At 53.8% G+C, this 57,671-nt stretch carries 50 protein-coding genes (2 of these 50 cut by a window edge); 25 read left to right on the plus strand and 25 right to left on the minus strand.

What is annotated here, in order from left to right; all coding sequences use genetic code 11:
* Positions 1 to 274, plus strand: partial view of a bifunctional phosphoserine phosphatase/homoserine phosphotransferase ThrH gene (gene thrH, locus F7R27_RS12120; RefSeq protein WP_151704535.1) — the 3' end only. 344 nt of this gene lie to the left of the window's left edge; the window shows 274 of its 618 coding nt (coding positions 345-618); the start codon falls outside the window, past its left edge; the stop codon is at positions 272 to 274.
* Positions 275 to 364: 90 nt separating this feature from the next.
* Here the strand turns inward: thrH and F7R27_RS12125 are convergent, their stop codons facing one another.
* Entirely contained in the window at positions 365 to 2,230 is a 1,866-nt protein-coding gene (locus F7R27_RS12125) for a methyl-accepting chemotaxis protein (RefSeq protein WP_168927496.1), read from the minus strand.
* Positions 2,231 to 2,451: 221 nt separating this feature from the next.
* Entirely contained in the window at positions 2,452 to 3,831 is a 1,380-nt protein-coding gene (gene pabB / locus F7R27_RS12130) for an aminodeoxychorismate synthase component I (RefSeq protein WP_151704537.1), read from the minus strand.
* Positions 3,832 to 3,959: 128 nt separating this feature from the next.
* Between pabB and F7R27_RS12135 the strand changes: the two genes are divergently transcribed.
* From F7R27_RS12135 to prpF, 9 genes are all read left to right on the plus strand, one after another.
* Positions 3,960 to 4,832 carry an alpha/beta fold hydrolase gene (locus F7R27_RS12135; RefSeq protein WP_151704538.1) on the plus strand — a complete coding sequence of 291 codons (873 nt, stop codon included), beginning with the start codon at positions 3,960 to 3,962 and terminating at the stop codon, positions 4,830 to 4,832.
* Positions 4,833 to 5,058: 226 nt separating this feature from the next.
* The gene (locus tag F7R27_RS12140) at positions 5,059 to 5,607 is read left to right on the plus strand and encodes a hypothetical protein (protein WP_151704539.1); all 549 of its coding nucleotides are present in this window, start codon (positions 5,059 to 5,061) and stop codon (positions 5,605 to 5,607) included.
* A 191-nt stretch (positions 5,608 to 5,798) separates the two neighbouring features.
* Entirely contained in the window at positions 5,799 to 5,939 is a 141-nt protein-coding gene (locus F7R27_RS18620) for a hypothetical protein (RefSeq protein ID WP_168927497.1), read from the plus strand.
* Between the two features lie 73 nt (positions 5,940 to 6,012).
* Positions 6,013 to 6,771: a DUF4336 domain-containing protein gene (locus F7R27_RS12145; RefSeq protein WP_151704540.1), complete on the plus strand. Its 759-nt coding sequence runs from the start codon at positions 6,013 to 6,015 to the stop codon at positions 6,769 to 6,771.
* Positions 6,772 to 6,958: 187 nt separating this feature from the next.
* Positions 6,959 to 7,672, plus strand: a complete 714-nt coding sequence (locus F7R27_RS12150) for a GntR family transcriptional regulator (RefSeq protein ID WP_151704541.1) — start codon at positions 6,959 to 6,961, stop codon at positions 7,670 to 7,672.
* Positions 7,665 to 8,558 carry a methylisocitrate lyase gene (prpB, locus tag F7R27_RS12155; protein ID WP_151704542.1) on the plus strand — a complete coding sequence of 298 codons (894 nt, stop codon included), beginning with the start codon at positions 7,665 to 7,667 and terminating at the stop codon, positions 8,556 to 8,558. The genes F7R27_RS12150 and prpB overlap by 8 nt, the downstream gene beginning before the upstream one ends.
* 50 nt (positions 8,559 to 8,608) lie before the next feature.
* Entirely contained in the window at positions 8,609 to 9,739 is a 1,131-nt protein-coding gene (gene prpC / locus F7R27_RS12160; protein WP_151704543.1) for a bifunctional 2-methylcitrate synthase/citrate synthase, read from the plus strand.
* Between the two features lie 86 nt (positions 9,740 to 9,825).
* Positions 9,826 to 12,426 carry a Fe/S-dependent 2-methylisocitrate dehydratase AcnD gene (gene acnD, locus F7R27_RS12165; protein ID WP_151704544.1) on the plus strand — a complete coding sequence of 867 codons (2,601 nt, stop codon included), beginning with the start codon at positions 9,826 to 9,828 and terminating at the stop codon, positions 12,424 to 12,426.
* A gap of 1 nt (position 12,427) precedes the next feature.
* Positions 12,428 to 13,606 (plus strand): 2-methylaconitate cis-trans isomerase PrpF, encoded by a 1,179-nt coding sequence (prpF, locus tag F7R27_RS12170; RefSeq protein WP_151704545.1) that lies wholly within the window; start codon positions 12,428 to 12,430, stop codon positions 13,604 to 13,606.
* 44 nt (positions 13,607 to 13,650) lie between these two features.
* Here the strand turns inward: prpF and F7R27_RS12175 are convergent, their stop codons facing one another.
* Positions 13,651 to 14,526, minus strand: a complete 876-nt coding sequence (locus tag F7R27_RS12175) for a LysR family transcriptional regulator (protein ID WP_151704546.1) — start codon at positions 14,524 to 14,526, stop codon at positions 13,651 to 13,653.
* 126 nt (positions 14,527 to 14,652) lie between these two features.
* Here F7R27_RS12175 and F7R27_RS12180 point away from each other — a divergent pair, with 126 nt between their 5' ends.
* From F7R27_RS12180 to F7R27_RS12205, 6 genes are all read left to right on the plus strand, one after another.
* Positions 14,653 to 15,423 (plus strand): ferredoxin--NADP reductase, encoded by a 771-nt coding sequence (locus F7R27_RS12180; RefSeq protein ID WP_151704547.1) that lies wholly within the window; start codon positions 14,653 to 14,655, stop codon positions 15,421 to 15,423.
* A gap of 220 nt (positions 15,424 to 15,643) precedes the next feature.
* The gene (locus tag F7R27_RS12185) at positions 15,644 to 17,482 is read left to right on the plus strand and encodes a Na/Pi cotransporter family protein (RefSeq protein WP_151704548.1); all 1,839 of its coding nucleotides are present in this window, start codon (positions 15,644 to 15,646) and stop codon (positions 17,480 to 17,482) included.
* Positions 17,479 to 17,748, plus strand: a complete 270-nt coding sequence (locus F7R27_RS12190) for a hypothetical protein (RefSeq protein WP_151704549.1) — start codon at positions 17,479 to 17,481, stop codon at positions 17,746 to 17,748. The genes F7R27_RS12185 and F7R27_RS12190 overlap by 4 nt, the downstream gene beginning before the upstream one ends.
* Positions 17,749 to 17,825: 77 nt before the next feature.
* Positions 17,826 to 18,929, plus strand: a complete 1,104-nt coding sequence (locus F7R27_RS12195) for a lipoprotein N-acyltransferase Lnb domain-containing protein (RefSeq protein ID WP_151704550.1) — start codon at positions 17,826 to 17,828, stop codon at positions 18,927 to 18,929.
* A gap of 184 nt (positions 18,930 to 19,113) precedes the next feature.
* Positions 19,114 to 21,069, plus strand: a complete 1,956-nt coding sequence (locus tag F7R27_RS12200; protein ID WP_151704551.1) for a methyl-accepting chemotaxis protein — start codon at positions 19,114 to 19,116, stop codon at positions 21,067 to 21,069.
* 42 nt (positions 21,070 to 21,111) lie between these two features.
* Complete coding sequence (locus F7R27_RS12205; protein WP_151704552.1) at positions 21,112 to 22,590, plus strand: AAA family ATPase; 1,479 nt, start codon at positions 21,112 to 21,114, stop codon at positions 22,588 to 22,590.
* Between the two features lie 14 nt (positions 22,591 to 22,604).
* On the opposite strand, the gene F7R27_RS12210 is transcribed toward F7R27_RS12205, so the two are convergent.
* Complete coding sequence (locus F7R27_RS12210) at positions 22,605 to 23,900, minus strand: NAD(P)/FAD-dependent oxidoreductase (RefSeq protein ID WP_151704553.1); 1,296 nt, start codon at positions 23,898 to 23,900, stop codon at positions 22,605 to 22,607.
* A 318-nt stretch (positions 23,901 to 24,218) separates the two neighbouring features.
* On the opposite strand from F7R27_RS12210, the gene F7R27_RS12215 reads away from it, so the two are divergent.
* Positions 24,219 to 25,721, plus strand: a complete 1,503-nt coding sequence (locus F7R27_RS12215; RefSeq protein ID WP_151704554.1) for an NCS2 family permease — start codon at positions 24,219 to 24,221, stop codon at positions 25,719 to 25,721.
* Between the two features lie 62 nt (positions 25,722 to 25,783).
* Here the strand turns inward: F7R27_RS12215 and F7R27_RS12220 are convergent, their stop codons facing one another.
* Positions 25,784 to 26,155 (minus strand): hypothetical protein, encoded by a 372-nt coding sequence (locus tag F7R27_RS12220; protein ID WP_151704555.1) that lies wholly within the window; start codon positions 26,153 to 26,155, stop codon positions 25,784 to 25,786.
* Positions 26,156 to 26,290: 135 nt separating this feature from the next.
* Here F7R27_RS12220 and F7R27_RS12225 point away from each other — a divergent pair, with 135 nt between their 5' ends.
* The 3 genes from F7R27_RS12225 (at position 26,291) to mqo (ending at position 30,545) form a co-directional block, all read left to right on the plus strand.
* Positions 26,291 to 26,887, plus strand: coding sequence for a LemA family protein (locus F7R27_RS12225; RefSeq protein WP_151704556.1), 597 nt, complete (start codon positions 26,291 to 26,293; stop codon positions 26,885 to 26,887).
* 39 nt (positions 26,888 to 26,926) lie between these two features.
* Positions 26,927 to 28,948 (plus strand): M48 family metallopeptidase, encoded by a 2,022-nt coding sequence (locus tag F7R27_RS12230; RefSeq protein WP_151704557.1) that lies wholly within the window; start codon positions 26,927 to 26,929, stop codon positions 28,946 to 28,948.
* A gap of 109 nt (positions 28,949 to 29,057) precedes the next feature.
* Entirely contained in the window at positions 29,058 to 30,545 is a 1,488-nt protein-coding gene (mqo, locus tag F7R27_RS12235) for a malate dehydrogenase (quinone) (RefSeq protein WP_240776360.1), read from the plus strand.
* A 60-nt stretch (positions 30,546 to 30,605) separates the two neighbouring features.
* Here the strand turns inward: mqo and F7R27_RS12240 are convergent, their stop codons facing one another.
* The 4 genes from F7R27_RS12240 to F7R27_RS12255 all read right to left on the minus strand — a co-directional run bounded on the left by F7R27_RS12240 (position 30,606) and on the right by F7R27_RS12255 (position 36,388).
* Positions 30,606 to 30,926 (minus strand): hypothetical protein, encoded by a 321-nt coding sequence (locus F7R27_RS12240; RefSeq protein ID WP_151704559.1) that lies wholly within the window; start codon positions 30,924 to 30,926, stop codon positions 30,606 to 30,608.
* A 216-nt stretch (positions 30,927 to 31,142) separates the two neighbouring features.
* Complete coding sequence (locus tag F7R27_RS12245; protein WP_168927498.1) at positions 31,143 to 32,432, minus strand: sensor histidine kinase; 1,290 nt, start codon at positions 32,430 to 32,432, stop codon at positions 31,143 to 31,145.
* A gap of 5 nt (positions 32,433 to 32,437) precedes the next feature.
* A complete protein-coding gene (locus tag F7R27_RS12250; RefSeq protein ID WP_151704561.1) occupies positions 32,438 to 33,589 on the minus strand; it encodes an FIST signal transduction protein in 1,152 nt (383 codons plus the stop codon).
* Between the two features lie 72 nt (positions 33,590 to 33,661).
* Positions 33,662 to 36,388, minus strand: a complete 2,727-nt coding sequence (locus tag F7R27_RS12255) for a sensor domain-containing protein (protein ID WP_151704562.1) — start codon at positions 36,386 to 36,388, stop codon at positions 33,662 to 33,664.
* 303 nt (positions 36,389 to 36,691) lie between these two features.
* Between F7R27_RS12255 and F7R27_RS12260 the strand changes: the two genes are divergently transcribed.
* Positions 36,692 to 39,958: a putative bifunctional diguanylate cyclase/phosphodiesterase gene (locus tag F7R27_RS12260; protein ID WP_151704563.1), complete on the plus strand. Its 3,267-nt coding sequence runs from the start codon at positions 36,692 to 36,694 to the stop codon at positions 39,956 to 39,958.
* Positions 39,959 to 39,981: 23 nt separating this feature from the next.
* Here the strand turns inward: F7R27_RS12260 and rluF are convergent, their stop codons facing one another.
* Together rluF and rlmE are read right to left on the minus strand one after the other, a co-directional pair.
* Positions 39,982 to 41,058, minus strand: a complete 1,077-nt coding sequence (gene rluF, locus F7R27_RS12265; RefSeq protein WP_151704564.1) for a 23S rRNA pseudouridine(2604) synthase RluF — start codon at positions 41,056 to 41,058, stop codon at positions 39,982 to 39,984.
* The gene (gene rlmE / locus F7R27_RS12270; protein WP_151704565.1) at positions 41,055 to 41,675 is read right to left on the minus strand and encodes a 23S rRNA (uridine(2552)-2'-O)-methyltransferase RlmE; all 621 of its coding nucleotides are present in this window, start codon (positions 41,673 to 41,675) and stop codon (positions 41,055 to 41,057) included. The genes rluF and rlmE overlap by 4 nt, the downstream gene beginning before the upstream one ends.
* A gap of 211 nt (positions 41,676 to 41,886) precedes the next feature.
* Between rlmE and F7R27_RS12275 the strand changes: the two genes are divergently transcribed.
* Both F7R27_RS12275 and F7R27_RS12280 read left to right on the plus strand, forming a co-directional pair.
* Complete coding sequence (locus F7R27_RS12275; RefSeq protein WP_151704566.1) at positions 41,887 to 43,515, plus strand: NAD(P)/FAD-dependent oxidoreductase; 1,629 nt, start codon at positions 41,887 to 41,889, stop codon at positions 43,513 to 43,515.
* Positions 43,512 to 44,234 carry a TrmH family RNA methyltransferase gene (locus F7R27_RS12280; RefSeq protein ID WP_151704567.1) on the plus strand — a complete coding sequence of 241 codons (723 nt, stop codon included), beginning with the start codon at positions 43,512 to 43,514 and terminating at the stop codon, positions 44,232 to 44,234. Before F7R27_RS12275 ends, F7R27_RS12280 begins: the two co-directional genes overlap by 4 nt.
* Positions 44,235 to 44,254: 20 nt before the next feature.
* Here the strand turns inward: F7R27_RS12280 and F7R27_RS12285 are convergent, their stop codons facing one another.
* From F7R27_RS12285 to F7R27_RS12295, 3 genes are all read right to left on the minus strand, one after another.
* Entirely contained in the window at positions 44,255 to 44,872 is a 618-nt protein-coding gene (locus tag F7R27_RS12285; RefSeq protein WP_151704568.1) for a DUF1294 domain-containing protein, read from the minus strand.
* Positions 44,873 to 44,981: 109 nt separating this feature from the next.
* Positions 44,982 to 45,209, minus strand: coding sequence for a VF530 family protein (locus tag F7R27_RS12290; protein ID WP_151704569.1), 228 nt, complete (start codon positions 45,207 to 45,209; stop codon positions 44,982 to 44,984).
* 41 nt (positions 45,210 to 45,250) lie between these two features.
* Positions 45,251 to 45,430: a PLDc N-terminal domain-containing protein gene (locus F7R27_RS12295; protein WP_151704570.1), complete on the minus strand. Its 180-nt coding sequence runs from the start codon at positions 45,428 to 45,430 to the stop codon at positions 45,251 to 45,253.
* 244 nt (positions 45,431 to 45,674) lie between these two features.
* Between F7R27_RS12295 and F7R27_RS12300 the strand changes: the two genes are divergently transcribed.
* Positions 45,675 to 46,148: a universal stress protein gene (locus F7R27_RS12300; protein ID WP_151704571.1), complete on the plus strand. Its 474-nt coding sequence runs from the start codon at positions 45,675 to 45,677 to the stop codon at positions 46,146 to 46,148.
* Between the two features lie 87 nt (positions 46,149 to 46,235).
* Here F7R27_RS12300 and F7R27_RS12305 read toward each other — a convergent pair whose 3' ends face one another.
* The 4 genes from F7R27_RS12305 to kynU form a co-directional block, all read right to left on the minus strand.
* Positions 46,236 to 46,823 carry a GNAT family N-acetyltransferase gene (locus F7R27_RS12305; RefSeq protein ID WP_151704572.1) on the minus strand — a complete coding sequence of 196 codons (588 nt, stop codon included), beginning with the start codon at positions 46,821 to 46,823 and terminating at the stop codon, positions 46,236 to 46,238.
* Positions 46,823 to 47,233 carry a ketosteroid isomerase-related protein gene (locus tag F7R27_RS12310; protein WP_151704573.1) on the minus strand — a complete coding sequence of 137 codons (411 nt, stop codon included), beginning with the start codon at positions 47,231 to 47,233 and terminating at the stop codon, positions 46,823 to 46,825. Before F7R27_RS12310 ends, F7R27_RS12305 begins: the two co-directional genes overlap by 1 nt.
* Before the next feature lie 163 nt (positions 47,234 to 47,396).
* Positions 47,397 to 48,740 (minus strand): sodium-dependent transporter, encoded by a 1,344-nt coding sequence (locus F7R27_RS12315; protein ID WP_151704574.1) that lies wholly within the window; start codon positions 48,738 to 48,740, stop codon positions 47,397 to 47,399.
* A 132-nt stretch (positions 48,741 to 48,872) separates the two neighbouring features.
* Entirely contained in the window at positions 48,873 to 50,117 is a 1,245-nt protein-coding gene (kynU, locus tag F7R27_RS12320) for a kynureninase (RefSeq protein ID WP_151704575.1), read from the minus strand.
* A gap of 251 nt (positions 50,118 to 50,368) precedes the next feature.
* Here kynU and F7R27_RS12325 point away from each other — a divergent pair, with 251 nt between their 5' ends.
* Positions 50,369 to 50,851 (plus strand): Lrp/AsnC family transcriptional regulator, encoded by a 483-nt coding sequence (locus F7R27_RS12325; RefSeq protein WP_168927499.1) that lies wholly within the window; start codon positions 50,369 to 50,371, stop codon positions 50,849 to 50,851.
* A 4-nt stretch (positions 50,852 to 50,855) separates the two neighbouring features.
* Here the strand turns inward: F7R27_RS12325 and F7R27_RS12330 are convergent, their stop codons facing one another.
* The 7 genes from F7R27_RS12330 to F7R27_RS12360 all read right to left on the minus strand — a co-directional run.
* Complete coding sequence (locus F7R27_RS12330; protein ID WP_151704577.1) at positions 50,856 to 51,617, minus strand: dienelactone hydrolase family protein; 762 nt, start codon at positions 51,615 to 51,617, stop codon at positions 50,856 to 50,858.
* 206 nt (positions 51,618 to 51,823) lie between these two features.
* On the minus strand, positions 51,824 to 52,483 hold the full coding sequence (locus F7R27_RS12335) for an anthranilate synthase component II (protein ID WP_151704578.1): 660 nt from the start codon (positions 52,481 to 52,483) through the stop codon (positions 51,824 to 51,826).
* Positions 52,480 to 53,907 (minus strand): anthranilate synthase component I family protein, encoded by a 1,428-nt coding sequence (locus F7R27_RS12340; protein WP_151704579.1) that lies wholly within the window; start codon positions 53,905 to 53,907, stop codon positions 52,480 to 52,482. Before F7R27_RS12340 ends, F7R27_RS12335 begins: the two co-directional genes overlap by 4 nt.
* 68 nt (positions 53,908 to 53,975) lie before the next feature.
* Complete coding sequence (locus F7R27_RS12345) at positions 53,976 to 54,251, minus strand: Trp family transcriptional regulator (RefSeq protein WP_240776361.1); 276 nt, start codon at positions 54,249 to 54,251, stop codon at positions 53,976 to 53,978.
* Between the two features lie 78 nt (positions 54,252 to 54,329).
* Positions 54,330 to 55,868 carry a GTPase family protein gene (locus F7R27_RS12350; RefSeq protein WP_168927500.1) on the minus strand — a complete coding sequence of 513 codons (1,539 nt, stop codon included), beginning with the start codon at positions 55,866 to 55,868 and terminating at the stop codon, positions 54,330 to 54,332.
* On the minus strand, positions 55,861 to 57,159 hold the full coding sequence (locus F7R27_RS12355; protein WP_151704580.1) for a YcjF family protein: 1,299 nt from the start codon (positions 57,157 to 57,159) through the stop codon (positions 55,861 to 55,863). The genes F7R27_RS12350 and F7R27_RS12355 overlap by 8 nt, the downstream gene beginning before the upstream one ends.
* Positions 57,160 to 57,230: 71 nt before the next feature.
* A protein-coding gene (locus F7R27_RS12360) for a nucleoid-associated protein (protein WP_151704581.1) crosses the window boundary here: on the minus strand, positions 57,231 to 57,671 show its 3' portion. Its footprint extends 552 nt past the window's final position; the window shows 441 of its 993 coding nt (coding positions 553-993); its start codon lies off the right edge, out of view — the gene reads right to left on this strand; the stop codon is at positions 57,231 to 57,233.

The raw sequence follows: 57,671 nt of genomic DNA on the forward strand, positions 1-57,671 counted from the left end.
AGTGGATGAGGCGGGGCGCATTGTGGGGTATACCCTCAGGCAGCGTGATCCCAAGCGCCAGTCAGTCAGGGCTTTTCAGTTGCTGAATTATCGAGTGATTGCGACTGGTGACTCCTACAACGATACCACCATGCTGACGCAGGCTGAGGCCGGTATTCTGTTTCATGCACCGGATAATGTCATCAGCGAGTTTCCACAGTTCCCTGCGGTGCAGACCTATGGTGATCTGAAGCGTGCCTTTGTCACTGCCAGTAATCGCCCGCTGACGCTTTAAAAACAACATAACTATAGCTGCAAAACTGTAGCTGCAAAGAAAAGGGCTGGCCAGATTAACTGGGCAGCCCTTTTTAATGCGAGTGTGTGATCAGACCTTGAAGTTATCGGTCAGCTTTTTCAGTGAGCCTACCACCTGATTCAGATCAGCTGTTCTTTCACGTGTGATATTGGCTTGTTCGGCCAATGTGTCAGCGACCTGCTTGATCTGCTCAGTGTTGCCGCTTATCTCGGTTGTCACTGCGTTCTGCTGTTCAACGGCGCTGGCAATCTGTACGGCCATGTCGCTGATATTGCGGCTTGCACTATCGATCATCTGTAATCTCTCAGCGGCCTGTTCGGCGTTGGAGACACTGTTGAGTGCCTGCTCCTGACTATCACTCATCATATTGACTGCCTTGGAGGTTGACCCTTGCAATTGGGTGATCATCTGCTGGATCTCTTCCGTTGCTTTGTGACTGCGTTGTGACAGAGTACGCACTTCGTCGGCCACCACGGCGAAGCCTCGACCCTGCTCACCAGCGCGTGCAGCCTCTATCGCCGCATTCAGTGCCAGCAGATTGGTCTGCTCTGCGATGCTCTGGATGGTCGCCAGAATGCCGGTGATATTCTGAACATGGGTGTTCACCTCGGAGATGGTTGTTGTGCCCTGAGCAATCTGCTCTGCCAGATTTGCAATGCGTTTGCGGTTATCGCTGACAACGCCCAGTCCCTGTTGGGTCGAGTCTGCAGCATTCTGTGCAGCCGCTGCTGTCTGTTCGGCATTGCGCGCGATCTCGCTGGTTGCTGACGACATCTCCTGTGCAGCTGCAGCCAACTGGGTCAGTTCACCCTGTTGCATGGCCAGTTGATCAAGATTCATCTTGACCTGCTCAGCACTCACCTTGGCATCTTCATGCAGGCGTCCGGTCAGTTGAATCACTTCCGTTATGGTGACCTGCAGGCGCTCTATGAATTTGTTGAACGCCTGGCTCATGCGGCCAAATTCATCCTGACTGTTCACCTCAAGGCGGTGAGTCAGGTCGCCCTCGCCCTGGGATACATCATCCAGTGCGACAGCAAGCTTCTTCAATGGGCGCAGCAGATATTTGACGAGGAGCAGCAGCAAAGCGCCGGCTACCAGCAATACCAGTACACTCAGTGTCAGCAGGCGCCAAGCCAGTGCATTCAGTGCTGCAACCGCTTCGCTGCGTTTAACCAGCAATACAAAGGTCCAGTTGGCATCGTCTACACGTGTGGGTGACATCAGCCAGCGCTCCCCGAGATAGCTGACTTCAACCATCTGGCCTGGCCTTGGCAGGGTCACACCGGGTAGCAGTTCGTTCAGTGGTTTCTGAACTTGCTGGGGATTAGGGTGGGCGATCAGCCTGGATTCACCATCCAGCATCCACAGCTCTGATGTCCAGCGGGACTCCAGCTTCAGCAGCTCGTCTATAACGGCGTTAATGCTGATATCCGTACCCAGAACTCCGCGCATGCTGTTTTTCAGCGGCGTGGCGAAGGAGATGATCAGGTCACCGCTACCGGCATCGATATAGGGCGGTGTAACGACCATGCCATTGGCTTGCAGCGCCTGCTGATACCAGGGGCGTGTGCGAGGGTCATAATCACCCGGTAGATCCGCTGCAGGGGATGACTGCCACATGCCGCCATCGGCGGTACCCGCATAAACCAGATCAAATCGTCCGGCTTCGCGGCCAAGTGTCAAGGGGGCTGTGGCATCGGCCTCATTGGTGGGTAGTTGATTAGCCAGTGCTTCTATGACATCTGATTTTGCCGTGACCCAGTCCTGAGCGAAGGTACGGGCAGTGCGCAACGTATTGTCCAGCTCACTGTGTATCGCCTGGTTGACTTCGGTGCGTAGCAGTTGTGCCGCCAGCATGCCCAGAGCGAGCAGTGCTACAGCGAGTAGTGCGAGCATGGAGCAGAGTATTTTTTGCTGAAAACTCAGTTGCATAATCAGAACCTTTTGCCGGATTTTGTTGGATTGCATGCCATGAGGCTTTTTGACTATCCGTGTTTTTTATCGTCCTGCTTATACTAAAGTATTATTCTTTGTATGTTAGAGTCTGTACAGCCCTGAATGAAAATTAATGAAAAAGAACTATTTAAGTCAATTATAGTATGCCATCTAAAAAAGCCCGATTATTTCAAAAAAATATTCCTCAGGCGTCGCTTCTATTGCGAGCCAGTCTTTAGTGTGAGCTCGAGGCTGCGCAGCAGGTTATTCACTTTGTTGAATGTTTCCTGATATTCGGAGTCGATTTCCGAATCGGCGACTATACCCCCACCGCCCCAGCAATAGATCCGGTTCTGATGATGTAACAGGGTCCTGATCGTAATATTGGTATCCATACGGCCACAGGCACTGATATAACCGATACTGCCGCAATAGATGCTGCGCCTGTGGGGTTCCAGTTCGTCAATGATCTCCATTGCTCTGATCTTGGGCGCGCCGGTGATTGAGCCACCCGGAAAACAGTCTTTGAGCAGATCGATAGCGTCCTTGTTTTCTGCCAGGCGTGCCGTCACTGAACTGACCAGATGATGAACATTCGGGTAACTCTCCAATGCAAAGAGCTCGGGTACCTTGACGCTGCCGGTAGCTGCCACTTTGCTCAGATCGTTGCGCAGGAGATCAACTATCATGACATTCTCGGCTCGATCCTTTGTTGAGTTGATCAGCTCGTCTGCCAGTTGCTGGTCTTCCTCTGGCGTCTTTCCTCGCGGGCGAGTTCCCTTGATCGGGCGCGTTTCAATATGTCCATCAGGCTCGCAGCGGAGAAAACGCTCAGGAGACAGGGACAGGACAGCCCCATCCTGGCTTTCAAGATAGGCGGCAAAGGGTGTCGTAGCGACCTTGCGCAGGTGTTGATATGCCTGCCAGCTATCGCCACTGGCCTGTGCGGTGAAGCGCTGCGCAAAGTTGATCTGATAACAGTCCCCGGCGTGGATATATTCATCAATACGGGTTAGTGCTGTGTGATAGTCAGTTTCGGTCAGATTGCTTATAAAAGGTGTATTCAGTGTGAATGTCGGCGCTTCAGTATGGACGGGCTGCAGAATACGAGCCCTGAGCGCTTCAAGCTGGTTCTCGCTGATGCTGTTATCAGCAATCAACTCCAGTGTGTTCAAGCGATTATCGCGAATCACTGCCCAGCGATAGCGCCCGACGCGCAGCTCCGGAAAATCGATATCATCCTGTGCCTGTGATGGCAAACGCTCAATATAGCGCCCCAGATCATAGCCGAAGTGTCCTATCAGACCACCACAGAAGGGAAGGTCATCAGTCTTCGATCTGTCCATCTCGGCCATCAGGCTGCGCATGACCTCGAAAGGGTCTTGATGCAGTATCATCTCCTGATTGTGCTGGGTCAGTGTCAGGTGCCCTCTGTTGAGACGCAAAATCGCGTCCGGTGCCGCACTCAGAATATCAAAGCGACCAAACCGATTTTGCAGGCCACAACTGTCCAGCAACACGGCATTGCCGAGCGCTCTGATACGGTTGAAGACCTCTGGTGTAGAGAGGGTGTCGGGTAGTTGCAGGCGGCGAATCAAACAGAAATCTCTCAGGCAAAAGCGGAATTCTAAACCTATCCTGCCAGACAGGCGAGCATCCTGTTGGTCAGCGGTTATAATTCATCGCCTTGAACCTCTTTTTTTGCTGCCATGGAGTCAATTGAGCGATGAAGCACCCCTTCCAGCGCGAGACACATCTGCTGACACTGCCCGACCAGCATCTGACCTGGTACCGCTATACCAATCCTGCTATTGAGCCAGGGCGTCGTTTACTGCTGGTGCATGGCGCGGGTGTAGCCGGGCGGGATACCTGGGAGATGTTACTGGCTTTTCTTGCACACTGGCATGAAATAGTCGTCCCGGATATGCGTGGTACCGGCGATACGCGTTACCCGGATGGGGTAGAGCATGGCTTCGTCCTCGGCCAGTTGGTCGGTGATCTGGGCGCGTTGCTGAATACGCTGCAATGGGATCACTTCGATCTGGGAGGCTATTCGCTGGGTGGACTGGTATCTCTTCGGCTCAAGCAGCAGCTTGGTGCACGCATCGAAAAACAGTTTCTTCTGGAGTCTGCACTGCTGGATCGGCCAAGTATGCATGAGACGGTACTGCTTCGAGAGCGCTATTCTGAAGCGGCTGAGCATCTGCGCTCGACGGATACGGAGCAGGGGATCCGCGCCTTTCTTGATACCATCTCCCCGCAGCGTAAAACCGCGGCCAAGGCAGAAGATCTCACCATCAGTCGTCTGGGTCAGCGTCCGATTGGCTTTGCCCATGCGCTGGATGCTGTCACCCAGGCTATTCATCATCTTGATCGTGATCAGTTGCTGGCAGCACAGGGTGATGTCACCAGCTTTATCGGAGGTAACAGCGTGCATGCCATGCATCAGTTGCACAGGGATCTGGCCGATCAGATGCCCAACTGGCACTACTTCCTGATTACCGGCACTGACCACTCACTCCCCTTCCAGAAGCCGCGCCAGATTGCACGGATCATGAATGAGGAGATGGTTCGGTTTATGACGGGTAGGGAGTCATAAACTGGCATATGTTGTTCTGTAGTTCAAGCTATGAGGAAGTGGAAAGATGTATGCTGATCGGATAGCTTTTTTTAGACCAGGGTTTGAGTGAACTTCAATTGTTATTGCGAGGTCATTAAACCTGCATCCAATGGCTGTCGGGTGCGTTCTTAAAGAAAACATAAATATCATAAGGTTGCCTGCCCTGAGTCAGACGTTTTTTTCGGGGCATGACTAGGAGAGCTCAATGAAAATAGCTAACACAATGGTATTAACACTCGCCGCTATCGCCTCCCCAGCGCTGGCAGAGGTTGTCAACCAAGGCATTAGCGAGAGTGAAGTGCTGAACGCCCAGAATGGCTGGTGTGAAGCACTGGTCAATATCAGCAGCACTTATTCTGAAAATGGTCTGGATGCAGCTAAAGCCATGGCTGAAGAGGTGATTGATGCTGCCTATGGCTATCAGATAGGTGCCGTTTTATTCAAGCCTACACTCACTGTTAACCCGCAGACTTTCCGTACCACGCGTGCCGGTGCATTGTCTTACTTTGTTGGTGGTGATCAGGACTACCCGACCGATACAGGCTTTGCGCTGAAAAACTGGACGAAGTGCGAGGTCGACAATGCTGGGATTTTCATCGGTGGCAGGAGTGCCAACACGATGGGTAAGGTTCACTTTACTGACAAGGACGGACAGGTTACAACGGTGGATAAAACCTGGACCTTTGTTAAGGATGATGCCGGCCAGATGCGTATAGTCGTGCACCATTCGTCGCTTGAATACACTGGCCAGTAGGCTTTTGAGGAGTATTCGACCCTGCCGGGAAGCCGGCAGGTTGATATTGGAAGGCAAAACATGGCTACACGACAGGTCACAGCAATTGCATTAAAGCTGCTCGCCATATGGATGCAAGCTCAACATTCTGGGTTGCCTAGCTGAAAAGCATCGAGGTCGTGCTTGATGAGGGTTAATAGCAGGATGAACCTATGCAGCAATACGATGAACAACGGCTGATGCGGCCAGCACAGTATGGTGGCCTTTGCGGTGAAGCATCCCACAGCGGTGGCGCTGTTGACCGATCGCTCTCCTCCCTGGTGGCATCACCTCATGAGCAGTCGCCAACTTGAATCAATACCTGATCAGTTACTTGAAGCTATCAATCAACTTTAACGCTTGATCAGTCTTTAATGAGGATTTTTCATGTTCAAGGACAGAGCAACCGGCTACGAACCACTTTATCAGCTAAAGCAGATTGCCCCGAATGTCTGGATTGCCGACGGTGGGTGGATCCGCTTTTATGGTCTGCCTTTTCCAACACGGATGACGGTGATCAGACTGTCTGATGGTGCTATCTGGGTGCACTCGCCGATTGCTGATCTCAATGGGCTTGCTGATGCGGTTGCTGCGCTTGGACCTGTACGTCACCTGATCGCGCCCAACTGGATACATTATGCCTGGCTGCCCGCATGGCAGACGCGCTTTCAGGAAGCGACCACATGGGTCAGTCCCGGGGTCGTCGATCGCGCTTCGAGCAGGGGGCTGCAACTGAGTTTTGATCATCTTCTGGGCAATCAACCGCCCGTACAGTGGGCTGCCGATATCGATCAGCGCCTGGCAGACTCGAGTGTGCATCGTGAGGTGGTGTTCTTTCATCATGCGAGTAAAACGCTGGTGTTGACTGACCTGATAGAAAACTTTGAACCCCACAAGGTTCCCTGGTGGGCTCGTCCCATCCTCAGGGTAGGCAGGGTTTGTGATCCTGATGGTGGGATGCCGCGCGATATGGCAGCCAGTTTTCGACGGCGTCCGGAGCATTTGCAGGAGCTGGTTGACACGATGATCGCCTGGAAACCGGAACGGATAGTCTTGGCACATGGTCGCTGGTATCAAACCGATGGTGCTGTTGAGTTGAGGCGGGCATTCCGACGTGTTCTGAGTGAGAAAAAGGCACTGACCTGAGCGCTCTGATTCCTCTATTTAGAGGTAAATAAGGCCTCTTCTCCTGTCTCGGGTTGCATACTCGGGAAATCCCCTAGACCTTCGTATGATGTAGACAACTTTTCTTAAAAAGACGGTTGACGGCCTCTTTTATGGCCGGTATCGTTGGTTTAAATAAAGATTGTCGACAATCTTAGCGAGGCAAAGCATGTCAGAGACCAGCAATGTGTTACCGCTCGAGCCGCTGACGAGAACGCTGGCAGATAGAGTCTGCCATCAGATCGTGACAGCTATCGTCAAGGGTGAATTGCCACCGGGCTACAAGATAAGCGAACCGGAACTGGCGCGTACCTACGGTATCAGCCGTGGGCCCCTGCGTGAGGCGATCCGTCGGTTGGAGGGGTTGCGACTGGTTGAACGCAAGCCTCATATCGGTGCTCGTGTCGTGCAGCTTTCTGCACGCGAACTGATTGAGATCTACCATGTGCGTGAAGCGCTGGAAGGGATGGCCTGTCGTCTGGCTGCAACTCATATGTCTGATGAAGAGGTGCAAAGCATTAAAGATCTGCTCGATCTGCATGAAAAATCGGTCGAGCAGCGCGAGTGGAGCTCCTATTTTCAGAAAGAGGGCGACCTCGATTTTCATTACCGAATTGTACAGGGCAGTAAGAATGCCAAGCTGCTGGAGTTGCTGGGCGCTGACCTGTATCACCTGGTACGCATGTACCGCTATCAGTTCAGTGTGTCGAGTTCCAGACCCAAGCGTGCACTCAAGGAGCATCGTCAGATTATCGATGCAATCGAGGCCAGGGATCCTGAGCTGGCTGAGTTGCTGATGCGTCGTCATATCAGCTCTGCACGCCGGAATATCGAAAGCAAACTGAACACTGTGAATGAAACCAAAGGGGATAAAAATGGCTGAGAAACTGACTGCGGGTGGGCGCTTTCGTAAGGCGCTGGCTGAGAACCAGCCACTGCAGATTGTTGGCACCATCAATGCTTACCACGCAATGATGGCAACCAGGACCGGGCACCAGGCGATCTATCTGTCGGGTGGCGGGGTCGCCAACGCGTCCTATGGCCTGCCTGATCTGGGCATGACAACCTTGAACGATGTACTGGAAGATGTTCGTCGCATCACCGGCGCGGTCGAAACGCCACTATTGGTGGATATTGATACCGGCTGGGGTGGCGCATTCAATATCGCCCGTACCGTTCGAGACATGATCAAGGCGGGTGCGGCGGCGGTGCATATCGAGGATCAGGTGGCGCAGAAGCGCTGTGGTCATCGCCCTAATAAGGAGATCGTTTCTCAGGCCGAGATGGTGGATCGTATCAAGGCAGCAGTGGATGCCAGAACCGATGACGACTTCTTCATCATCGCCCGTACCGATGCTTTCCAGATGGAAGGGCTGGATGCTGCAGTCGAACGCGCCCAGGCGTGCCTTGAAGCGGGTGCCGATGGCATCTTCGCCGAGGCGGTGCACACCCTCGAGGATTACAAGGCGTTTTCGACCGGTATCAATGGTCGCCATCTGCTGGCCAATATCACCGAGTTCGGTGCCACGCCACTGTTCAATAAGGCTGAGCTGGCGGAGCAGGGTGCCACCATGGTGCTGTATCCGCTGTCGGCCTTCCGTGCCGCTAACAAGGCTGCACTGAATGTGTTTGAGCATATCCTGAAGGATGGTGATCAGAAAGCAGTGATCGATACCATGCAGACCCGCATGGAACTCTATGATTTTCTTAACTATCACGATTTTGAGCAGAAGCTTGATGAGCTGTTTGCCCAGGGTAAAAATAAGTAAAGCAGGCAAAAACTGCTGCAGGGGTAACCCTTATACAAGAGGAGAGAACAATGGCTGAAGCAAAACAACTCGGTGGTGCTGGCCTGCGTGGTCAGTCCGCGGGTGCTACGGCTCTGTGTACTGTAGGCCAGACTGGTGCGGGCCTGACCTACCGTGGCTATGATATGAAAGAGCTGGCAGACAAGGCCGAGTTTGAAGAGGTCGCCTATCTGCTGGTGTATGGCAAATTACCGAATCAGGCTGAGCTGGATGCCTACAAGGCTAAGCTCAAGTCGCTGCGTGGCCTGCCAGAAGCGCTGAAAACCGTGCTGGAGCAGATTCCGGCTGATGCGCATCCGATGGATGTGATGCGTACCGGTTGCTCAATGCTGGGTAATCTGGAGCAGGAGAAGGATTTCAGCGAGCAGTATGACAAGATCGATCGCATGCTGGGTATCTTCCCATCGATCATCAACTACTGGTACAACTTCTCCCATAAGGGAGAAAGGATCAATGTTGAACCCGATGCCAACTCCATTGGTGAGCACTTCCTCTGGACTCTGCATGGCAAGAAGCCTGACCCGCTGCATGTCAAAGTGATGCATGCGTCGCTGATTCTCTATGCTGAGCATGAGTTTAACGCGTCTACCTTTGCTGCACGTGTTTGTGCATCTACCTTGTCAGACATTCACAGTTGTGTGACCGGTGCTATCGGCACGCTGCGTGGGCCGCTCCATGGCGGTGCCAATGAAGCGGCAATGGCGATGATACAAGACTGGAAATCCCCGGAAGAGGCTGAAGCCAACATCATGGGGATGCTGGAGCGTAAAGAGAAGATCATGGGCTTTGGTCATGCGATCTATCGTGACTCCGATCCACGCAACGAGATCATCAAGGGCTGGTCTAAAAAACTGTCTGAGCAGGTAGGTGATAGCGTTCTGTACCCTGTCTCTGAACGTGTTGAGGCGGTGATGTGGCGCGAGAAGAAGCTGTTCTGCAACGCGGACTTCTTCCATGCTTCTGCGTATCACTTCATGGGTATCCCGACCGAACTCTTCACACCGATCTTCGTCTGCTCGCGAGTGACTGGCTGGACGGCACATGTGATCGAACAGCGTGAAAATAACCGCATTATTCGTCCGAGTGCCGACTACACAGGGCCAGAGCAACGTCCCGTACCACCCATGTCTGAGCGTGACTGATTCGGGAACATAACAAGGAGGAGTCGGCTAACTGCTGCTCCTCCAGATCTGGCCTGTCAAAACCAATTCGAGTGAGTTCCGACGCCATGAATACTGAATACCGCAAACCTCTGCCCGGCACCTCGCTGGACTACTTTGATACTCGTGCTGCTGTCGATGCGATCCAGCCTGGCGCGTATGATCAGTTACCCTATACCTCTCGTGTACTGGCTGAGCAGCTGGTGCGCCGCTGCGAGCCACAGGATCTGACGGATTCACTCAGGCAGTTGATCGAGCGCAAGCAGGAGCTGGATTTTCCCTGGTATCCGGCGCGCGTAGTATGCCATGACATTCTGGGTCAGACCGCTCTGGTAGATCTGGCTGGCCTGCGTGACGCTATCGCCGATATGGGTGGTGATCCGTCCAAGGTGAACCCGGTGGTGCCGACTCAGTTGATCGTTGACCACTCATTGGCAGTCGAAGCCGCGGGTTTTGATCCGGATGCCTTTGAAAAAAACCGTGCCATTGAAGATCGCCGTAACGAAGATCGTTTTCACTTCATTGAGTGGACCAAAACGGCTTTTGAAAACGTCGATGTGATCCCCGCCGGAAACGGCATCATGCACCAGATCAACCTGGAGAAGATGTCTCCGGTGATTCAGGTGCGCCCGGATGCAAACGGAAAGTCTGTGGCTTTCCCGGATACCTGTGTTGGTACCGATTCCCATACTCCGCACGTGGATGCATTGGGTGTTATCGCTATTGGTGTCGGTGGCCTTGAAGCCGAAACCGTGATGTTGGGTCTGCCATCCATGATGCGTCTGCCCGATATCGTAGGTGTCGAGCTGGTTGGCAAGCGTCAGCCCGGTATCACTGCCACCGATATCGTGCTGGCGTTGACCGAGTTCCTGCGCAAAGAGCGTGTCGTGGGTGCCTATCTGGAATTCTTCGGTGAAGGGGCGTCCAGCCTGACGATTGGTGATCGTGCCACTATCTCCAACATGACGCCGGAATACGGTGCCACCGCTGGCATGTTCTACATAGATGAACAGACTATCGACTACCTGAAGCTGACCGGCCGTGAGCCTGAGCAGGTGGCGCTGGTGGAAAACTACGCCAAGACCACTGGCCTCTGGGCTGACACGCTTGCAAAAGCCGTATACCCACGAGTGCTGAAGTTTGATCTATCCAGTGTGGTGCGTACCATGGCTGGCCCCTCCAACCCGCATGCTCGTGTCTCCACCAGTGATCTGGCGGCCAAGGGCATTGCCGGTAAATGGGAAGAGAAAGCGGGCGAAATGCCCGATGGCGCGGTGATTATCGCTGCTATCACCAGCTGTACCAATACCTCCAACCCACGCAATGTAGTGGCGGCTGGCCTGTTGGCGAAAAAAGCCAATGAGCTGGGCCTGATCCGCAAGCCCTGGGTCAAATCCTCTTTTGCACCGGGCTCCAAGGTTGCCAAACTCTATCTGGAAGAGGCCGGTCTGCTGAGCGAGTTGGAAAAGCTTGGTTTTGGTATCGTGGCTTATGCCTGCACCACCTGTAACGGCATGTCCGGTGCACTGGATCCGAAAATCCAGCAGGAGATCATCGAGCGTGATCTGTACGCCACAGCGGTGCTGTCCGGTAACCGTAACTTTGATGGTCGTATCCATCCTTACGCGAAGCAAGCGTTTCTGGCTTCACCGCCGCTGGTCGTTGCCTACGCCATTGCTGGTACCATCCGTTTTGATATCGAAAAAGACGTATTGGGCACCGACAAGAGCGGCAACCCGATTACGCTGAAGGATATCTGGCCGTCAGACGAAGAGATTGATGCACTGGTCAAAACCAGTGTCAAGCCGGAGCAGTTCCAGCAGATCTACATCCCGATGTTTGACCTGGATCGTGGCGAAGCTGCCAAAAGCCCACTGTATGACTGGCGCCCGATGTCCACCTATATCCGCCGTCCGCCTTACTGGGAGGGTGCTTTGGCAGGTGAGCGTACCATGAAGGGGATGCGCCCGCTGGCAGTGTTGCCTGACAACATCACCACCGACCACCTGTCGCCATCCAATGCGATCATGATGGACAGCGCCGCAGGTGAATATCTGCACAAGATGGGTGTGCCGGAAGAGGACTTTAACTCTTATGCCACTCACCGTGGTGATCACTTGACCGCTCAGCGTGCCACCTTTGCTAACCCGAAACTGATCAATGAAATGGCCGTGGTGGATGGTCAGGTCAAGCAAGGTTCCCTGGCGCGTGTTGAGCCGGAAGGTAAAGTGATGCGCATGTGGGAAGCGATCGAGACCTATATGGAGCGCAAACAGCCGCTGATTATCGTGGCCGGTGCCGATTATGGTCAGGGTTCTTCACGTGACTGGGCGGCGAAGGGTGTGCGTCTGGCCGGTGTGGAAGTGATTGCTGCTGAAGGTTTTGAACGCATCCATCGCACCAACCTGATCGGCATGGGTGTGCTGCCGCTGCAGTTCGAAGTCGGTACCACACGTAAAACCCTGGGTCTGGACGGCACAGAGACCTACGATGTGGAAGGTGAGCTGAAGCCACGCGGCACCATGACTCTGGTGATCAATCGCAAGAGTGGTGAGCAGGTTAAAGTGCCGATGCTGTGTCGTCTGGATACGGCGGCTGAAGTGCATGTCTATAAGGCAGGCGGTGTATTGCAGCGCTTTGCCCAGGACTTCCTTGAGGGGAGTGTCTGATATGTCTACAGCACCACAGATCAAAATTCCCGCCACCTATATGCGTGGCGGCACCTCCAAGGGGGTCTTTTTCAGCCTGAGTGATCTGCCTGAAGCTGCGCAGGTGCCAGGTGCAGCGCGTGACAGAGTCCTGATGCGTGTGATCGGCAGCCCCGACCCCTATGGGCAGCAGATAGACGGTATGGGTGGTGCGACTTCCAGCACCTCCAAAACCGTGATTCTGGCGAAAAGCGAGCAGCCGGATCACGATGTGGATTATCTGTTTGGGCAGGTCGCCATCAACAAGGCATTTGTCGACTGGACCGGCAACTGCGGCAACCTGACCGCTGCCGTGGGGGCCTTTGCGATCAGCAAGGGGCTGGTGGATGCCTCGCGTATTCCGGAAAACGGCATCTGCACGGTGCGCATCTGGCAGAAAAACATCAGTAAAACCATCATTGCCCATGTACCCATCACCAACGGTGAAGTACAGGAAACCGGTGATTTTGAACTGGATGGCGTGACCTTTCCCGCGGCAGAGGTGGTGATTGAGTTCATGGATCCTGCCGATGGCGAAGGCTCCATGCTGCCAACCGGTAATGTGGTGGATGATCTGGACGTGCCTGGTATCGGCAACTTCAAGGTGACGATGATCAACGCCGGTATTCCGACCATCTTCTTCAATGCAGCTGATATCGGCTACACGGGTACTGAGCTGCAGAAGGATATCAATGGGGATGCAGAAGCGCTGGCGCGTTTTGAAACCATGCGTGCTTATGGTGCCGTGAAGATGGGGCTGATAAAGGAGATTGCCGAAGCGGCTGATCGTCAGCATATACCGAAGATCGCATTTGTTGCCCCGGCTACCGACTATACCGCATCAAGTGGCAAGGCGATTGCTGCCAACGAGATAGATCTCTGCGTGCGGGCACTGTCGATGGGCAAGCTGCACCATGCGATGATGGGTACAGCATCTGTGGCGATTGCCACGGCGGCAGCGGTACCCGGTACGCTGGTGAATCTGGCTGCTGGTGGCGCTGAGCGTGATGCCGTCACCTTCGGCCATCCATCCGGAACGCTGCGTGTCGGTGCAGCTGCCACGCAGGTGGATGGCGAATGGACTGCCACCAAGGCGGTCATGAGCCGCAGTGCACGTGTGCTGATGGAAGGGTGGGTCAGGGTGCCGGGCAATACTCTTTAGGGTGCCTTTAGGGCGCCTTTACGGCGCCTTTAAGGAGAGCAGGACTATACCTCGCAGAAGTTGATCCACTCCTGCAGTGCCTTACTGAGAAACTTGTGTTGATGCTGTACCAGATAGAACTGCCTGTCCAGCGGACGGTGGGGCAGTTCCAGCGGTACAAGTGCTCCGCGGCGGATATTGTCCTCCACAGACAGACGGGACAGGCATCCCAGCCCCAGCCCTGATTCAACGGCGCGCTTGATCGCTTCAGTATGTTGCAGCTCAAGCGGTGGCTTGAGCTCGGCGATCAGGCCATGCATGGCGCGATCAAATGTCTGGCGCGTGCCTGATCCGGGTTCGCGCAATATCCAGTCGGCCGCGAGAATCTCCTCATCTGACAGTGACTCCTTACCTGCCAGAGGGTGATCTGGTGCGCAGAATACCACCAGCTCATCCTTGGTCCAGGGGGTCAGTGTCAGATCCGGGTGATTCAGTTCACCCTCGATCATGCCCAGATCCAGCTCGAAATTAGCGACTTTTTCAATAATACTGGCAGTATTGGCAACCTGCAGGCGTACACTGGCCTGAGGGTAGGCGGCTCGGTATCGGGTCAGAATGCCGACGGCAAGATAGTTGCCTATGGTCAGGGTGGCACCGATATTGAGTGAGCCTAGAGCAGAGCGTTGTTGCAGGTGCTGCTCCAGTTCACGCGCCTGATCGAGCAGTGCTTCAGCCAGAGGGCGGATAGCGCGGCCAAGGTCATTCAGCACCAGTCGTTTGCCGACGCGATCAAAGAGCTGGATTTCGTACTGGTTCTCCAGCTCCTTGAGCGCATTACTCGCAGCCGACTGCGAGAGATTGAGCTGTTCGGCTGCTCGACTGACGTTGGCGGTGCGGGCGGTTTCGATAAAGACATCCAGTTGGCGCAGGGTAAATTTCATAGTTATAAAATCGATATGGATTATTCAAATTACTCATTTTTTAAATAATAGATAAGTGTTTAAACTATGTGCAAGTACTAATTTCGGCGCGTACAACTTTACAGCGCGAGACAAGGGGTTTGACGAATGGCTAATCTGCACAAAGAGCGAGTGCTGGATGTACAGCACTGGAATGACACACTGTTCAGCTTCAAGACAACACGTGATCCCGGTTTCCGTTTCAAAAACGGCCACTTCACGATGCTGGGGCTGGAAGTCGATGGCAAACCTCTGCTGCGTGCCTACAGTATTGCCAGCGCGAACTATGAAGAGGAACTCGAGTTCTTCAGCATCAAGGTAGCCGATGGCCCGTTGACCTCACGCCTGCAGCAGATCCAGCCCGGTGATGAGATCTTTATCAGTCGCAAACCGACCGGCACGCTGCTGACCGATTTCCTGCTACCTGGCAAAAATCTGTATCTGCTGGCCACCGGAACCGGTCTTGCACCCTTCATGAGCATCATCAAGGACCCTGAGGTTTATGAAGCTTATGAGAAGGTGATTCTGGTCCATGGCGTGCGCTTCGTCTCAGAGCTGGCATACCAGAAGGATATTACGGAAGTACTGCCAAACAATGAGTTCTTTGGTGAGTATATCCAGAACCAATTGCACTACTATCCTACGGTGACCCGTGAGCCTTATGTGAACCAGGGCCGCCTGACCGATCTGATGCGCTCCGGCAAGCTGTTTGAAGATCTGGGTATTCCTGCGCCAAACCTGCAGGATGATCGCTTCATGATCTGTGGCAGCCCAGCGATGCTGAAGGATACAACATCCGTACTCGACGATTGGGGCTTCAAGGAAACACGCCAGGGTGTTCATGGCGAGTATGTGATTGAGCGTGCATTTGTAGACTAAGCTCAGACCACGTAATCAAACCTCAGTAACACCTCAGTAACCTATCAGGGCTGCTCTTTTCAGAGAGCCCTGGTTGAATACAATCACTTTCCCCTCTTGTTACCTTCCTATAAGCTGTGCTGTTGCGTCAGCTGTGTCATAGTGTATCCAATTCTGGTTATTCGTCTGGCGCTGTTGGAGCGCAGTAAAAGTCTTGTTGGGTTCAGGGAGTTAATCCGAGATGTTGAGACGTTTTGTATTGCCACTGGTGCTGTTGGTACTGGCCTATGGCTTCTGGGCCAGTTCAGAGTTCAAGGAGGTGGCAGCTGGGGTCGCTTTATTTCTGTTTGGCATGATGTGTCTGGAGGAGGGGTTCAAGGCCTTTACCGGCGGCACACTCGAAGTGCTGTTGCGTAAATCCACCGACCGGCTCTGGAAGAGCCTTGCCTTTGGTATTGGTAGTACAGCCCTGATGCAGTCAAGTACGCTGGTATCGCTGGTGACCATCTCTTTCGTCAGTGCCGAGATGATAACGCTAGCAGGCGGCATTGGTATCATCATCGGTGCCAACCTTGGCACCACCACCGGCGCTTGGCTGATTGCGGGTCTGGGGCTGCGTATCGATATCGGTGGCTATGCCATGCCGATGCTGGTGTTTGGCGTCATCTTCATGTTGCAGAAAAGCAAAAGCCTCAAAGGGGTGGGTTATCTGCTGCTGGGAGTGGGTTTCCTGTTCCTTGGTATCCACTTCATGAAGGAGGGGTTTGAGGCGCTGCAACAGGGCTTTGATCTCTCTGCCTTTGCTGTATCCGGTTATGCCGGGGTGCTTCTTTTCACGCTGATCGGCATGCTGATCACCGTGATCATGCAGTCGAGTCATGCCACGCTGCTGGTGATTCTCACGGCCCTGGCGGCAGGGCAGGTGAGTTATGAGAATGCTTTGGCTCTGGCGATAGGCGCCAACCTTGGTAGCGCCATCACGACGGCACTGGGTGGGATGGCTGCAAACCTGGGTGGCAAGCGACTTGCGTTTGCACACCTGGGGTTCAATCTGATGACTGCGGCTGTGGGCATTCTCTTCATCAATCAGCTTGCCTGGCTGGTGGATCATGTTGCTGCGCTGATAGGTATTGCTGAACAGGATCACATGCTTAAACTGGCACTGTTCCACACCCTGTTCAATCTGGTTGGTGTGCTCCTGATTCTGCCGGTGGTGAAGCAGTTCGAGCAGTTGCTGATGCACTATGTCACCTTCACCCCATCCGGATCCGAGAAGCCGCTTTATCTCTACCCTGATGCTCTGGATACGCCGAGCACTGCTGTTGCCGCCGTGCGCAAGGAGGTCGAGCACCTGTTTGATAATGCCTGGGGATTGCTGGCACATGGCCTTAGTCTGCGGCGCAGTGTGATCGACTCGGAGGACTCGCTGTCCGAAGCGGTGAAATACACGCGCCGTATCATGTCATTGGATGTGGATGATCTCTATGAGCAGAAAATCAAAAGCCTGCACAGCGACATCGTCTCCTTCATCGGTGAGGCTCAGTCGCGTGAGACGACTCAGGTTAGTTCTGAGGAGCTGTATCGGTTGCGCCAGGCTAGCCGTGATATTGTCGAAGCGATCAAGGCGATGAAGCATCTGCATAAGAACCTGAGTCGATATGGCATGTCTCCAAACCCTGCCATTCGTGAACGCTACGACTCCATGCGCCTGGTAGTGGCGAGGTTATTGCGTGAGTTACGCCAGTTACGTAAAGCAGAACCTGAGGATGTCACAAATTTGTCATTGGACGCGCTGAGGGTTTCTCTGCAAAAATCCAGTCGCTCGCTGATGGATGAGATAGATGAGATGATCCGCCATCGGCGCTTTACAGCCAGTGTTGCGACTTCGATCATGAATGATGAGGCCTATGCGCATGATGTTTGTCAGAATTTGATTGACGCAGCGCAGGTGTTGTTCTCATCGGCCACGTCAAATGTTGACGATCTGCTATCTCTGGACGAACATGAAATTCAGAGTATGGCGTCAGCAGTGCAACCAGACAAGCAGCCTCAGGATCAATCAGGTGAATCGCGCTCATGAAAACCAAGAACCTACTGTCACGCTTGACCCGATTTCTGGATGCGGATACCAAAACGCAGCAGAAAGAGATTAAATCGATCCGTGAACTGCTGAAAAAACTGAAGCAGAAAGAGCGCGATCTGAAGGAAAAGCTCGATAAGCGTCCTGATCGTGAGGATGCGGATGATATCCGCATCAAACTGGATGTGATTTATGCCCAGCGCTTGAAGGGTCTTGATCGTGTGAAGCAGCTCAAGGAGGAGTGCAAGGGTAAAGACAAGGAGTAGATTTGCCTTTAGCATGTGGCCTTGGCGGCAACTTTGCCGTAATGACAGTTGTGTAAACAGCCAGGGAAAAAGGTCACATGCTACGCCGTATTATTCTTCTTATTTCTCCTCTCGTGTTACTGACCCTGTGGCTGCTGGTTCAGCAGCCGCAACAGGAGGGAGAATGGCACCCCTTACAGACCCGGTTGCCTGTTATAGCGCAGCAGGGCGATGATTACCTCATCCGTGATATTCGTAACTTTCGCTATCAGGCTGATGACATGCCGGCTTCTGCCGATTATTTCGATCACAGTTACAACACCGAGCAGCTGCAGCGCGTCTGGTTTGGGCTGTCTCACTTTTCTGATCATGGCTTTGCACACGCATTTCTCAGCTTTGAATTTGCCAATGAAGATCCGGAGCAGGAAGCGGATTTTCTGGTTGCTTCCGTTGAGGCGAGACTGCGTCCAGATCAGCAGTACAGCCCCTTTGCCGGCTTATTGCGCCAGTACAATCGCATGATCGTGTTGGGTACGGAGGCAGATATCATCGGTCTGCGCAGTCATGTACGGGGTGAGCGGGTTCATCTGTATGAGATGACGCTGACGCCTGAGCAGCAACAGCATCTGTTTCGCGGCATGATGAGCGATGCCGCCAGTCTCAGCCATACACCTGCTTTCTACAATACTCTCCTGCACAACTGTGTCACGAGCCTTCTGCGCCATGATCCGGATTACCGGGTCTGGCGGCACCTGTTTGATTACAGGGTATTGCTGCCTGGCTTTGGTGACGGGTTTGCGCAGGACAAGGGGTGGCTTGCGCAGGATATTGCGCTTGATCAACTGCGCTCCGAGAGCAGGATCGCACAGCAGCATGATCCAAGGGAAAACAATTTCTCAGCACTGATCCGAGCTCGTGCCTATCTGGATCTGACACTGGAAAATCTGGTTGCGCAACAAAGTGCCTGGCAGCATCGCCTTGTCAGAACACAGGGGGTGTTGCGTCATCATCCCGATCCCTTGCACTACTGGATCGAGGATGAGCGCTACAATCGTGTTGAGCTCTTTCCAAAAGAGCTGGCCGCACCCTTTCTGGGTCAGGCTGTTGAGGTGGAGGGGCGCTTCCGGTTTGATCCCGAGGTCGGGCGAGCTGTGCATCTGGACCGTATCATCCCGGCTTCTGATAGCCGGTTCCCTGATTGATTCAGTTGCCTTCAACTGACCAGCTTATCAGGCTATCGGCCGGTATGTTCAGCCCTTGATGCTATCAGGCAGCAAGAAGAGCTGTGCTGTCGTACTGAGTTAGCAGCAAGACGTATGGGATAACTGCAAATACTCCAGTAAGAGCTATAGTGATGAAATTCGATTTACTGGTGAGGCTCATACAGTGAAAATAAGAACAAAATTGATTCTGGCTTTTATCGCATTGGCGGTACTGCCTATTGTGATCATATCTGTTGTGGTGGTTACCAACCTGCGTATGCAGGCTGAGGAAGTTTTCCAAACCAGTACAACACGCGAAATCCGTCAGATAGACAATGCAATGCAGGTCTATTTTGATGCCATCGATAAAAGTGTCCATTTCCTCGCCAGTCATCCGCTGGTGGCCCAGGTCGATTCAGGTATCACCAATTATCTGACAAGCGCCGAGATGGTCATGGCGCCTGATAAGGCCGGGGGGATAGAGCAGGAGGTGTTTGAGCTTTTCAACCATTTTGCGGCCACTCATCCAGGCCTGGCGTATGTGTATATGGGTACGGTGGAGGGATCATACATCCAGTGGCCTCTCGGCAGCGTATCAGCACGTTACGATCCACGTCAGCGTCCATGGTATCAGGCCGCGATGGCACAACCCGATGTGCCCGTCAGAACCTCAGCCTATTACTGGGAGCCAGACGATGCCGTGATTGTCAGTACTGTCATGAGCACGGCCAATCAGTTGGGCAGACAGGGCGGAGCAATAGGTCTGGATGTGTCGCTGGGGCAACTGACTGCGATGGTGCGTGATATCAAGTTGGGTGAAACCGGTTACCTGATGCTGCTTGAGGCCAGTGGCAATATTCTGGTCGATGCAGCTAACCCGGAGCATAACTTCAAGAATATTCAGGAGCTTTCAGCAGATTATCGGTCATTGTTTGAAGCCGCAGAAGGGGGCGAGCGTATCCGCTTGTCGGGCAAGGATTATATGGTGGCAGTCTATGAGTCTCCGGGACTGGGTTGGCGCTATATCGGTCTGATTGAGCATGGTGAAGTGATGGCACCTGCTAATCGGATGATAGGCTTTCTGTCGCTGATAGTTCTGGCAATGGTGCTGCTCTTTTCGCTCATCGGTAAGCTGACGGCAGATGTGATTGTCCGGCCGATCCGGGCAGTTTCTGCCAGTCTCAAGGAGATCGCTCAGGGCGAGGGGGATCTGACCCGTGAGTTGTCGGTCAAGGGCAAGGATGAGCTGGCTGAGCTGGCGAACTGGTTTAACCTCTTCCTGAAGACTATCCGTAATCTGGTATCTGAGATTACGAAAAGTGCAGAAGGGTTGAAGATGTCCTCTGCAGAATCAACCAAATTGTCGCATGATATGACAGATACTGCCGGGCGGCAGGGGCACTCTGTTGATATGGTTTCAACTGCGTTTCATGAAATGGTGGCCACAGCGAATGAGGTGGCCAAGTCCTGCAGCAATGCGGCCCAGGCAGCTGATACGGGCTATCATGAAGCGCAGGATGGCCAGGCCAGCATCAATATGGCTGTGACTGAAGTGGGCCGACTCAGCACTGAGATTGAAGATTCCGTCAGTGCGATTGTGCAACTGGAGGAGGACTCCCGAAATATCAACCTGATACTGGATACCATTCGTGGTGTGGCCGAACAGACCAATCTGTTGGCGCTCAATGCGGCTATTGAGGCGGCTCGTGCTGGTGATCATGGCAGAGGGTTTGCCGTCGTGGCAGATGAGGTGCGTGGACTTGCACAAAGGACGGCTCAGTCCACCGAGGAGATCAATGCTCTGCTTAACAAGCTTAATACGCGTACTACCCACGTGAGTCAGCGCATGTCTGCCAGCCAGCAGGCAACAGAAAAAACGGTTGCCAGCATCCAGGCGGTAAGTGAAAGCTTTGATCGTGTCAGAACTTCCGTGGATATGATCCGCGATATGAATACTCAGATCGCGGCAGCGGCAGAAGAGCAGCATCAGGTGGCTGAAGAGATCAATCGCCATATTGCAGAGGTCAATGGTGATGCACAGCGAGTGAATGAAATGTCGGAGCAGGTCAGGGACACCTCGACATCACTTGCAAGATTGTCCCAACAATTGGATAGTCTCGTCAAAGCATTCAAAACCTGATGGATCGGAAACTGTCCATCAGCATGACATGAGGACAGAGTTTTGGACGATAGCAGGGATCTGGAGCTGATATTGCGTTCGCGCACACCATTGGTGGTGGTCGAAACCCATGAAGAGGCCCGCGTACTGGAACTGCTGCTGGGCCTTTCTCAGCGCATGATGGCGCAGCTCTATCGCTGGTCGGTGACCGAAGGATTGCGCCGACTGGACAAGGATATGGCAGCACAACGGCACAATATTGAACCCGCCGCCGTGCTGGGTCATATTCGCAGTGCAAAGACAGCGGGGCTTTATGTACTGCTGGACTTTCATCCCTATCTGAGTGATCCGATCAATGTACGCATGCTCAAGGATATTGCACTGGAGTGCGAGCAGTGGGGTGCAACGATCATTCTGCTCAGTCACGAGATACAGCTGCCGGGAGAGCTGACACGCTACAGTGCCCGGTTTGAGCTCTCACTTCCTGGTCCGGATGCACTGCGGCGCATCATCAATGAGGTGGCCCGAGAGTGGGGCGCACAGAACGTCGGCAAGCGTGTGCGTGCCGATGCCGCAGCGGTGGATATGCTGGTGCGCAATCTGGCAGGGCTGCCGCTGCTGGATGCTCGTCGGCTGATACGTAATGCGATCTATCTGGACGGCGCCATCACGCAGGAGGATATTCCTGCCGTGATGCAGGCCAAGTACCGCCTGCTGGAGGGTGATGGGGCACTGTCATTTGAATATGATACTGCGCGTTTTTCCGATCTGGGCGGTATGAAACACCTCAAGTCGTGGTTGCAGCGTCGCGCTGCCTCTTTCAGTGGATCTCCACCGCCGGGGCTGGAGCCACCCAAAGGCATCTTGTTGCTGGGTGTACAGGGGTGTGGCAAAAGCCTCGCGGCGAAGTCCGTTGCAGGCAGTTTTGGCGTGCCCCTGTTGAGACTTGATTTCGGCACCCTGTACAACAAATACCATGGTGAAACTGAGCGTAACCTGCGTGATGCCTTGCGCACGGCAGAGGTGATGGCGCCCTGTGTGCTCTGGATGGATGAGATAGAAAAGGGGATAGGCACTGACAGCAGCGAAGGTTCGGGACCCTCCAGACGTGTACTGGGGGCGCTGCTGACCTGGATGGCTGAGCGTACCGATCAGGTATTTATGGTCGCGACGGCCAATGATATTGCAGCCTTGCCACCGGAGCTGGTGCGTAAGGGCCGCTTTGATGAGATCTTTTTTGTTGATCTGCCCGATGCTGCAGCCAGGCTGACCATTCTCGAGGTGCATCTGAAACGCCGTAACCTTGACCCGGCCAGCTTTGATCTGACACTGCTGGTGTCGGCGTCGGAAGGATTTTCGGGTGCGGAGCTGGAGCAGGCAGTGGTATCTGCGCTCTATGAATCCTACGGAACAGGCCAGCCTGTGAATGCAAATATGCTGCTGCATGAACTGCGGCGCACGCGACCTTTGTCAGTCGTGATGGCTGAAAAAATCGAGGCGCTGCGGCGCTGGGCAGCAGAGCGAACAGTCCCGGCGGACTGACGCTCTGACGGGCATCAGTGCAGCTTCAGGCGGGGTTTTAGAATCCGGTTGACCCTTTCCACAACGGTCATCAGGATGGTTCTGATCCAGCCATGCAGCGCCAGCTGGTGCATGCGGTAGAGTGAGATGTAAACCACCCGCGCAATCCTGCCCTCGATCATCATACTGCCGCGGGTCAGGTTGCCCATAAGACTACCGACGGTGCTGTAGTGGCTCAGTGAGATCAATGAACCATGGTCTTTGTACTTGAAGGGCTTTTGTGGTTTCCCGCTCAGGCAGGCGACCAGGTTCTTGTACACCAGCGTCGCCATCTGGTGCGCTGACTGTGCCCTGGGTGGCACCCAGCCACCATCAGGTAGCGGGCAGGCAGCACAGTCACCCAATACATACAGATGAGGGTCATTGCTTACCTGGAGCGAGGGTGTCACGACTATCTGGTTGTTACGGCTCAGCTCCAGCCCCTCAATATCACGCAGAAAATCCGGAGCCTTGATACCTGCTGCCCAGACCATCAGATCAGCATGAATCTGATCACATGTCTGCGTATGCATCACCCCTTTCTCAGCCTTGACGATCTGTGCTCCCTCTCTGATATCTACGCCCAGCTTGGCCAGCTCATCACGGGCTGATGCAGCGATTCTGGGGGGCAGAGCAGGCAGAATACGCGTGCCGGCTTCCAGCAGCGTGATCTGGAGATGGTCAAGCGTCACCTTTTCCAGCCCATACACCTTGAACAGCTCCGCCGCATTGAACAGCTCGGCAGCCAGTTCTACCCCTGTAGCGCCACCGCCGACAATCGCAATGCGCAGGCGCGCTTGTGGATCGGTTTCCAGTTGCTGATTAAGGCGCAGAAAACCATTCACCAGACGTTGCCTGAACCGCTCGGCCTGTTGTGGACTGTCCAGATACATGCAGTGCTGGGCTATACCCTCAATACCGAAATCATTCGACACAGATCCGATTGCCAGCACCAGATAGTCATAGCTGAGTGTGCGCTCGGGCAGTATCTCCTGGCCTTCACTGCTGGTCAGCGCCGACAGTGTGATGGTTCTGGCTTCGCGGTCAACCTGACTCAGACTACCCAATACGAACCGGAAGTGGTGGTTGTGAGCATGGGCACGGTAACTGATCTCGTCGGTTCCTGTGTCCAGTGATCCGGTGGCTACCTCATGCAGCAAGGGTTTCCAGATATGGGTCTGGTTGCGATCAACCAGGGTTATTTCAGCTTTTTTACGCCGACCGAGCTTGCGCCCGAGTCGGGTAGCCAGCTCCAGACCGCCGGCTCCGCCTCCAACTACTATGATATGCATTGTTTTATGCTCTTGCAGATAGTGAAACCTGTGCGCTGCCTGATCGATGGCGGGGGATAAGCACCCGGATGTTGTGTCAGGTCAGCTTGCCGACTTCAGCCCTGCCTCGATGATTGGATATCAGTGCTGGACATCTGCGGTGTCGAGGCAGCTGAGGGCTTTGATAGTGCTGAGCATATCAGGTCTGAAGTCGGAATAGATTAGAAGTTTTATGACATAAAGCTGACTATATAGTCAAATTTGAAAAACGTTGCTAAACTCCTCTCACCATATAAAGATCCGCACACCCAACTAACAAAAGAATAATAAGGAATGCCCATGGCCACTCAACCTGTCCATTATCCCTGGTATAAGAAGGAAGATACTGATGCTTTCTTTGCCCTGTTCCAGAATAACATTGCGAATTTCGTCATTATTGCGATCAGTATGCTGGGCATGGGCTTTTCGCCTGCCATAGTATTTGGTCAGGTGCTCCCGGGAGCTGCCGTTGCGGTCATGGTGGGTAACTTCTACTACGCCTGGAGTGCCGCCCGTCTTGCGCGCAAGGAAAACAGAGCGGATGTCACAGCACTATCTTACGGTATCAGCACACCGGTCATGTTTGTCTTTCTGTTTGGTGTGCTGTTGCCTGCCAAGGCACTGACAGGCGATGAGGTGCTGGCCTGGAAAATTGCCGTTGCAGCCTGTTTTCTCAGCGGTGCCATCGAAGTGGCCATCAGTCTGATTGGCCGCTGGGTGCAGTCGCATCTGCCTCGGGCAGCGATGCTCGGTGCCGTCGCCGGTGTTGCCCTGACCTTCATCGCTGGTGAAATGCTGTTCAAAACACTGGAGATTCCCGTAGTTGGTCTGCTGGTGTTGGCCATCATCATTGTGGGGCTGGTAGCGCGAGTGGCGATGCCCTTTCGCATGCCGGCTTCGCTCTTTGCCATCGTCATAGGAACGGCTATGGCCTACCTGATTGGCGCAGCGGATGGTGCCAAGTTTTCCGATGCCTTCACGCATATCGGTTTTTATCCACTGCTGCCGGGCCTAGCCTGGTATGAAGGGCTGGGACTGCTGTTCACCACCATGCTGGCGATTCTGACAGTCGTACTGCCGATCACGCTCTACAACGCGATAGAAACCATGAACAACGTTGAAGCGATGGAAGCGGCCGGTGACAAATATGATGTCCGTGAGTGTCAGGCGGTTGACGGTGTAGGTACCATGCTGGGTGCTGTATTTGGCGGTGTATTCCCGACCACTGTCTATATCGCGACTGTGGGTGCGAAATGGATGGGGGCTGGTCGTGGATACAGTATCCTCAATGGAGCTGTATATGGTATCGCCACGATGTTTGGTCTGATTGCAGCACTGGCCGCGATCATCCCTGTATCTGTTGTGGCACCGATCCTGGTGTTTGTCGGCATGTCGATGATAGCGACCGCTTTCCAGACCAACGAGACGCGCTACTATCCGGCGATTGCGCTGGCGATGTTGCCCTATTTTGCCAACTACGTGATGACCCGCTTCAATCGGGGGGCCGGTGATGTCGTGGATAATATCTCCAGTGCGATAGTCGTACTGGGGCAGGGAGCGATGTTCACCGCCATTCTGCTGGGGGCCATGACCGTATCGGTGATTGATCTCAAATTCCGTCAGGCGGCTATTTATGCGCTGATCGCGGCCGCCTGCTCCTTTGTCGGATTGATGCACGCCCCGCAGATGATGCTGAACGCGGCGCAGGACTTCACCTTCGGCTATCTGGTGATGGCTGCTTTCTTTGGCTGGTTCTCGCTGAAGTCAGTGCGTGAACAACGCTCGTTGCCGATGGGCGATTGAGGAAATCGATTGAGGAAGAGTCAGAATACAAAACGCCCCGGTAGAGCCGGGGCGTTTGCCATCTAGGGATTAAACCTCAGCCCCAGCGTCTGTCTTGACTGGCCACTGACACGGAAGGTGATTGTCTGAACCTCCTGGGTGCTCTGCAGGACACCGGTCAGGCGATAACTGCCATCAGGCAGGTCGACAATCAACCAGGGGCCATCCGCCACACCCTGTACCAATACCTCTCCTGATTCACGGCTCAGGGTGAAATCTATGTCGGCCAGAAAAGCGCCATCACGAGCAAAAAATTCCACTTTCGTGTTATGGGCAGGTGCTTCCTGACGTGATTCCGAACCTATGCCGCCTGTCCAGTACTCCACTGCCTGCGCTGAAGGGATCAGTGCCAGGCTCAGCAGTAACGCCCCAAATGTCTGTTTCATTCTATACATGACCAACTCCTTGCATGTTAACGGCAGATGTTACGATTTGACTCAGAAATTAAACACAAGTTTCAATCTACTTTCACCTCCGGATGAGCGTGCTAATATGTGTAAAGCAGATCAACTCTAGCACAAGGAATGAATATGGAAATTACAACGATTGTCATACTGGCTGTCCTGGCCGGACTGGTATTTTTTGTCATCGGCATCTATAACCGATTGGTGGCACTGAAAAACCGCTTTCAGAACGCCTTTGCCCAGATTGAAGTACAGCTCAAGCGTCGCTACGACCTGATACCCAATCTGGTTGAAACCGCCAAGGGTTATCTCAAGCATGAGCGTGAAACACTGGAAGCTGTCACCAATGCCCGTAATACCGCAATGGCGGGCTTGAAAGCCGCTGCTGCTGACCCTGGTGCTGCCGGTGCCATGGCTCAACTGGCAGGGGCCGAAGGTGCTTTGACCAGCGCGCTGGGGCGCCTGAGCGTGGTGATGGAGGCCTACCCTGATCTCAAGGCGTCTGAGAATATGCAGCAGCTGTCTGAGGAGCTGACTTCGACCGAGAATAAAGTGGCGTTCTCTCGTCAGGCCTTCAACGATGCCGTGATGGCTTATAACACCTATAAGCAAAGCTTCCCTCAGGTGGTTCTGGCACCCACTTTCGGTCATGGGCCTGATGCCTCGCTGCTCGAGTTTGAGGATAGTGCTGCAATACAGGCGGCTCCGAAAATCTCCTTCTGATCGGATAACTGAAATTTTAGCCTTACATCAGGGACGCAGATGAATTTTTTTGAGCATCAGGATCAGGCCCGACGCAACACCAAAATGCTGGTGCTGTTTTTCGGGCTGGCGATTATCAGTCTGATTGTCATCACAACATTGGCAGTCGGTATTGTGCTGCATATCATGACCGGGGTGGATACAGCTTCCATGTCCGGTGGCGCGCTGAGTGGTGAGCAGCTGTCACGTGCGCTGTCGGTTGATAACTGGGCACTGCTCAGCGGTGTGGCGGCGGCCGTGATTGCTGTTGTGCTGCTGGGGAGCCTGTTCAAGCGCATGCAGCTGAGCAGTGGCGGTGTGGCTGTTGCCGAAGCGATGGGGGGGCGGCTGGTTAATATCTCGACACAGGATGCGGATGAAAAGCGCATCCTGAACATAGTTGAGGAGATGGCAATTGCCTCCGGTATGCCGGTACCACCTGTCTATATCATGGAAGACGACGCGATCAATGCTTTTGCCGCCGGTTATACGCCCCAGGATGCCGTGATCGGTATCACGAGAGGCTGTATACGACTGCTCAACCGAACCGAGTTACAAGGCGTGGTTGCGCATGAGTTCAGCCATATTCTGCATGGTGACATGCGTTTGAATATTCGTTTGGTATCCTTGCTGAATGGAATACTGGTGATCGGCCTGATCGGTTATTTTCTGCTGCGAAGTGTGCGTTATCAAAGAGTAGGCTCATCACGCAAGAACAACACCGTGCCTGTTGTGCTGGCTCTTGGGGCCTGCCTGGCAGTGGTCGGCTATGCCGGAACCTTCTTTGGTAATCTGATCAAGGCGGCTGTGAGCCGTCAGCGTGAGTATCTGGCAGACTCTTCGGCTGTTCAGTTTACCCGCGAACCAGAGGGTATCGCAGGTGCCCTGAAAAAAATCGGTGGCTATAGTCACGGTTCTCAGCTCAGTGCTTCCAATGCTGCTGAATTCAGTCATATGTTTTTCGGACAAGGGGTCAAGATGGCCTTCAGTTCGCTGATGGCCACTCACCCACCGTTGAATGAGCGTATCCGGCGTGTAGAGCCTAACTGGGATGGACGCTTTGTAAGAGTCAGTCTTGAAGAGGCAGCCTCACGCACCGAGGCTTCGCAGGATGCCACCGATGAGATGCAGCGTAAAAGAGAACAGCTCTTGACGGGTATTCTGGCCGGGACGGCCGCCACAGCTGCCACATCTGGCGGTATGTCTGGCGGTGTCGCTGGCGGAATGCCGCAACATGCAGCTCAGGAGTCGATCGCAGCCATCGGTCAACCCGGGAGTCGCCACCTGGCCTATGCGCAGTCGGTGCTGGAGCGTCTTGATGAGCAGCTTTATCAAGCCGCCCATGAGCCTTACTCTGCCCGAGCTGTGATCTATGGTCTGTTGTTGAGTGAGCAGCCGGATATCCGTCAACAGCAACTCGACAGCTTGCAGCTAAATGCCTTGCCTGATGTGTTCAGTGAGCTGCAGCGCCTGCTGAATAAGCTGGTAGCGCTGGATCCTCACCTGAGACTGCCACTGGTGGAGCTGTCGCTGCCTGCGTTGAAGCAACTGACAGATGACCAGTACATGATCTTCAAACGCTGTCTGACGTTGCTGATTCGTGCCGATAACAGAGTCAGCCTGATGGAGTGGGCTCTGTTCAGAATCGTGACTCGCAATATTGAAGGAGTGGGTCGTGGGCGGCAGCGTTTTGACCTGAATCAGTGCAGTGAGGAGGTCGCCCAACTGCTGACCATGGTGGCGCATGCCGGTAACCAGAATATGGAGCAGGCCACGCAGGCTTATCAGGCAGCGGTTGCGACCCTGGCCATGCCCCTTCCGGCCATTGGCAGCCGTGAGTCGGTCAGCCTCAATGAGCTGGATAAGGCTCTTGGCAAACTGGCGCAACTGAAGCCTCTGCAAAAACCGGCACTTTTAAAGGCTCTGGCAGTCTGTATTGAGGATGATGGTGAAATTACCATCACTGAAGCAGAATTATTGCGAGCGGTGGCTGATAGTCTTGATTGTCCGCTACCGCCACTAATGGAGAGGCCTGAAGCGTAATTATTGTTGTGCAGGTGCAAAAAAGTTTTGCCAATTACACCAACGAATAATTGTTAACAATTCTCAGGTCTATATAATCGCGTTTTATTTTCAAATGGCGACGATTTTAATGACCTTGAAAACAGTCGATATCTTATTGGTAGGGGCGGGCGCTATGAGCGCCAGCCTGGGGATGTTGCTTAAACAGCTTGATCCCGGTTTGAAAATTGCAATGATCGAGCGTCTGGACCAGGTTGCACTGGAAAGTACCAGTGGCTGGAACAATGCCGGTACAGGCCATGCAGCCTATTGCGAGTTGAACTACACGCCACAGTTGGCGGATGGCACGATCGATACCCGCAAGGCCTTTGCGATCAACACGGCGTTTGAAGTCAGTCTGCAGTTCTGGTCCTGGCTGGTTGAGCAGAAAATGCTGCCGGCCCCCAAGGCTTTCATCAATCAGGCCCCTCACCAGAGTTTCGTCTGGGGTGAGGAGAACGTTGCCTTTCTGCGCAAGCGCCATGAAACTCTGAGCGCTCATCCGCTGTTTGCTGATATGCAATACAGTGAAGATCCAGAGCAGCTGCGCCAGTGGATGCCGCTGGTGATGCAGAACCGTGATCCTAATCAGAAAGTTGCCGGTACACGCGTCAGCTATGGCTCTGATGTAGATTTTGGTGCACTGACCCGCTATCTGGTTGAGCATCTGCAGCAGCATCCTTCTTTTGAATTGCTGACCAGTCATGCCGTAAAAGATCTTCAGCAGGTGAATGGGCGCTGGGTCGTCAAGGTCCGCAATGAAGCGGATGACAAGTCATATCAGATCGATGCCGGTTTTGTTTTCCTCGGTGCGGGTGGTGGTTCTTTGCCGCTGTTGCAGAAGTCGGGCATACCAGAGCGTGAAGGCTATGGTGGCTTCCCTGTCAGCGGCCAGTGGCTGGTATGTACCACGCCGGAAGTTGTTGAGCAGCATCATGCCAAGGTATATGGCAAGCCACCACTGGGTGCGCCGCCGATGTCTGTTCCGCATCTGGATACGCGTATCATCAATGGCAAGAAGGCACTGCTGTTTGGTCCTTTTGCTGGCTTCACTACCAAATTCCTGAAGCAGGGCTCTTTCCTGGATCTACCGAAGTCGGTCAACCTGGGCAACCTCAAGCCGATGCTGTCGGTGGCCAGGGATAATATGGATCTGACGCGCTATCTGATCAGCGAAGTGATGCAGTCCCATGGCGATCGTGTTGCGTCGCTGAAGGATTTCTACCCGGATGTCAAAGCCGATGACTGGAAGCTCTCGATTGCCGGTCAGCGTGTCCAGATCATCAAGAAAGATGCAGAGAAGGGTGGGAAGCTGGAGTTCGGCACAGAGGTGATCACCTCTGCGGATGGATCGCTCGCGGCTCTGCTGGGGGCTTCACCTGGCGCGTCAACAGCCGCTCAGACAATGGTGAATATTATTGAGCGCTGCTTCAAAGAGCGGTTTAATTCTGAGGGTTGGCAGGCCAGGCTTTGCGAAATGATACCGTCTTACGGTCATTCGCTGGCCGATGATCCGGCACTGCTGAAGTCGATCAGAGAAAGAACGCTCGCGACACTTCAGCTTAACGAAGAGGCCTAACCTCTTTGGTACAGGGGCCGTCAGTCGGCCCCTTCAATTTACAGCTGACACAGCATCTGCTCAGGCTGCGTGCTCCTCTTTTTTACCCTGTGTGCCGAAGTGCGGGTAATACTGCAACTCTATGTCGATGGTTTTAACCTTGACTGAGTACTTTTGCTCCAGCAGCACTGTATAACGGCGGATCAGGGGTTCCAGGTGTTGTTGATAGCACAGGGCCTCAAGTTCGGGTAATCCGATCAACACTTCACTTCTCAGGCTTTGCATCGGGGCGCTGTAACCTGCTTTCAGATATGCACGCATGAATACACGATAGTCAGCACTGAGACTATGTGTAGGCTGGCCTTGCAGCTCGGAAAAAAAAGTCAGGTTAAGCTGTTCCACAATGATCCATTCCTCATCCGGGTGGGTTGAAGCTGATAGATGAACTGTAGAGAGGGTATACGTTTGGAGACTAATACGCGGGAAGGCTGATACGCTTGAAGGCTGTTACAACACTGCGCTTTAGCTACATTTGTATACCGCCTGCAAGTTGCTCTTAAATCAGCGGTCTTATGGGGTGACTTTAACAAAGCTTTGGCACCTTGCCAAGTCTGTTTTTTATTCTGGTGAACAGGGTAATGTAAAGGTAAAGGTGACACCTTTGCCGGGTGTGCTCGATAGCTCTACATGTCCGCTCAGTGGGCCGCTGATCAGGTTATGCACTATCGACAGCCCAAGGCCGCTGCCACCCTGACCCAGTCGGCATGTATAGAAGGGCTCAAAAGCATGCTTCATCGTCTCGGCATCCATGCCGACGCCATCATCACTGTAGATGAACTCAATCCAGCCATTATCCAGCCTTCTGGCTGTCATCAGGATGTTGCCCTTGTCACGTTTAGCAAAACCATGCAGCAGGGTATTATTGATCAACAGAGTGATGATCTGCTCCAGCGCGCCGGGATAGCTGTTCAGCATCAGCTTGTATTCCATCTGAGTCTGAACAGAGAACGGACTGGGTTTCAGCTGATGTGCAAGGGTGATCAATACCTCATTAATCAAGGCACCAAACTCAAACTCACGCCGACGCATACTGGTCTGATCGGTGGAAATCTGCTTGAAGTGTTGTATCAGTGCTGCGCCGCGTTCGGCGTTATGGCTGATCATACCCAGACCACTGCTCAGTGTATCCAGTGATGCCAGCAGTTGGCTGCGTTTCAGAGGGGTGTTGGATTCCAGAGCGTTTTTCAGCAGCTGAACAGATGATTCCAGCGTGGTTCCGACGGTGACAATATTTCCCAATGGGGTGTTGAGCTCATGGGAGATTCCAGCCACAAGACGGCCAAGCGAAGCCAGTTTTTCGACCTGAGCCAATTGGGTGATGGCACGATGCAGTTCTTCATTCGCCTGGGTCAGCTCCCGTGTTCGCTCATCCACACGCGCTTCAAGCGCTTCATTAACCTCCTGTAATGCAGCCTGCGCATTCTGCAGGTCGCTGACCTGCTTCAAAAGAGTATTGGTGACATGATTGTAGTCGGTTCGGATCGCTTCAACCTCCCGGCTGATTCGCTGACCATAGTAGTCAGACTCGCGATTGCGATCGATCTGGTTAAACAGTTGCTCTATCAGGGTGAGTAGTGCATCAGCCAGTGTCTGGATCTCCTGCTCCAGAGCGGGAGGGTAGCGAACCTCCCACAGGAGGCTGGTGCGCTGTTTGATATTCAGGTTCAAACCGGGCAACAGCAGAACACCATGCATTCTTTCTCCCGCCTGTGCTACCAGAGCTTCCAGTTGATCAAGACTGGCGGCGTGGAGGGCGATCAGGCCGCCGGTAAGAATGCGCCTGGTAATGTCACAATGGATAAATCCATCCGGTGGTGTGGCTTGCAGTGACACATGATAACGTGGCAATGAGCTCATTCCTCATCACCCAGCAGCAAGAGCACATAAGTCATATTGTGGAACATGTTGCGTGTATAGCCCTTGCCCTGGCGCATCGGGCCGAACTCTCCGGATGAAGGAAAACCCGCCATCGGCAATCCAGCAGGGTAGGCGTCGGACATCGCTTTCACCTCATTGTGGATCTGACCACCAAGAAGCCACTTGCGTCCTGCACAACTGACCACCAGAGCAGCTTTGGCCACAAAATCTGCTCGGACACTGTCACTGGCCAGTTGATACACTTCACGTATCAGCTCATCCGGGTGTGCCACACAGACCTGGATCAGACGGCCGGGCTCAATACCACCATATAAACCGAGTGTACCCTCAGGGTTGCTCGCATCAGGAATGATTGAGCGCAGCCGTGTCTGCTCTGGCTGGTCAGGATTGGTGACGCGCAGGGTGACGATTCCACGGTCGCTCTCCAGCACCGGTTTTCCTGTTTCACGGGCAACGAAGTCGGCTGCGGCAATGCCATCAACCTGCTGCAGCAGTGCACCCACTGCAGCATCGACCTTGCCCGGTTTGCCGACCGGTTGCAGGGTATTGCTGATATGAATCGAAAAGGGAAACTCACCATAAGCAGCGAGCATCACGATACCGTCACGAATCAATCTGCGATTGCAGAACAGCAGACAGGTATCTATGCGGTTGTCATCCGTAGCCAACCCGCCGACCACGGGAGTGGGGCATTCATGGAACAGGACCTTTTCGACTTCGCTGGCATCGGCATGAAAATCGACACTGATAAACATCAGTGCCGGCTGCTCGCCAGAGGTGAGGTCCTGCAGCGCAGCACGGGTTGTCTCGGCGGGTGCGCTGGCGGCACCAGTCTGAGCACTGATCTGCCAGCGTATCCGTCCTTCTGAGTTCAGGCCCAGCGCCACAGCGCCATAATCCGCGGCTATCCTTGTTTCGTAAAATCCATCCCCACTGTTTCCTATCAGGATGACCTTGTCATTTTCCAGAGCATCATACAGTCCTTGCAGTAGCTCTTCAGGATCGGGGTAGTGGACGGCACAGAAGAGAAACACCACTTCGGGAGTCAGTGTACGGAGCTGTTCACCAAGGTCAATGCCGGCACGATAAGGGTCAGCCACCTGTGTGGTGCAGGAATGGGATCGCATGAGCAAACCTTACATTATGTTTTTTATTGTTGTTATAAGTGTATCCTTTGTTATGACTGATTTGAACAGGCTCTACTGCCGGACTGGTCCTGTCGATCTCCAGTGAGCAATCCACTCTTCTGCAGGGCCTGGTTTGCCGAACAGATAGCCTTGATGTATCACATTGCCACGTGCATTCAGGAAGGCAGCCTGCTCTTCGGTTTCGACCCCTTCGGCCACTACTTTCAGGTGCATATGCGAGGCAACAGCCAGAATGGTTTCCACCAGCGCTGCATCATTAGGATCGTTGGGAGCGTCCTGAACAAAAGTACGGTCAATCTTGAGCTCATCGATTGGCAGACGTTTCAGATAGGCAAGAGACGAATAGCCAGTGCCGAAATCATCCACGGAAAAATGTATACCCAGCTCGGCCAGAGCGCTCATTTTGGCGACGACATCATCAATGTTATCGATCACCAGGCCCTCTGTGATCTCAAGAGTCAGGCTGGTGGGGTCGGCACCGGTGGCTGACAGTATCTGCCTTACCGTGGCAACAAAGTTACCCTGGCGGAAATGGCGCGGGCTCAGATTGACCGACAGGTGCAAAGGGTGACCCAGTTGAGCCTGTTTGGCTATCAGGCGACAGGACTCCGTCAGTACCCATGTACCCAGCTCAATGATCAGATCAGATTCCTCAGCGATCGGGATGAACACGGCTGGTGGCAGCAGGCCCTGGGCTGGGTGTTGCCAGCGTACCAGTACTTCAGCCCCCACTACTTCTCGTTTCGAATTAACCTGTGGCTGCAGATAGAGCCTCAGCTCACCAACAGTTATACCATGGCGCAACTCTCGCTCGGTTCTGAAACTGCGTTCAGCTTCCTCGCCCATACCGATTTCAAAGAAGGAGGTTTGGTTACCACCTCCCGCCTTGGCACGGTGCAGCGCGGTATCGGCACGCCGCATGATGTTTGCCGGTGTCTCATTTGCCTTTTCCGGAAAGGTTGTTATCCCGATACTGGTGGTGACTGAAAACATCTCCCCATCAATATTGATCGGTTGCAGCAACAACTGATGAATTTTTTCTGCGACCGAAAGCGCACGCCTGTTAGCTTGTCCATGCCCCTTGTTTGGGTCCGGCAGTAGAATGGCAAACTCATCACCGGCTACTCGGGCAACCGTATCACTTTCGCGTAACAGGCCTGCGATTCTGTTGGCAAAGGCGCGCAGCAGGGCGTCACCGGTAACCAGACTGTGGGCATCGTTGATCAGTTTGAAGCGGTCAATATTCAGCAGAAGCAGTGCCTCCTGATAGTGCTGGTGTCGGCCCGAAGCGCAAGCCTGCTCCAGACGATCCATCAACAGAGTACGGTTAGGCAGACCTGTCAGTGGATCAAAGAATGACAGGCGATGAATCTGTGCTGCAGCCTGTTTCTTGTCGCTGATATCCTGTTTGATTGCCAGATAGTGGCTGACATTTCCAGCCGTATCTCGTACTGGCGCGATGGTAACAAACTCCACCATCTCCGAGCCATTCTTACGCTGGTTATACAGCTCCCCACGCCAGGTTTCGCCTCTTTGCAGTGTGGACCACATGGCTTCATAGGTTTCATTCGGTGTCAGGCCTGATTGCAGCAGGCGTGGATTTTCACCCTGAATCTCCTCTCGCGTATAGCCTGTATTATTCAGAAATGCATCATTGACATATTCAATGCGGCCTTCAAGATCAGTGATCAGAATACTGTCCGGGCTCTGTTCGACGGCCTGGGAGAGTTTACGTATCTCATGGTCTGAGCGCTTACGCTCAGTGATATCCTGAACACTGAATTGCAGCAGCGTTTTATCCTGATGCTGAAATCTGACCAGTCTGATCTCGGCATCCCACAACTCACCACTGGGGCGCTGATGCAGCCATTCAAATACCAGTGACCCCTTGTTCAGGCACTCCTTGATCAACTCATAACCCAGCCTTCCGGATGAGGTGCCATCATGCTGAAAAGGAGGGGATACTGTTCCGGGTTTCCAGGACAGCAGCTCTTCGCGGGTTTTTGCACCGTAAATGTCGACGGCTGCTTCGTTGCAGTCCAGAAAGCTCAGGTTGATGGGGTCCATCACGACCAGCGGCAGGTGTGAGTCATCGAACAGCAGTCGGTTATAGGCGCGGCTGTCCAGGAGTGCTGATTGCTCCCTGCGCAGCGCATCACTGATCTCCTTGCGTTTACGTATATTGAACAGCAGTACTACGATCACGAGCATCTGCAATATAATCGCACCCAGCAGTATGTATCTTTGCTGTTGTTGACTGGCCTGCAACTGCTGTGTGCGTTGCTGAACCAGCTCCTGCAGGCGGTTCTGGTAGGTCAGCAGTTCCTCTTCGGCAATTGCTTTGCCGGTGATGTCATGTATCACTGAAAAAAGTATCTCGCGGCCATCGGTCAGCTTCAGTGGCGAGGAGTGAACCTCTACGGTGCGAATGATTCTATTGGCACTGCGGTGAGGAAATACAAAGTAACTGCGCTCCTCTTTTTGAGCACGCTCTCGCTCTTTGGCAACCTCCTCAGCATCCAGAATATTGAAATCCTGAATGGACATGGTCTTGAGCTCTTCAATGCTGAAACCGTAAAAGCGAGCTGCTGCCTGATTGGCATCGATGATCGCGCCGGTGGCTGGGTCTATAAACAGCATCACGGTGGAGTGCTGGCTGAACAGGGAGGACAGCAGTTGCTCGTTAGCCCGCACGGTGCCATGAGAGATCGGCAGCATCAACAAGGTGCTGATCAACAGGCTGAACAGGACAACCTTGATACTGGTTTTTTTTAACATATTAACTCCACGCGGCTGAGTGTTCAGCAGCGACTGCTGGCCTTATACATCCTTGACACTGCCATTCATGTCGTGATTATTGCCGTGATTACGGGACGCGCTAGGCTACACAATGCTGGAAGTTATTATGCAGACCTGGATCAACAAATGTCTATTTAATCCACGGTGAGCTATAAAATCAAACAAAGTACTTGCAATGTTAACTTGATTTCTGTTGGTATAAGGGGAATTGTTCATCGTTTTTTAATCATATTCAAACAAGTGCAGCAGACACTGAAGCCAATAATAAAGAGTAGAAACGGCATGCAAATAGGTATTCGGGGCAAGCTCGTCCTGTTATTTGTTGCAATCAAGGTAATTCCATTGCTGCTGCTTGGCTGGCTGGCCTGGACACAGGCAGGTAATCTCGGGCAGCAACTGGCAACGGGTGTAGAGCAGCTGCTCGGTACAGCAACCCGCTCGGTCAATGAGGTGGGTCGGGTGGCAATTGCCGATGCCGTGGAAGCGCTGGACGCACGGGCCAGAGATGATATTGAACGCCAGACAACCGATGTGGCGCAGGCTATTGCGACCTTTCTATATGAGCGAGACAGCGACCTTCTGCTGGCTGCAACCCTTCCCGCTGATCCACTGGTATATGAGCAGTTCCTCAGCGCACGAGCACGCAATCTGACACGTCATGGCGAGTGGCAGCTTGCCGATGACAACAGCGCCTGGGAGCCGCTGGAAAAAAACATGCCTCAGTCAGCTGATGTCGACTGGGGCAGTGATGATAATGCCAGAGCCTTCAATTACCAGCCTCCCTATACCTTTACTCAGGTCAGGGCGCCACTGTATCTGGAGATGACTTTTATCGATCTCCTGGGGCAGGAGCAGATCAAAATCACCACTTCTGATCGCGTCAGCCACCAGCTTCGGGACATCTCTGATCCACAGAACACCTACATCAAGGCGGAACGCTATTTTTCAGAACTGCAACAGCTTGAGCCTGGTGATATCCATGTGTCGGATGTGATTGGCGCCTATGTCGGTACCTCTGTGATCGGCCCTTATACTCCGGAAAGCGCAGCCAGGGCGGGTGTCGAGTTCGCCCCACATGAGAGTGCCTATGCCGGAAAGGAGAATCCTCTCGGAAGGCGCTTTGAAGGACTGGTACGCTGGGCCACACCCGTGGTGCAGGAGGGGGAGATCATAGGCTGGGTAACACTGGCGCTGGATCATGATCATATCATGGCCTTTACCGATTTCATTGTGCCAACACCCGAGCGTTACACGGATATCACGGACGCCTCATCCGGTAACTATGCCTTCATCTGGGATCATAAAGCGCGCAGCATCGCGCATCCCCGGCACCATTCTATTGTTGGGTATGATCCTGAAACCGGTCGTCCTGCTCCTGCCTGGCTTGAGGATGCTCACTACGAAGCCTGGCAGGCCAGCGGTCTGGCATATGAGGAGTATCTTCAGCAGGTCCCGGAGTTTTCAGCACAAAGCATTACCAAAAAACCTTCTCTGGATCAGATGCGCGCCGGGCAGATCGGACTGGATTGCCGCTATCTGAATTTTGCTCCGCAGTGTGTCGGCTGGCATAACCTGACGCAGCATGGAGGTTCCGGTTCTTTCATGATCCTGTGGAGCGGTCTATGGAAATTAACCACGGCAGCAGCAATCCCCTACTATACCGGGCAGTACGGAGACACACCGCGAGGTTTCGGATTCGTGACGATCGGCGCCAATGTGGATGAGTTTCATAAGCCGGCAAATGAGTCCAGGGAGCGACTTGATCAGATAGTGATGCGTGCTGATGGGCAGATGGCGCAACTGAGCCATGCCACCCAGGCTGCGATTGATCAGAATCTCGGCGAGACAGCCAGAAGTCTCACTATTTCCACAATGGTGATGATCGTCCTGGTTGTATTGATTGCGATCTGGATGGCTTCCTATATGTCCGGACGAATCAGTTGGCTGGTGACAGGCATATCGCGATTCAGGCGTGGTGATCGCTCATTTCGATTCAGAGGAGTCAGTCGTGATGAGTTGGGCGATCTCGCCGTTTCATTCAATGAGATGGCCGATGCTGTCGGTAAAAATCTACTGCGGCTTGAGGAAGAGGTGACTCAGCGCCGCGAGACCGAGGCTGAACTGCTTGCCGTCAAGGCCAACCTTGAAGACGTCGTGGCAGAGCGAACCCGGGAGCTTACCGAGGCGAACGATCGAATGAAGGGTGAGATCGTCGAACGCAGAGCTGCTCAGGAGAAGGCACACTACCTGGCTGGACATGATGCGTTGACCGGCCTCGCCAATCGATTCGAATTTAATGAGCGTCTGCTCGATGCAGTAAGGTTTGCGACCAGAAAAGGGCGTTGCTGTGCCTTGCTCTTTTTTGATCTCGATAAGTTTAAGGCGGTTAATGATCACTATGGTCATGGTGTGGGTGATGAGCTGCTGATAGCGGTAGCCGGCATGCTGAGAGAAGTTGTTCGTGATACGGATGTGGTGGCACGACTGGGTGGAGACGAGTTTGCCATCATACTGAATGATTTGAAGGAGCCTGAAAGTGCGGCTGTGGCTGCCCAGAAAGTGATCGATATGCTGAGTCAGCCGATTCAGATTGCCGACCATCTGATTCAGACCGGTACCAGCATTGGCATTACGACCTGCCCCGGTGATACTCAGGACCCCGAAGAGCTGTTACTACATGCTGACCTTGCCATGTATCAGGCCAAAGAGGAGGGAGGCAGCGCCTATCATTTCTTCATCAAGACCATGCACGATGAGGTCAAACAGCGCAAACTCAGAGAGTCTGAACTTAAGATCGCGCTGCAGGAGCAGCAACTGACTGTACATTATCAGCCCCGGCACTACTGCCACAGGCGAGGTGTCTCTGGCGTTGAAGCTCTGGTCAGGTGGCAGCACCCGACTCAGGGGCTTCTGCTGCCAGAGGCGTTTCTGGATATTGCCGGTCGCTGCGGGTTGCTCGCTGCCATTGATGAATATGTCATCACTACTGCCTGCCATCAGGCTAGAGAGTGGTTGGATCAGGGGCTTGAGTGCGGTCGTGTTGCGGTCAATCTGTCACCTAGTGAGATTGCCCACCCTAATTTTGTGGCGCGCATTCTCAATGTGCTGGCATCCAGTGGCTTGCCGGCAGATCGACTAGAGCTGGAAATTACTGAACGTGCCATACTGGCCAATAGCGATATGGCGATTGCCAATCTGGTCGAGTTGCGGCAGATGGGTATTATGATCGCGATAGATGACTTCGGAACAGAGTACTCATCGCTGAAGCGTCTGATAGACTGCCCGATCGATGTGATCAAGATTGATCGCTATTTCGTCAGTCATATGGACGATGTGAAATCCTCTGCAGTGATCAAGGCGATCATTGCGATGGCCAAGTCGATCAATCTTGAAATAGTGGCAGAAGGGATAGAAGGGCCGATGCAGATCATCAAGCTTCAGGTGATGGGGTGCGATGTGCTGCAGGGTTTTCATATCGCCAAGCCCATGCCGGCAGAAATGCTGCCGGAGCACCTGAGAGTGAATCAACTGAGACTGACTACTATCTGAAATCAGTTTAAGGTGAGCAGGGCTCAAGGCCGCTTCGGACCACTTTTTCGGTTACCAGCCTTGGGCTTTTGTGCAAATCCGGGATTGCTTCTGGGCTTGTTGGTAGTACCGGGTCGTTGAGCTCCGCCTGACTTTTGCCCCGTACTGGGTTTCTGCGTTTTACCGCTGCTGCCGGAGCGGCTGCCTGGCTGCGGTTTTCCACCTGGCTTTGCTTTACCTGAGTCGCCACGTCCTTTTACTGCAGGTTTGGATGAGCCCTTGCCTGCTGGTCTGCCCGGTTTATCTGAGCGTCGATCAGTTTTAGCACCAGCTCTGGCACCTGAACGATTGCCAGCCTTCGGCTTGCGAGGTTCCTGCGCACCAGCGGGTGCAGCATCAGAAGAGGACTGCTCCGTCAGCGCTGCGATCGTCTTGATCTCTTTTTCGGTCAGATCGCGCCAGTCGCCCAGTGCCAGCCCTTTCAGCGACACGTTCATGATTCTGACTCGCTCAAGCCGGGTGACCTCATAACCGAAGTGTTCGCACATGCGTCTGATCTGGCGGTTAAGCCCCTGAATCAGGGTGATGTTGAAGACAAAGGTCGACTCTTTCACGATCTTGCATTTTTTGGTGACACGGCCAAGTATCGGCACGCCGTTACTCATGCCATTGATGAAGGCGTCGGTGATCGGTTTATTGACTGTCACCAGATACTCTTTTTCGTGATTGTTGCTGGCGCGCAGTATCTTGTTGACCAGATCACCGTTATTGGTCAGAAAAATCAGACCCTGTGAGTCTTTATCCAGACGACCGATCGGGAAGATGCGGGCGCCATGATTGACGAAATCGACAATATTGCCACGCTCACTGGATTCAGTTGTGCTGACAATGCCGACGGGTTTGTTCAGGGCGATAAAGATCAGATCATCCTCTTCCTGAGGATCGATCGCCTGGCCATTGACCCTGACCATATCCCCGGGAAAAACCTGATCACCCGTTGTGGCGCGCTTGCCGTTGATGTACACGTTGCCCTGATCAATATAGCGATCCGCTTCGCGCCTTGAGCACAGGCCGCTTTCGCTGATGTATTTATTGATGCGCGTTGAGGTTTTGAAATTCATCCCCGAAATCCCTTGCCGACAAGGTAGACTTCGCGGGAGCGGGGGCGGGAGGCCTCAGGTTTGCGCACCACGACTGAATCAAAATGAACTCTCACCGCTTTGACAAACTCCTCATAGCCTTCGCCATGGAACACTTTTGCCACAAAAGTGCCTTTGGGCTTGAGTACCTGGCTGGCCATATCGAGCGCCAGTTCCACCAGATAGATGGAAGAGGCCTGATCTGCTGTCGACACACCGCTGATATTGGGCGCCATATCCGAGATCACCACATCCACCGGCACACCATTCACGGCCGCCATGATCTCATCGAAAACGCTCTGCTCGGTGAAGTCACCCTGAATGAATTCAACATCGGCCAAGGAGTTCATCGGCAGAATATCCGAAGCGATAACCTTGCCCTTCGCACCGACCAGTTTCGAGGCCACCTGCGACCAGCCACCCGGCGCTGAACCCAGATCCATCACCAGCATGCCCGGCTTGATCAGCTTGTCCTTCTCGTTGATCGCCAGCAGCTTGTAGCTCGCGCGTGAACGATAGCCATCAATCTGAGCCTGTTTGACGAAAGGGTCGTTGACATGTTCATCCATCCAACGGTTATTGCTTTTGGATCGGGTCATAATTTACAGATACCGCCTTACTGATACCGCCGAGAGAAAGGCGCTATTGTACCTGCCTGGTGCGGATCAGCAAAGGCGCATGCTACAGACTGTCTGACAGGATGGCGTGCAGCTTGGTGTAGGAGCAGGTGCGCTGACTTATCACAGCATGGCAGGTATAATTCTGCGTTACTGTCATCCTTTGCCGAAAATATCGGCCGGAACCCTCACCATGATTCGCATAACTGAACTGTCACTGCCTCTTGATCACCCCGAATCGGCGCTTCGCGAGGCTATTCTGAAACGCCTCAAGCTGGCGGATGATGAGCTGCTCGACTTTGCAGTGTTCAAGCGCAGCTATGATGCGCGCAAGAAAAATACTGAGATCACCTTTGTCTATATCATCGACCTCGACACCCGCGACAATGAAGCCGTGCTGGCGCGCTTTGCCGATGACACTCATATCAAGGCAGCACCTGATACGGCTTATTATCCTGTGGCACAGGCCCCGGCTGATCTGACTGAGCGCCCGCTGGTGGTTGGTTTTGGTCCCTGCGGCTTGTTTGCAGCGCTGACACTGGCGCAGATGGGATTCAAGCCGATCGTGCTGGAGCGTGGGCGCGATGTCCGTCAGCGCACCAAGGATACCTGGGCGCTGTGGCGTCAGAACACACTGAATACCGAGTCCAATGTGCAGTTTGGTGAGGGTGGAGCCGGGCTGTTTTCCGATGGCAAGCTCTACAGCCAGATCAAGGATCCGAAGTTTTACGGTCGCAAGGTGATGCAGGAGTTTGTGCGTGCCGGTGCTCCTGACGAGATCCTCTTCGTTAACAAGCCTCATATCGGCACCTTCCGCCTGACGGGTATCGTCGCAAAAATGCGCGAAGAGATCATCGAACTGGGTGGCGAGATACGCTTTGAATCCCGAGTCACCGATCTGCTGCTGGATAATCAGTCAGTGCGTGGTGTAGTGCTGGCAGATGGCACCGAGATGTTGAGCCGCCATGTCGTGCTGGCGCTTGGCCACAGTGCGCGGGATACCTTCCGTATGCTGCATCGTCATGAGGTGTTCATTGAGCCGAAACCTTTTGCCATCGGCTTTCGGATCGAGCATCCGCAGTCACTGATTGATCGGGCAAGGTTGGGCAAATATGCCGGTCATCCTGAGCTGGGGGCAGCGGATTACAAGCTGATCCACCATGCCAAAAATGGTCGTGCCGTTTACAGCTTCTGCATGTGTCCCGGTGGCACAGTGGTGGCGGCAACCTCGGAGGAGGGGCGCGTGGTGACCAACGGCATGAGCCAGTATTCACGCAATGAGCGTAATGCCAACTCGGGTATCGTAGTGGGTATCAACCCCGAACAGGATTATCCCGGTGGGCCACTGGCCGGAATTGAGCTTCAGGAGCGTCTGGAAGAGATCGCGTACAAGCTCGGCGGCTGTGATTATCGTGCACCGGCACAGCTGGTGGGTGATTTCCTGCGCGGCCAGCCCTCCACTGAGTTGGGTGAGGTCGAGCCCTCATACAAGCCAGGGGTTCTGCTTTGTGATCTGGCCGACGCGCTACCTGATTATGTCATCGACGCAGTGCGCGAGGCGCTGCCGGCATTCGGCAAGAAGATCCGCGGTTTCGATCGGGACGATGCGATCCTGACCGGCATCGAGTCACGCACCTCATCACCGATCCGTATCACCCGTGATGCCGAGAGTTTCCAGAGCCTGAATACCCGTGGGCTCTATCCGGCGGGAGAGGGGGCTGGCTATGCCGGTGGAATTCTGTCGGCAGGCATTGATGGCATCAAGGTTGCCGAGGCGGTTGCACTGGCAATGTTGCAGGAGCAGGGTGCAGCCTCAGCATGAAACTCGACGATATCAAAAAACTCCACCAGAAAAAGTATCGCCATGAACTGGGCCATTGCCTGATCGAGGGCGAGCACCTGGTACTGGAACTGGAAAAGGCCGCGGCTACTCAGCCTGCGCTGCAATCTGCGCAGTTGTATGTCACGGCGGCTTATCGCGACTGGCCAAGCCGCTTTGACAAGCATGAGGTCAGCGATCGACAAATGGCGGCAATAGCCGACACCAAAACGCCGCAGGGCATCCTGGCGGTGTTGCCTACTGCTGCGATCCACCCGACGGCATCCTCAGCGGGTGCCGCTGTGTATCTGCATCAGATTCAGGACCCGGGTAATCTCGGCACCATTCTGCGCACGCTGGCCTGGTTTGGCGGCTTCCGCTGCCTGCTCAGCCCCGGCAGTGTTGATCCCTTCAATCCCAAAGTGATCCGCTCCAGCATGGGGGCATTATTCCATGTGCCAATAGAGCTGGATGTGCCTATCGAATCACTGTCACAGCGTTTTTCGCGTATCGCCTGCCTTGATATGCAGGGCGAGCCCTTGAGCTCACCTGCCTTCAAGACCTGTGATTGCTATCTGTTCGGGAATGAGGCGCGCGGCGTGCCACGTGATCAGTTGCAGGCATTGAATGCGCAGCCGTTCACCATACCGGGTGCCGGCCAGATCGAATCACTCAATCTGGCAACGGCGGTGAATCTCAGTGTGTATGAGCGGCAGCGCTGAAGGTTGTAAACATCTTTTTATCAGAAAAAGCCCAGTAAAGTGTTCAGTTGCTGATTTCCACTCGGTGTCAGAAACCAGACAAACAGACCAGCATTCACCGTGACGGTGACCCAGAACATCGAGCGGAAAGACTGTTTGGTAGTTTTGTGCCTTAATAACTGCTGTGCCAGTGCTGCACCAGGCCACCCTCCGGCCAATGCCAGAAGATGCAGATTCTTCTCTGATACACGACGCCTATCCGCTTTAGCTGCAGTCTTATCCATCCAGTAGACGAGCAGGGTGATCAGGCTGATCAGCAGGTAAATCACGAGCAGCTTTACAGGTATCAGGGAGAATACAGCACTCAGCATGACAAAAAACATGAAACATGCGGCCAAGAGCAGTTGCGGCTTTCCGGATCGTGACGGCTTGGGGCGTTCTCGTATCGCATCACCGGGCAAACTGGCTTTCATTGCGCAGGGGCGACCTTGTTTGTCAGTCGAAATAGTATAGGTGACAACTTGGCCTGGCTGAGGCGTATGTGATCGGTTGATAAAAGCGTTTATATGGATAAACAGATCTTTACCCCCTTCAAAGGGAGTAATAAAACCGAAACCCTTATCCTCATTCCAGGAGGTGATTTTTCCTTTAGCGCGCATGATGCTTCTCTAATGCAATCCGGTTCGTCATATTAGCGGCAGTTGCAGATAATGCCAACTCATCAGCAACCACTGTTATCTCACCGGATTGGCAATCAGTACATCTGAATCATTTCTGGCTTGAAAAGGTCGAAATATAGAGGTTTTCGACCTGCGTTCTCGCCCAGGGGGTACGCCGCAGAAACTTCAGGCTGGATTTGACCGAAGGATCATTCTTGAAGCAGTTGATATTGATCTCCTCTGCCAGCGCGTTCCAGCCATAGTGCTCCACCAGCTTTACAACCACTGCTTCGAGCGTCACGCCATGCAGTGGATTATCGGGTTGTTCGTGACTCATATCACTCCAGGGTCTTATTGGAAATATTCTGGATTAAATGCTTATTTTGGGCCCAGCAGAAACCAGAGTATCAGGCCCACTACCGGCAGGAAGAGGATCAGCAGTACCCAGAGAACCTTGACACCAGTACCGGCGCGGCTCTGAACGATTTTGATGATGGCATAGATGTTGAAAGCCAGAACAATCAGGCCAAGCAGCCCGGTGACTTCTAAACTGAACATGTGATGTATCCCTTTCATATATGGTTAATCCATATGTAGCGCATGATACATCACTGAAGACATCATCTGCCAATCATAGCGCATGCAGTGACTCGAAGTAGACTTTGCTCTCTGTTAATCTGGTTGCGGGAGAGTGATAGAACTATTCTGGCAACTGTATCGCCTGATAAATCAGCCGCAGGATTATGTACGCCTCTGGTAATCTATACTTAATTGAAAGTCGGTAAACTTATGGAGAGATTATATGTCTGGATCGCAGGTAGATGTATTACTAGTAGCGGTAGATGGTTCGAAAGGTTCGCAGCAGGCGGTCAGCCTGGCAGGTGACTTGGCGCAACGCATGGGAGTCAGTATTCAACTCCTCTATGCATTTCCGAACAGTGCGGCTGAGCTGTTTGGACCGCCGGGTGAAGGCATGCCCCATGAACAGTTCAAATATCTGAATCCTGATAACTTTCAGGTTCTGCGTGATGAGTCAGCGCGCAAAGTGTTTGATGAGGCGCGCGCACTTCTCGAGCCAAGCCTTCAGGAAAACGTGCAGGAAGTGCTGTTATCAGGCCAGCCACGTGAGGCCATTATCGCTTATGCAAAAGAGCGTGAAAATCCGATGATCCTTGTCGGGCGTCGAGGGCTGTCCAGCATCGGAGAAATGTTTCTCGGTAGTATCAGCCAGTATCTGGTACATCATGCCCATTGTCCGGTGACGGTTGTAAACTGAGCGCAGGCTCAGATCCATCCCAGCCTGCGAATCCTTTTTGTGCTGTTTTCGCATTATAGTATGGGTGATCTGGCATGGGCCCTGTTTCTAAAGCGGTTTCAGCCAGAACTGCATCGGTTTTTCGGTTTCAGCTGGCTGATCAATATCTTGCCAGCTGAAATGCGCGATGACATTGTCCAGGCGCTGGTATCCGCGCTTGCGCCAGAAGCTGTCCAGTGGCTGATAATCTTTTGGCTTCAAGGGGTGATCATCCGGGCGCACCACGGCTGAAAAACAGCTGTAGGCCAGGCCAAGGAAACGGCCATGATTTTCCCGCTCATCAAAAAAACGATGACCGATACCCCTGCCACGATACTCAGGCAGCAGCACCGATTCACCGCAGTAGAGTAGCTGGCCAGGATCATATCCGGCCGATTCAAGGCTTCGGCTGAAAGCCTCGGCATGCTCGTTAGCCGCGCTGGCCGTCGCCACTCCGACCAGTCGATCGCCATCATAGGCCCCGACAAACACTGCCGTATCATTCAGATAGTGCGACAGGTACTCACGCTCGTAATCCAGATCCCCCTTGTACAGATAGGGGTAGTCGTAGAACACCTGGATGCGCAGCACTGCCAATGCATCAAGCGATTCCTCTATCGCCTGATGATCCAGTGTTTTGATGCGTATATCAGACATTAACCTGCAACCTGAGCAATCCAGTCCTGAAGATTGTAATAGGTTGTGATACGGGTGATCTTACCCTTATCCAGCTCAAAGAAGGTGCCGGCAGGCAGGCGGTAGGTCTGCCCCTTGGCTTCGGGCAGCCCATCATCGGTCGCGATATACTGGCCATTGACTATAAATTCAGCGCTGGCGCGTGAAGGTTCCTCTTCATCTATCATGATCACGATATCGGTCAGCTGCTCCTTGTAGCAACGGGTCATGTGCGCATTGAATTCGATGAATGCGGCCTTGCCGACACGTCGTTCTCCCTGGTTCACATCATGGCGAATATCATCGCTGACCATGGCGATCATATCCTCCGTGTCACCGGCGTTGAAGGCCGTATAGTAGTCCGCTATCAGATCTCGTGTGGTGATGCCCATCTGCCTATCCTTTCATGCGCTGAGTCGATCTCTTAATGCTGGCACAGAGTGGGTCATATTGGAAATAACTGCAGCCCTGTTTCACAAATGGCTGACGCGAATATGAAACAGGGGGTCGCAAAAGGATGGGTGCTTGCACCCATTCTTGTGTGATTCAGGAGGATCAGGTCAGGCTACGGATGAGGACGATTAAAGGCAGGGCCGGGCAGACAAAACGGATATACCAGGGCCAGATTTTCCAGAACAGAGTATGCTGTATCTCCGGGTAGCCTTTACGCAACTCTTCGAGTTTGGCATTCCGTGACAGCATCCAGCCGACAAACAGACAGGTCATGGCGCCGATCAGAGGCATGCTGTTGATAGTAAAGCTGATCACTGTACCGAAGATGGCATCGAAGTTCAGGATGATGATGGTTGTGACTATCAGAATCAGTGCAGCTACCACCAGAGTGGCAGGGCGGCGTTGCATGACACCTGCTTCTTCAAGAGCCGACACGGGTACCTCCAGCGCAGGGAACATGGATGTCAGGGCTGCAATGGAAAGTAGACCAAAAAAGAGAAACTCCAGAAACAAGCCCATCCCACCCATATGGCCAAACATTGACGGCATCACATTGAACAGCAGCGTAGCTGAGCTTTCCAGCTCGCCACTGGCTTTGTAGATATTCACCCCGAGATTCTGAGCGACAAACATGGCGGGAATGATCAGCAAGCCAGCAATAAATGCGATCCCCATATCGATGAACATCACCTGCGCTCCGGTGATGGGCAGATTGGCTGAGCGGTTAAGATATGAGCCATAGATCACCATGGCACCAATGCCGATCGACATGGAGAAGAATGCCTGGCCCATTGCATCGAGCATCAGTTTGGGCGTGATTTTTGTCAGATCCGGTATCAGATAGAGTTTGAGGCCATCCAGGGCACCCGGGTAGGTCATGATGATCATGATCAATCCCAGCATCATCAGTACCAGCATTGGCATCAGACGTTTTGACCAGCGCTCGATCCCCTTGTTGACGCCTGCGATCACCACGGCAGCAGACAGCACTATCGCAAGTATGGATGAGGGGAGGTCGCGCACTATACCTGAGTGGGTCAGCCAGGCATATGCGCTGTCGAGTTCGAGCACTCGTGCAACTGGTTGCCAGGTCTGGCTGATCAACCAGCCTGTAACGATGGAGTAGAAGGTCAGGCCGATGGCTGCAATGAAGACGGAATAGAATCCTATTGTTTTCCCGATCCGCCTGCGTGTACCTGTGCCGCCGGCTTCAGCCAGGGCATTGACGACACCACTCTGGGCGTAACGACCGAGGGTCAGTTCGGCCATCAAGGCGGGGTAGGCCAACACCAGTGACATCACCAGATATACCAGCAAGAATGCTCCACCACCATTATTGGCAGCCATGGATGGGAAGCCCCAGACATTGCCGAGGCCTACGGCTGCTCCGGCAGCAGCCATCAAAAAACCGAATCGTGATGCAAACTCTGATCTTATTTTTATCATCGAGGTTTATCCTGAATTTTGAATAAAAGTGATCCTCTGGAAGTGAAAGTTCACTTCCAGTTACTCGGTTGGGTTGTTGGAAACCCGGTTGGAAAGCTCAGCTGAAAGGCTGAGCTGCAAAGAGAGTCTGAATCAGGTCACAGAGGCGCGAACCTGAAAGCGCGGTGCTTGATACTCGCCGCTTTCCACCACTTCACAGAAGTGTCGGGCGGCCTGCCAGACATCCTCATAGCTGAGGTAAAGGGGAGTGAAGCCGAAGCGCAGCAGGCCCGGTTCGCGATAGTCGCCGATCACGCCGCGTTCGATCAGCGCCTGTACGATGGCGTATCCATGTTGTTGATCGATCAATGAGACCTGGCTGCCGCGCTCATCTGCTGGTGGCGTGATATCTTCAATCGAGTGGCGCTGCAGTGTGTCGGCAATGCACTCGCGAAACAGCTCAGTCATCTTCAGGCTCTTGGCTCGCAGGTCAGCCATATTGACCTCTTGCCATAGTGCCAGTGAGGCTTCCAGCGCACTGTAGATCAGTGCTGAATGGGTGCCTGTTCTGAAGCGTGTCATACCGGAGGCGGGGGCATAATCGCCATCAAAGGCGAAAGGCGCCGCATGCCCATGCCAACCGGTCAGCGGTTGCCAGGCATTATCCTGATGTGTCTTGCTGACATACAGAAAACCAGGGGCACCCGGGCCACCGTTCAAGTATTTGTAGGTGCAACCGACGGCAAAGCGCACATCATGTGTATGCAGATCCACCTCCAGCGCACCGGCTGAGTGGGCCAGATCCCAGATGATCTCGGCACCACAGGCGTGTACTTTACGCGTGATCTCTGCCATGTCACGTACCTGACCGGTGCGATAATGCACATGGCTGAGGATAACGACGGCAACCTGATCATCCAGATAATCCTCTACTCGACCACCCACCGGTATGAATCGGTGCTCGAACCCGGTGAAATGACAGAACCCCTGAGCAATGTAGCCATCAGTGGGAAAGTTACCCCCTTCACTGAGAATAACCGGACGCTTGCGAGACTGGGATTCGGTGATGTAGCCGATCAGTTTGTAGATATTCAGGGTGATGTTATCGGTGACCACTACTTCATCATCATGCGCTCCGATCAGCGGGGCGAGCAGGTTACCCAGGCGCTCAGGGGCATCAAACCAACCCTGATTCCACCCTTTGATAAGTTCATTGCGCCACTGTGTAAGAGTACCCTCAACCGCCTGATGGCTGGCAATCGGTTGTGCGCCGAGAGAGTTGCCATCCAGGTAGATCATCTCTTCGGGCAGGGCAAAACGTGACTTGAAACCTGCAAGCGGATCCTGGCGATCCAACTCCTTGACTGACTCTTTAAACAACTCAAGTGCGACTGACATCTCTCTCTCCCGATATGTTGCTTTATGCCTGAAATATTACGACAAAGTGGATGAGAAGTGCTTGCGTATATTTGTGAATGATCAGTTATAACTACAAATTAAATATTAATAATGATATTAATATGCAAAATATTTGCATAACGCTCCGCTATCAACCTAAGCAGTGCTCATGATCCATGTGTAGATGGTGCTGATGGCAAACCGCTAGAGTTGTCATGCACTACGTAATATCGAGTAGAGGAGGAAAGGTTGTGACGCTGGACAAGTTTGACCTGCATCTACTGCATCTGCTGCAGCAGGATTCGCGCATGACACTGGGCGCTCTGGCTGAAGAGGTGTGTCTGTCGATCAGCCAGTGCTCCCGTCGCATCAGCCGTATGGAGCAGGAGGGAGTGATCCAGGGCTACCCCCTGAACCTGTCAGCGCCGGCACTGGATCTGCAGATCACGGCATTTATCTTCGTCTCGTTTGAGAAGAAACTGATGCTGTCACCTGCAGAAGCGATGGCGTTTCTGCTGACACGGGATGAGGTGATCGACTGTCATACCATTACTGGGAATTATGACTTTATCGTCAAGGTGAAGGTGGAGAGCATGCCTGCCTTGTCTCATTTTCTGTCACGTATCGTCGGGAGTGTTGAGGGTATCCGTGAGATAGCCTCGCATGTGGTGATGGATACGCTCAAGGAGAATGGGCCGCTGCATATTCGCGGCTACAGCAACCCGGAGGACTGAGCCGTTAATCCAGCTGTTTGCTCAGAAATGTCTGTAAGGCAGACCAGGACGCGCGATCTGCGCCAAGGTCATAATCACCGCTGCCAAATACAGTATAGGAGTGCCGAGCGCCGCCATACACCTGAGCATGGTGCTCGATACCGGCTTCCTGTAGTGCATCCAGCAGACTGGCCAGATCCTGCATGCCAGACACAGGGTCAGCAGAGCCATGCAGGATCAGTACCGGCGCGGTAACTGAGTCGTAATTCTGACCCTCCGGCAATCCCAGCCCACCATGGAAGGAGACAAAACCCTGGGTGTCTGCACCCGCGCGGGCCATCTCCAGTACCGCTGCACCACCAAAGCAATAACCCATCACCACCACCTTGTCGGTGGCACCGGGTATCTCGCTCGTCTGATCCAGAGATCCCATCAGCCGTGCCCGGAACTCCTCACGGTCGGCATATAACTCGCCAGTGCGCTGACGGTTCTCCTCCATCGACTGTGGCTGATTGCCCTGGCCGAACAGATCCACCGCAAAAGCGGTATACCCCTCGGCGGCCAGCATCTCGGCACGGCGAATTTCATAGCCATCCACGCCATTCCAGTCATGGATGATTATCACTGTTCCGCGCGTCTGTTCAACGTTGCTGTTATAGGCGACATAGCCCTCATAAGCGACACCGTTCACTTCATAGACATGAGACATGGTCGTGATCCCACCCTGAGCGATGGATGAGAAGAGCAGGGTGCCGAGCACAGTGCCGGCAGCTTTGTTAACACGCATGATAACGCTCCTGTGTTTATTCATACCTCCTACGACCCAAATACCAAGGATGGATCCCGGAAGTCGCATTCTGCTATTGAGCTAAGTTAACGAATGGCGTTTTGTCAAAAGAGGAAGAAAAGAAAAGGGGTCAGGAAAAGGGGTCAGGTACATTTACGGCACGCCGTAAATGTACCTGACCCCTTTTCCTCTTTTCCGAAGCGCGATTAGCTGAAGAGGAAGTTCTGGATCAGTTCTTTGCCGCCTTCGGTGGCGAAGGATTCAGGGTGGAACTGGATGCCCTGGATCGGCAGGTGGCGGTGGCGCACGCCCATGATTTCGAACGGGCCGCCTGCGCGTACTTTTTCGGTATCGCTCAGCGCGCTCAGATCCGCTTCGCCGACCAGTGCGGTGATCTCCAGGTTGGCGGGGAAGCTGGCGGCTTCGGCCATCAGAGAGTGGTAGCGCATCACTTCGAGCTGATCCGGGATGTCGCGGAAGATATCGCGGCCGTTGTGGCTGATCGGACTGATCTTGCCATGCATCGGCAGGTTGGCCTTGACGATCTTGCCGCCGAACACATGTACGATACCCTGCATACCAAGGCAGACGCCCAGCAACGGGATCTCCGGGCCGAGTTCGCGGATCACGTCGGCGCATACGCCGAAGTAGGATTCATCATCCGGTGAGCCGGGGCCGGGGGAGATGATGATGCGGTTGGGCTTGAGTGCGCGGATCTCTTCCAACGTCACCTCATCGTTACGCTTGACGATGATATTGAAGTCGTCGATCTCCTCTTTCAATCGGGCGCTGGTCAACACCTCGCCGATGAACTGATAGAGGTTGTAGGTAAACGAATCGTAGTTATCGATAATCAGAACTTTCACTGGGCGGACTCCTGTTCAGCCGCTGCGGTAAATCGCTCCAGTGCCTTGCGCGTACCGGCAAACTTGCGCTGGATCTCTTCGTATTCATCTTCCGGATTGGAGTCGTACACATTGCCGCCACAGGTCTGAACATAGGCGTTCTCACCCTTGGCAAACACGGTACGGATCGGGATTGCAAAGGTGCAGTCGCCATTGAAGGAGAAGTTACCGACTGCACCGCCATAAGGGCCGCGACCATCCACTTCCAGCTCATCAATGATCTTCATCGCTTCGATCTTCGGTGCACCGGTCAGGGTGCCGGCAGGGAAGTTGCTGGCCAGTGCTGAGAACATATCTTCGGACTCATCAATGATGCCGACGATCTCACTCGATATATGCTGCACATGGCTGAAGCGTTTGATATCCATCAGGCTGCGCACTTTTACGGTACCGAAGCGAGCAACACGGCCGATATCGTTGCGGTGCAGGTCGACGATCATATTGTGCTCGGCGATCTCTTTAGGGTCATTGAGCAGGGCGCGGGCGAACTGGGTATCTTCGGTCGCATCCTTGCCACGGCGTGTGGTGCCGGCCAGCGGAAAGGTTTCCATCTCACCCTGGCGCAGGCGGAACAACAGCTCGGGGCTGGCGCCGATGATCTTCTGATCGCCGAACTTGATGTAGTACATCTGCGGGGAAGGATTCACCTCGCGCAACTGTTCGTAGATGCTGATGGTGTCGCCCTGCAGTTTAAGATGCTTCTTGAACCCGACTTCGCACTGGAACACCTTGCCATCGATAATATCCTGCTTCACCTTCATGACCGCTTTGGCGTGCTCCTCGCGTGACATGGTTTCGCCGGTGAAGGTGATGCTGAGCGGGCCGTTACCCTCGTATTCGGCGTTGATCAGTTCATTGACCAGGTCCATACGGTTTACGGTGTAGTAGAAGTAGATGATCTCGCCGGTCATCTTGTCCAGAATCAGGCCATCTTTATACAGGCCGAAGCGGAAGGCATCGAAGTAGTCGTTACTCTTGAGCGACAGCGTTGGCTCGAAATACTGCATGCAATCATAGCCCAGGTAGCCGGTCAGGCCACCGGCATACTTACGCGAGATGATGTTCTGCGGCATGATCTCGCGCAGCAGATAGTAGGGATTGTCACTCTCGTAACTGTCGCTGCTGCCATCGCGCTGGGTGATGGTCAGGGTGCGTTCTGCTGCCGAGATGATCAGCTCCGGGTCGAAGCCGATGATCGAATAGCGCGAAATATGGCTGTCTTCGCCGAGTGATTCCAACATGAAGCAGGTGTCGTAACGCTTCTCGATCTTCTGAAACAGGTTGAAGAAGTCGCAGTCGGCCGCAAGGGTGACATAGTGCGGCTTGCGCGGCAGTTCTATCTTGCGGGGCTTGGTTGGTTTATCTGATTGCTTATCGGTCGTCATATCTGACTCTGCTTGTAATCTGTTTGTGTACGGTATGAGTGTTGAAATAGCTGACTGCTCAGAGCCGGCTACTCATGGGCGGGTTGTTTCAAGGCACGTGATCCCCGCGATACGGTTGCAATACCGACGCCCAGCTGCTCAGCGATCTTGCGTTGTGGTACACCTGCCTCCAGCATGCGGAAGATCTGCAAGCGCTTGGTGATCTCGCTCAACTCGGCTGGAGTCAACAGGCTTTCCAGAACATGCAGCATTTCGATATGGCTGTTCACGGTCAGAAGATAATCGAGCAGGTCACGGGTGTGCTGGTCGGTTGTTTCGGTGCTCATGGTATCAAGGCTGTTCATATCTATGCTGTTCATCGGGGTAGTATGTATTCGTGTACTAGTACGCTATCACAATCTAAGGTTGAGTCAAGCAAAGAATCAGCGCTTCAGCACATTTTTAATCAACCGGCCTGTGCCTCTTGCCTGTTGCAGGAGTTTTTTCCAGTCGGCCTTGCGGGCCAGCAGTTGTAACCTCTGTGAGCGGCCTTTTTTTGCCAGCTCCAGCCGTTCCTGCAGCAGCGCCCAGAGCAGGTCGATGTTATAGCCATCTGGCCCCTGATCCAGCCGAACCGGGATCAGATCGGCATCCGGCACCTTCAGATCCTGCGCGATATGTTGCAACGCTTCGTATATGGCGATCGCCTTGGGGCGGGTCGGGGGAGTCAGTGTGTAAGGCGGCGACCATTCGCGTGCCGGCGACAGACGATCAACATGGCTGACGACCAGCACCAGCGGTGGCATGCTGCGTCTGGGGTTGGCACGGAACCAGTCACGTATGACCTCCAGTGCGCGAGCGTCCAGTTCACGGTCTGCGCGGTTGGCAGCAATGACCCAGAGGATGCAGTCGACATCGGCGCACTGTGCGGCCAGTCGCTCAAGGGAGGCGTCATCGTCGATGCCGGGAGTGTCAATCAGCACCGCCAGTGTTTCGTCATTCTGCTTGAGTTGATAACGGCTGCTGCCCTCTGTCATGGGCAGCAGATCCACAGCTGCCTGAGTATCTTTCAGCAGCGCATTGGTCAGGCTGGATTTACCGGTATTGACCTGTCCCGCAATCAGCACCTGGACCGGGCCAGGCGGTGGCTGGATGGCCCTGTCACTTGCCGCCAGATTTGAGAGTTGTTCTGTATTCACCTGCAGCTTGCCTGAGTAGAGATCGATTGCGGCGCGGCCGATCTCCTCAACCCAGATGCGGGCACCGCGTTGCTTCAGATAGTCGCTGGTTTCATCAAAGGCAACGCCGAGTATCCGCTCGCGGGCTTCTGCCAGAAGTGCCGATATCGGGTTGACCAGTCGCACCAGCCGGTAAGCCAGCGTCGCGCCCCGATACAGTTTCATGCTGCCCTCACGATATTCCCACAAGCGAAGCACCTGACCCACCTGAATCATATGCGCAGCCGGCACCTGATCCAGCAGTACCAGGCGCAGTTGCTGACTGACGCGCTCGCTCAACAGGAGTGCTTCTGGCAGGGTGAAGTTCCAGATCGGGTCACGGTGATCCGGGTAGTAGTGACGGGCCACCTTTTCAATCACCTCGCGAGCACTGCGTTGCAGCAGTGTTTTGCTGCCGAGGATGTTCTTGTCGGTGGATTGAGCCAACCGCTGCACCTCCTGCCAGGCGGCCAGGTCCTGTGGTGACCAGTCATCACTTGGGGGCGTGATGGCGGGCTGCAGTGTCTCGGCTGGATCGGGTGAGGCAGGGGGCTGATCCGGTGCCAGGCGGCGCTGCATCCAGACAGCGATCAGATAACCGCTCAGGGTCAGTAACGCCAGCATTGCCAGCCAGGGGTAGATCAGCTCTGTCTGCCACAGCCAGATCAGGCCAGCAGGCAGCAGTAGCAGTGCAGGCAGGGTGATCAGTAACAGTACCATGGCGCTCAACAGCAGCGTCTGCCGTCGGGTTGGGCGCTTACTCATGATCTTTATTCTGCCGCTTGAGCCGATCGTGGAACATCTGATAAGCCTCCTTCAGTGAGCCCTGATAGGCGCGCGCCACTCCGCCCGGATCACTTCGGCCAAGCAGCTTCTGCTCCAGATAGTAGCAGGCGGCTCTGCCCAGTGCATAGGTGACAGCCGCGCTGGCAGTGCCTGCTGCCACGGCACCGATCGACTGCCCGTAAACCGGTACCAGCTTGCCCAGCTGGCGCGCCCCGAAGCTGGCACCTATGCCGAGCAGGGTGCCGGAACCGAGTGAGGTGGCAAACTCGGTCAGGGTGCGCTTATCCCACTCGCATTGGTAAATACTGGCAATGGAATGCAGCATCTTGCCCTGCAGGGTGGGCACGGTGATAAAACCGGCGACAGGAATCATATCGGTGATACCCGCAGCTGTGGCATAGCCTATCAGGTGTGGGTGAATCTGTTGCAGGCGCTGATCACCTTCACGGAGTAACAGGTCTTTGAGTTGTTGTCGTTTCGTTTCACTCAGAACCTGATCCAGCGCATCCAGCAGCGCATCCAGCAGCGCATCCAGGCCATAGTCCGGCTGTGTGAACTGATCCTCCGGCTTGGTCAGGTCAACGGCGACCGACAGAAAAGGACCTTTGCCCGGCAGGTTACTGAAAGCCTCTACTTGTGCTTTCAGTGCACGTTGCAGATCGATCAGATCGGGCGTGGTATGAAGTTGATCATAATCGGGATGGTCCCGATCATCCTTATAGGCATCATGCAGTCGAGTCTGTACCAGTATCACGGGCCAGTCGGGGTGGCGTTTGCGGATCTGAATCAGATGCTGCAGAACACGCTCCTGCTGTGGATCAAGCGCACGCACCACCACCAGAAGCGCGTCCGCCTGTTGCTCGATCTCGGTCAGCTCGTTTTCGGGACTCTCTTCAGAACTCTTTTCAGGATCATAGCCCATCTCATCCAGCCCACGTGTATCAATAAAGCGCACCAGGGGTAGCTCAGGCGGGAACTCAAACTGCCGTGCATGGCGGGTGCAGGGTTTGAAGCCGGCACCTATCTCTGCTTCCGGGTGGCGGGTGATGGCATGAATGATCGAGGTTTTACCCGATTGCACCTTGCCGAGCAGCCAGAGCACTGGTGCATCAATACGGGTCGGATCAGCCAGAAGCGCTATGGCTTCTGAGTCGTCCTTCATGCCAGACCCGGAAGCAGACGCTGAATCAGGCTGTGCTGAATCAGGAGAGGGATACAGCACTGTCTGAACGATACGCTTCCAGTTACGGCTCAGAAAGTTGAAATCCATCGGCTGCTTCTCCTCGTTTTGTCACGGATGCTCCTGCCCAGCCCTTCTGTGTAGCTCTTGTGCTGGCCTGATCAACCTTCCTGCAGCTTTTTCAGTTGTTTCAGCAGCGAAGGGGGCAGGCTGGATATGATCAGCGTCTCATTATCCGGATTGAATTGCACGCCCTTGCCCAGGCTTCCCGTGCCGAAGCTGATCGACAGATCACCACTGCGGCCACTGAGGCGAATATACTGGCGCAACTGACGACGATCCGGAATCAGCTCCTCCTTCTTTACCGGCTGATTGTCGCGGAGATAAGCCTCGAAACGCTCCGGAGCCTTCTCATCCACCTGCGCCGACAGATCCTTGTATACCACCGCTTCGCCCGCTTTGTCCTGCTCGACACAAAAATCGATCACCTTCTCCTTGATCGGCGCGACCTCATCTACCGGCAGGCTTTCGCAGTAGGCATCGACCAGCTTCAGGAACTGCTCGGTCTCGGCCTTTTTATCGACCTTATCAATATAGCCCAG

It is taken from the genome of Nitrincola alkalilacustris (assembly GCF_008973755.1).
Taxonomy (GTDB): domain Bacteria; phylum Pseudomonadota; class Gammaproteobacteria; order Pseudomonadales; family Balneatricaceae; genus Nitrincola; species Nitrincola alkalilacustris.

Excerpts from the sequence above, each read along its gene's own strand:
- F7R27_RS12125 (WP_168927496.1), bottom strand. The coding sequence starts at position 2,230 with ATGCAACTGAGTTTTCAGCAAAAAATACTCTGCTCCATGCTCGCACTA.
- F7R27_RS12135 (WP_151704538.1), top strand. The coding sequence starts at position 3,960 with ATGAAGCACCCCTTCCAGCGCGAGACACATCTGCTGACACTGCCCGAC.
- F7R27_RS12140 (WP_151704539.1), top strand. The coding sequence starts at position 5,059 with ATGAAAATAGCTAACACAATGGTATTAACACTCGCCGCTATCGCCTCC.
- F7R27_RS18620 (WP_168927497.1), top strand. The coding sequence starts at position 5,799 with ATGCAGCAATACGATGAACAACGGCTGATGCGGCCAGCACAGTATGGT.
- F7R27_RS12145 (WP_151704540.1), top strand. The coding sequence starts at position 6,013 with ATGTTCAAGGACAGAGCAACCGGCTACGAACCACTTTATCAGCTAAAG.
- F7R27_RS12150 (WP_151704541.1), top strand. The coding sequence starts at position 6,959 with ATGTCAGAGACCAGCAATGTGTTACCGCTCGAGCCGCTGACGAGAACG.
- prpB (WP_151704542.1), top strand. The coding sequence starts at position 7,665 with ATGGCTGAGAAACTGACTGCGGGTGGGCGCTTTCGTAAGGCGCTGGCT.
- prpC (WP_151704543.1), top strand. The coding sequence starts at position 8,609 with ATGGCTGAAGCAAAACAACTCGGTGGTGCTGGCCTGCGTGGTCAGTCC.
- acnD (WP_151704544.1), top strand. The coding sequence starts at position 9,826 with ATGAATACTGAATACCGCAAACCTCTGCCCGGCACCTCGCTGGACTAC.
- prpF (WP_151704545.1), top strand. The coding sequence starts at position 12,428 with ATGTCTACAGCACCACAGATCAAAATTCCCGCCACCTATATGCGTGGC.
- F7R27_RS12175 (WP_151704546.1), bottom strand. The coding sequence starts at position 14,526 with ATGAAATTTACCCTGCGCCAACTGGATGTCTTTATCGAAACCGCCCGC.
- F7R27_RS12180 (WP_151704547.1), top strand. The coding sequence starts at position 14,653 with ATGGCTAATCTGCACAAAGAGCGAGTGCTGGATGTACAGCACTGGAAT.
- F7R27_RS12185 (WP_151704548.1), top strand. The coding sequence starts at position 15,644 with ATGTTGAGACGTTTTGTATTGCCACTGGTGCTGTTGGTACTGGCCTAT.
- F7R27_RS12190 (WP_151704549.1), top strand. The coding sequence starts at position 17,479 with ATGAAAACCAAGAACCTACTGTCACGCTTGACCCGATTTCTGGATGCG.
- F7R27_RS12195 (WP_151704550.1), top strand. The coding sequence starts at position 17,826 with ATGCTACGCCGTATTATTCTTCTTATTTCTCCTCTCGTGTTACTGACC.
- F7R27_RS12210 (WP_151704553.1), bottom strand. The coding sequence starts at position 23,900 with ATGCATATCATAGTAGTTGGAGGCGGAGCCGGCGGTCTGGAGCTGGCT.
- F7R27_RS12215 (WP_151704554.1), top strand. The coding sequence starts at position 24,219 with ATGGCCACTCAACCTGTCCATTATCCCTGGTATAAGAAGGAAGATACT.
- F7R27_RS12220 (WP_151704555.1), bottom strand. The coding sequence starts at position 26,155 with ATGTATAGAATGAAACAGACATTTGGGGCGTTACTGCTGAGCCTGGCA.
- F7R27_RS12225 (WP_151704556.1), top strand. The coding sequence starts at position 26,291 with ATGGAAATTACAACGATTGTCATACTGGCTGTCCTGGCCGGACTGGTA.
- F7R27_RS12230 (WP_151704557.1), top strand. The coding sequence starts at position 26,927 with ATGAATTTTTTTGAGCATCAGGATCAGGCCCGACGCAACACCAAAATG.
- mqo (WP_240776360.1), top strand. The coding sequence starts at position 29,058 with ATGACCTTGAAAACAGTCGATATCTTATTGGTAGGGGCGGGCGCTATG.
- F7R27_RS12250 (WP_151704561.1), bottom strand. The coding sequence starts at position 33,589 with ATGCGATCCCATTCCTGCACCACACAGGTGGCTGACCCTTATCGTGCC.
- F7R27_RS12255 (WP_151704562.1), bottom strand. The coding sequence starts at position 36,388 with ATGTTAAAAAAAACCAGTATCAAGGTTGTCCTGTTCAGCCTGTTGATC.
- F7R27_RS12260 (WP_151704563.1), top strand. The coding sequence starts at position 36,692 with ATGCAAATAGGTATTCGGGGCAAGCTCGTCCTGTTATTTGTTGCAATC.
- rluF (WP_151704564.1), bottom strand. The coding sequence starts at position 41,058 with ATGAATTTCAAAACCTCAACGCGCATCAATAAATACATCAGCGAAAGC.
- rlmE (WP_151704565.1), bottom strand. The coding sequence starts at position 41,675 with ATGACCCGATCCAAAAGCAATAACCGTTGGATGGATGAACATGTCAAC.
- F7R27_RS12275 (WP_151704566.1), top strand. The coding sequence starts at position 41,887 with ATGATTCGCATAACTGAACTGTCACTGCCTCTTGATCACCCCGAATCG.
- F7R27_RS12280 (WP_151704567.1), top strand. The coding sequence starts at position 43,512 with ATGAAACTCGACGATATCAAAAAACTCCACCAGAAAAAGTATCGCCAT.
- F7R27_RS12285 (WP_151704568.1), bottom strand. The coding sequence starts at position 44,872 with ATGCGCGCTAAAGGAAAAATCACCTCCTGGAATGAGGATAAGGGTTTC.
- F7R27_RS12290 (WP_151704569.1), bottom strand. The coding sequence starts at position 45,209 with ATGAGTCACGAACAACCCGATAATCCACTGCATGGCGTGACGCTCGAA.
- F7R27_RS12295 (WP_151704570.1), bottom strand. The coding sequence starts at position 45,430 with ATGTTCAGTTTAGAAGTCACCGGGCTGCTTGGCCTGATTGTTCTGGCT.
- F7R27_RS12300 (WP_151704571.1), top strand. The coding sequence starts at position 45,675 with ATGTCTGGATCGCAGGTAGATGTATTACTAGTAGCGGTAGATGGTTCG.
- F7R27_RS12305 (WP_151704572.1), bottom strand. The coding sequence starts at position 46,823 with ATGTCTGATATACGCATCAAAACACTGGATCATCAGGCGATAGAGGAA.
- F7R27_RS12310 (WP_151704573.1), bottom strand. The coding sequence starts at position 47,233 with ATGGGCATCACCACACGAGATCTGATAGCGGACTACTATACGGCCTTC.
- F7R27_RS12315 (WP_151704574.1), bottom strand. The coding sequence starts at position 48,740 with ATGATAAAAATAAGATCAGAGTTTGCATCACGATTCGGTTTTTTGATG.
- kynU (WP_151704575.1), bottom strand. The coding sequence starts at position 50,117 with ATGTCAGTCGCACTTGAGTTGTTTAAAGAGTCAGTCAAGGAGTTGGAT.
- F7R27_RS12330 (WP_151704577.1), bottom strand. The coding sequence starts at position 51,617 with ATGCGTGTTAACAAAGCTGCCGGCACTGTGCTCGGCACCCTGCTCTTC.
- F7R27_RS12340 (WP_151704579.1), bottom strand. The coding sequence starts at position 53,907 with ATGACGACCGATAAGCAATCAGATAAACCAACCAAGCCCCGCAAGATA.
- F7R27_RS12345 (WP_240776361.1), bottom strand. The coding sequence starts at position 54,251 with ATGAACAGCCTTGATACCATGAGCACCGAAACAACCGACCAGCACACC.
- F7R27_RS12350 (WP_168927500.1), bottom strand. The coding sequence starts at position 55,868 with ATGAGTAAGCGCCCAACCCGACGGCAGACGCTGCTGTTGAGCGCCATG.
- F7R27_RS12355 (WP_151704580.1), bottom strand. The coding sequence starts at position 57,159 with ATGGATTTCAACTTTCTGAGCCGTAACTGGAAGCGTATCGTTCAGACA.